The sequence below is a fragment of the Providencia sp. AGC89 genome (genome assembly GCF_053543535.1).
Genome location: NZ_JBIXLP010000091.1, coordinates 150,463 through 208,133 on the forward strand (window position 1 = coordinate 150,463; position 57,671 = coordinate 208,133).

The window sequence follows — 57,671 nt, forward strand, 5'->3', positions numbered from 1 at the left end:
ATATTTGATAAAAAAAACAACTTATTAATAACTAAAGAGCTTCTTCCCCCTTCAAAACTCCCCCCCACTGCAAATAACCATATTCCAGAAACTGACTTATTACCTCGCTATTTTAATAAAACAAATAAATTTGACCTGACTATTAACCATAATGATGACCTAAAAAAGGCAACAGAAAACCCCATTTACTTTGATAAGTTAATTAAAATAAATGATAAAATAAACATAATATTCAATGACCCTTCCCCGCAGAAAACCTTTGTAATTAATAATAATACTGAATATAGCTATAAATACATCTCTATTTACAATGATTCAAATAAAACCGTAAAAATTGAATATGGTAATAAGCATACCTCACTGAAAAAAAACAACAGCCTTATTTTTATTTGTGATGGAAATGGCCGATGGCAAACAAAGAAGGATGTAGAAATATCTGAGTACTACCGGGTTACACCATCTTCTTTCGAATTTAAACTAAAAGGATTTACTCAATTACTCGCCCCCCGAAAAGAGGGCAGAACTGACACAAATAATTTAGACCAATATTTTAAAATTCACTCGAGTATAGAACTTGAATTAACAGATAATGATTGGGTTAAAAAAATTTACTTAATTAATAACAAGCAGCATAGTGGTAAAAAAATACTGTTTTCATCCAAAACTAAAAAACAAACGGAGATTAGCTTCAATAATAATATTGTCTCACTGAAAAAAGGTGAACAACGACTTCTCGTTTGTAACTTTGATGGCGTATGGGAAAACACTCCCATTGCTGCTCCCCCACCATTAGCTATTTCACCTTCTATAATAGACGGCAGTTTATATGACTTACTCATTAGTGATAACTCACAAATCCAAAAAATCACCAATGATAGTGAATCTTTTAACCAGCTAATCGCACACAATGAAACGATAAAAATAGCAACTAGTGATGGGAATTGGGCGCCAAAATTTCGACTTAACGCTAATGACTTTTTCCATAATAAGAAAGTTATGTTTTCATCCGAAGCTTCTTATACCAGTTCTATTTTCTACGGCAGTAAAAAATATGAGCTAAAAACAGGCGAAAAAATCACTTTTATTTATGATATTAAAAAAAAATGGCTCCCGATAACAGAACCTACCACAAGCGCCCCGCTTGAAAACCTCGCCTATTCAGAAAATACTTGGTCAGCTATCATTCCTAAAGAATATATAAAACCGGGGATACGCTTTGAGTTCAATACCCTTGAGTCTACAGGAGCGCTTAATGATGTGAAAATTGGTGCTCCCAATATCCTGATGATTAACACTATAGATATTGGTATGTTAACCCCCCCAAGGAATGAGTTTGACTTTCAAAATAACCATGAGTTAAACCGCCAATATGGCCAAACAGTCCCCGCTGCGACATTGATTGTAACTCGTTTTGACCCCGTCTACTTAACTCAAGTTGTTACCCCTCGTGGTGAGCTATTTATTGATAAAGCAACAGGCGAAGGGGGTGGTCATGACGGGAATATGCGACATGAGATTGCCAAAGACCTCATTTCTGACGGCATTAATTCAGCCAACTATGGTATTAATAGTTCTCAGGCATCAGCTCCATCATTTCTCCCCACATTCCAAGTAACCATGCATAATTCTGTTGGCGTATACGAAAATGGCATACAACATCATGGTTGGTCGGGAGGCGGTGGAAAAGCCACATTATATGAATCAAAGGGAAATGAGGTTAGCCATGAATTAGGTCATAATTTTGGCTTAGGTGATTATCACGGCGGTCCTGAAGGCGGAACACACACCACACCCGATAAAAAAAACTCATCATGGCTATGGGATTGTGAGTACAATTATTTTATTCCTAACTTGTCACACGACGGGGTATTTAATACTGATGCAATGTCTAGTGGCTACCCTTTCGACTCAAACTATAATTCTTTTACCGCTTACACACCAAATTCATTAGCTGCAATTCAAAAACGGCTTCAAAATAGTTATATATTTTCCCCTGAATCGACGACTGGTTATAAAAAATGGGATTCTGAAAAAGCAGAAATGGTAGATGCCAGCCCTGATCTTTCAGAACTTATATTCTTTCATTATTCGACAAAGAATGGGGAAAATTTAACCGATGAAAAACTTAATACTTTTGCAGAGAAATATAAGTTTATTCACATACAAAGTGGTAATGGCTACCATACTCCTAATATGATTTTCCCTCCTGCCACGCCTAAAAATAAAGGCTCAATCATAAAAATAAGCTCATTTGCAGACTGGAGTAGTAACGTAATCGTCAATAGCGTTGAAAGTAAAATAACTAAAGACAAAATACTATCTTATATTTCGAATGGCCATACTTGGCAAAAAATAGAGAGCCAAGGGATATATAAAAAACCTGATAAACAAGGCGTCCCTATTATTACCTTAACCGGGTTTTATGACCCCGACGGCAAGTTTGAAAGGCAAAGCTGTATACCTCTCTATGGTTCTTTCGGCATGGTTTATCGACCTGATGAACACATTTCCCCTGACTCACCATATTTAGAAGTAATATTACAAGATGGCACAATTAATAAATACCAACTGCATGCCTTTAGAATGAAAGAGGGCCTGATGAATAAATACCATGTCAATATTGAATGGAAGCTTAACCCAGTAAAAGTGAATATTTATGTTAATAATAAAATAGTTCACACTGAAGATATCGAAATAAAAACCCTAAAACACCCAACAACAATTAATGGGGAAATAGTTTAATGTTGATATAAGGTATTAGCATAAAGTAATCTCAAGGCTCAATTAACATTGCTAGCTAATCGAGCCTTGAATAGCATTAATAATTAATGACTTTCGTCTTTAGTTAATTTTAAGCTCGCCTTTCTTGCAACTAAGCCAAAAATACAACCAATTAACATAACTATCGCTAGGGATAGTTTCGGGGCGATAGGTAAAGCAATGGCAAATAACCCTAACCCTGCTCCTCCTGCCATTTGCACAAACCCCACTAACGCAGAAGCCGTCCCGGCTTCGTTACCAAATGGTTCTAAGGCATAACTTGTTGCGGTGCCCATCATAAAGGCAAGGCCGGTACAAGCACATGCGACAGGTAACATATACACAGCCCAATGATTTTGCACTTGTTCAGAGAGTAAAATAAAACCAAGCAGCAACCCTAAACAACCTAATGCCATCATCGTACTGCCCACTAATAAACAAGTTGGCCGGCCAATTTTATGAATAAAGTAATTGGCAATATAGCTGGCAAACATGATCCAAAAACCATTTATTCCAAATACAATAGAAAATTCTAGTGGGGTAAGTTGTGCATCCCCCATTAGAACACTGGGCGCAAGGGAAACATAAGTTAGTGCCATCCCCATAGTCCCTGCATTAACCAAAGCAAAAATGATAAATTGACGGTCACCCAAAATCCGCCAATAGGTTTTAAGTTGGGTCGTTTTTACTGCTGGCAAATTTGTTGGCCGTGTTTCCGGTAATAATATGATAATCAGTACTAATATTACCAACGCATACAGTGCAAGGAACCAAAATGGCGCGCGCCACCCCCAAGCCTCTGCCAATACCCCCCCTAATAATGGGGCCAATGCAGGAACAATATTGAGTGTACCATTTAGAAAACCGAAAGCTCGCGCCGCTTCTGTACCATTCATCCGGTCGCGCACACAACTAAAAGCCACTACAGAAGTGCAACAAACCGCAACTCCCTGCAATAAACGAGAAGCAATAAATACTGCCGGTGTCGTTGCTACAATCGCAACACCTGCACCGATGATATATAGCACCATACCTGCAATCGCGACAGGTTTTCGTCCATATCTATCCACTAGTGGGCCCGAAATTAATTGCCCTAACCCCAGAACGAGAATGAACAGTGCTATCGTTGACTGGATCACCGACTCACTGCTACCTAAATCCCTCGCAATATCAGGTATTGTCGGCAAATATAAATCAATCCCTAATGGACCAAGTAATACTAATAAAAGCAATAAAATAAGAAAGTTACGCATAAACCATGCCTAGACTCGATAAAATATAATTTAAAAATATTCGCTGTTATAAATTATAAAAAAGCTATATTCGATACCGAATAAGCGATTTACTCATCGTTATAAATTAACCATTTTACGGTGCTTAAAAGTCAAAAAAGGCGCTAAACCTAGCGCCTTTTATGTCATCAATAATCAATGATGACGGATTATTCCATCCATTCTGTGTGGAAAACACCGTCTTTATCCGTACGTTTATAAGTGTGAGCACCAAAGTAGTCACGCTGCGCTTGGATTAAGTTTGCAGGCAATACCGCTGAACGGTAGCTATCATAGTAAGAAATTGCTGCTGAGAACGTTGGTGTAGGTATGCCATTTTGCACCCCATAACAAACAACATCACGCAGAGCTTGTTGGTATTCATCGGCAATTTGTTTGAAATATGGCGCTAACAGCAAGTTGGCAATTTTTGCATCTTGGTTATAAGCGTCAGTGATTTTTTGCAAGAATTGAGCACGAATAATACAACCCGCACGGAAAATTTTCGCGATTTCACCGTAGTTGAGGTCCCAATTATATTCATCTGATGCCGCTTTCAGCTGTTGGAAACCTTGCGCATAAGAAACAATTTTACCTAGATATAACGCACGGCGAATTTTCTCAATAAATGCTTTTTTATCACCATCAACTGCTTTTAATACTGGGCCACTTAATACTTTAGAGGCGGCTACACGTTGGTCTTTCAAGAATGAAATATAACGCGCAAATACAGATTCAGTGATCAGAGTCAGAGGAATGCCTAAATCAAGAGCACTTTGGCTAGTCCATTTACCTGTCCCTTTATTTGCTGCTTCATCAAGGATCACATCAACCAGATATTTACCATCTTCATCTTTTTTCTTGAAGATATCTGCTGTGATTTCAATCAAATAGCTGCTTAACTCACCTTTATTCCACTCTGCAAAGGTGTCTGCCAATTCTTCGTTACTTAAGTTCAATGAGCCTTTTAGCAATGAATATGCTTCTGCAATTAATTGCATATCACCATATTCGATACCATTGTGAACCATTTTGACATAGTGCCCTGCACCATCTGGACCAATATAAGTCACACATGGCTCGCCTTCTGCTTTCGCTGCAATCTCTTTTAAAATTGGAGCAACTAATTCATAAGCTTCTTTTTGACCGCCAGGCATGATTGAAGGGCCTTTCAATGCACCTTCTTCACCACCAGAAACACCTGTACCGATGAAGTTGAAACCTTGTTCAGATAATTCGCGATTACGACGGATAGTATCTTTATAAAGAGTGTTACCACCATCTATTAAGATATCACCTTTGTCCAAATGAGGAGTCAGCGAGGCAATTGTTTTGTCTGTTGCTTCACCCGCTTTAACCATCAACAAGATGCGGCGTGGTTTTTCCAGAGAGTCAACAAACTCTTCAATTGTATAGTTGGGAACTAATTTTTTCCCTGGATTTTCGGCGATAACTTCATCTGTTTTATCTTTAGAACGGTTAAAGATAGACACTGAATAACCGCGACTTTCAATGTTCAGCGCAAGATTGCGCCCCATGACAGCCATTCCGACAACACCAATCTGCTGCTTTGACATGAAAAACTCCTGTCTGATTAGGACCAAGTCAGCCTTGATAGTGCTGACATTCTGTTAACGGGATCACATATTAACCTAGGATTGTGCAGCATGGTAGTTATTGATGCAATCGATGACGTATTCACGACTTTTTTTGTCAAAAAATATCTAACTAAAGTGAATTTTTATTGATATTTAGTTCAACAAACCGCATTATTCACCTGTCGGCATAAGCCGTCATATCAGAAGGTAAAACAAACTGTATGGAATGGATCGCAGATCCTTCGATTTGGGCGGGCCTCGCTACCCTTATCGTTCTAGAAATCGTTCTTGGTATAGATAACCTCGTTTTCATCGCCATTCTAGCTGACAAACTCCCGCCTAAGTTGCGTGATAGAGCCCGTGTAACGGGGCTTATGCTTGCACTTATCATGCGCGTTGTCCTGCTCTTTAGCCTGTCATGGCTAATTACGCTAACGAAACCAATATTGACACTCTTTGAGCATCCTTTCAGCGCTCGAGATCTGATCATGTTGATCGGGGGGCTATTCCTATTGTTCAAAGCAACAATGGAGCTAAACGAACGACTAGAAGGTAAAGACGAGCACACTAATACTCAACGAAAAACATCGAATTTCTGGGCTGTTGTTGCACAAATCATTGTTCTTGATGCGGTTTTCTCTCTTGACTCTGTCATTACAGCTGTCGGTATGGTTGACCATATTGGCGTCATGATTGCCGCAGTCACTATTGCAATGCTGTTGATGATTTGGGCAAGTAAACCGTTGACTAGCTTTGTCAATAACCACCCCACCATTGTCATACTGTGTTTAAGCTTCTTACTTATGATTGGTTTCAGCTTAGTTGCCGAAGGCTTCGGTTATGCCATACCGAAAGGCTACTTATATGCTGCGATCGGCTTCTCTATCATGATTGAAGTTCTTAACCAATTTGCGCAGTTCAATCGCCGTAAATTCCTGACGGGAACAAGGCCTCTGCGCGAACGTACTGCTGAAGCGGTATTGCGTATTTTAAGTGGTAAAGCAGAAAGAGGCGAATTAGACCCTCACACATCAGATCTGATTGCGGATAACCAATCTGTTTTTGACCCGCAAGAACGTTTGATGATTGCGCGTGTCTTAGGTATGGCACAACGTAACGTTGAGAGTATTATGACCTCACGTCATGATGTGGATTACCTCGACATCAATAAATCCTCCGCCGATTTACTGCAATTGATGGAGAAAAACCCGCATTCACGCTTAGTGGTTATAGATGAAACAATTAGTGATGAACCTGTTGGTGTTGTTCATGTAATGGATTTAGTCAAACAACAGCTTCGTGGTAAACCGCTTAATTTGCGTGCATTAATCACGCAACCTCTAATTTTCCCTGAAGGGTTATCACTATTAAAAGCATTAGAACAGTTCCGTAAAGCCCATACACACTTTGCGTTTGTTGTGGATGAATTTGGCTCTATCGAAGGTATCGTCACATTGACCGACGTAATGGAAACAATCGCGGGTAACTTGCCCGTTGGTGATGAAGAAAATGACTCACGCCACGATATTCAAAAACTGGATGATGGTACTTGGATTGCCAACGGCTTTATGCCACTTGAAGACCTGATCATGTTTATCCCAATGGAATTAGACGATAAGCGTGAATATGAAACAATTGCAGGTTTACTAATGGAACACTTACAGCGCGTTCCTGAAGTAGGCGAACAAGTGACTATCAATGGCTGCGTATTCCAACCACTTGAAGTCAACAGTCATCGTGTTAATAAAGTGCTCATTACACCGCCAGCACCTGAAGGTGATGGCTATGAATTTGAAGATGACTAACCTTTAGTTCTAAACAAAATAAATGCCGGCCTCTGAGCCGGTATTTTTTGTTTCACTTTTAGTAAGAAATGGCTATTTAATAGCGGTAAATAAAAACAACATCGTTTTTTAAAAGAATAATCATTGAAATACTGAATAATTTATAGCATTGAATATACCTAATCTTTAATAAAGGTCACACTATGCATATAAAAACTCAGTCTCCAAATATAAATACGTTGCAAACACAGAAGATTAATCAAACTACAAATAAATCATCAGGAAAGGTTGCTGTTACCGCGAATCGACTTCAAAATAATACTGAACAATATCCTATGGCTTCTAAAAAGAAAGTCCGCTTTTTAGAAAACAGCCAAATGAAAGAGTTATCTAGTCAAGAGACCACGAGTAAACTCTCAGAAAATAAATCTATTGATGCCTTAACCAAAAAAGAATTACTGATTACATCAGAGAAAACAATCCATAAGCAAGATATCAAGGATTTAAGAAATCACATATCTAAAAGCTTAGATTTAATTTCTAAACAAATAAAAAAAATAGGCACCTCAGATGGTCGAAGGTGTAAAATTACCCTACCTAAAGATACAATGAATAAGTTTAATAACATATTATTAAACTTAAAAGATAATATTCAACACTATAAGAATGAATTAGGGCGTTCAACTTATCAGCACAATAGTAATAAAGAAAAAACGCTTAGCAAATTAGAAGATAAATTAAATAATACAGCTGGAAAATTTATAAAAAGTGAAGGAAGAAATAACTATTTATCTAGGGATAGTTCAGTTAAGCAGACTAACAATACCTTTGAAAACACAAAACAAAGGCAAGAAGATTATAAAAATGGAAATGGCTACTATTAATGTCCATTTGCACTTATAAAAAACGCCCAATAAAGGGCGTTTTTTTAAGTTAAAGCGCGTTTAATAAATCATTAAGCCCTTTATTTTCTTCTTTTTTTAAGAAATTACCAATGGCTTCTTTAGCTTGAGTTCGTAATTCATTTCGCAAGAGTTTTTCCACATCTAGCTGGTACTGTAAACTATACCAGCTACCGTATATCCGCAGAGGAATTGTCATCTCTTGTAGCTGTTTAACCAAGCGTGAATCCCCTCCCCAACCATTGGCGATATTCACACCTAAATTAACATCTATAGTTTCATTAGGGATATTCATATTCCCTTGACCATTAATATTAACCAAGGCAGAGGTCGCTTGCATGGAGGATATATTTAAATTACCTTTATTCAAAATACCAGCTACCTTGAATAAATCTACTTCCGTATAATTACCAGTATTAACGGGAGCATTTATTTTATTCGTAACACGAGAAACCGACTGCTGAATTAGTTGTGGGATATTCAAGCCTTGTAATTTGGCACTTCTCAATTCAAAGCTAACCGGCCCCTGCCATTGGTTTTTTACCGCATAATCATCATACCCAATACCCGATAAGGTTGCATTTAACGAAATAATACCGCTTATTTTCTGCGGCATATTAAATGCTTTTAGTAATGGTGTTAAATCGATATGGTTAAATTTTGGCTTAGCTGAAACATAAGCAGGAGTTGAGCGGTAATTCAAGGTGACGGGCAATGAGAAATCCCCACCAAACGCTTTCCCTTGCAGTTTAGCAACGCTAAAACGTGGAGCTTGGTTTTGTGCCTCAAAAACCACATCAGTTACTGTCATTCCACGATAAACTAAATGATTAATAGCTAAATTAATATCTGCGGTAAAAGACTGTAAACCAGATAAATCATACTGTTGAGTATTTGAACCTGATATCACAGGTTTAACACCGACACGGTTATTATTTGTCTCAGCCGTTGAATTAGAATCAGCCGCTGCTGTACCAAGTAAGTTATCTAAATCTAATTTATCTGAAACTAACTCAATCGCCACTTTTGGGATATCTGTTAATTGGATACTGATATTGCCCGTTAAGCTACTCTCATTGGCTTTGATCAACAAATTACTCAAACTTGCATTTTCTATTTTCCCTTTTGAATACAGGAAATCGCTGGTAATCTGCCCTTCTATACCGTTTTCGGGTAAATCAACACCACTTAATTTATAGTCAAATTGTGTCAACTTCCCACTAATCTTTTGATTAATATTAGATAAATCTATATCAGCCCGTGTATCAAAAATAAGTTCTTGCTGGTTTTTATTCAAGTTACCACTGAATTTGGCTGCGATTTGTTTTTTATCACTTTTTTTCAATGATAAATTTATATTTCGTAAATTAAATTCGTCTTTAGCAGTTTGCCAGATAACTAAGCTATTGGATATATTGATTTTTTCTATATCTAATAACCAATTAGTTTTTTCTGTTGGAGAGGATGATGGCGCTGTTCCGCCAGGGGCTACTGGGGCATTAGTGTGAATTTTGGGTTCGCTTTCTGGTGTTTTGCGAATGACCGCACCATCAATCACAATTTGCTCAACGGAGAGCTTATGAGAAATAAGCGGCCATAATTCAACATCTAGGCGCATGTTTTCCGCACTAAGAACAGGAGTTGTCGCATTAGGAGCAGTGAGAGATATCGGCCCCGTAATGATACTGAGTGTAGGCCAAACATGCCAACGCATATCCCCATTGAATTCAAGCTGATATCCACTTTTTTTATCTACTTGTTCCACAATGTAATGACGGAAATCGTTGGGGTTTACTAGCATCACAAGTGTTGTCAAACCCGCAACAATGACCACAAGTAAAATAATCAATGTCGTTAAAAAACGTTTCATGCTTCCCTCTCTTAAAACCCACCAGCGCCCATCATAAAAGCGAACTTACACCACGGCTATCCCTGAAAATGGGCGGAAATTGCTTCTCATATCCTTCAAGAACAACAAGTTCCGCAAAATTACAGTGCTTAGTCTTCGCTAATCCGGCTACCTACTGCACCTTGTTGGTTTTTATATTTAGCATCTTGACGGCTATTATATGGGCGGTCTGCACTACCAGATAATGGCTCAAAACTTAAAGCACCGATCACCATACCCGGACGTAACGCTAAAGGCAATTTCCCAGAATTATAAAACTCTAACACGATTTGACCATGCCAGCCGGGATCGATTCGATGTGCTGTTACGTGCACCATCAAACCCAGCCTTGCTAGTGAAGAACGACCATCTAACCAACCAACAAGATTGTCAGGGAGCGTAACAGACTCAAGCGTCACTGCAAGTGCTAATTCCCCTGGATGTAGGAAAAATGGTTCATCTTCACCTAGCACGATTTCATCGCTCATTACACGATCCAACGCGGCATTAACCTCATTTTTGGGACCGCTCAGGTCAATAAATGCAGCGGTATGCCCACGAAAAACACGGAATTGATTACCCAGTCGAACATCAGCGGTTGCACCATTAATCCGTTCAACGGGTGGGCGTGGGCTAATGACTAATTTACCATCATCCATCCATTGAATAATATCGCGGTCACATAGACGCATGGTTGTTTCCCCCTTCATTATTTTAGTCTCTGCGCTAATTTGTTAATCTTGACAGAATTCACCAATTTTTGCTTTCAAGACATCTATCGCAACCCGGTTTTTACCACCGCGAGGTACAATAATATCAGCATATTGCTTAGACGGTTCAATAAACTGCAAAAACATTGGGCGCACAGTTTTATTATATTGTTCGATGACAGAATCAAGTGTTCTGCCCCTTTCATTTACATCACGTTTAATGCGGCGCATCAAGCAAATATCGAGTGGAGTATCAACAAAAATAGAAAAGTCCATCTCACCACGTAAGCGTTTATCAGTTAACAATAAAATGCCTTCAATGATAATGACTTTTTTAGGTTTAAACGTAATGGTTTTTTGTTTGCGAGTATGAGCGACATAGTCGTATTGAGGAATTTCTACTGCTTGACCACTTTTCAGTGATTTAAGATGCTCATAAAGCAAGCTGTGATCCATTGAATTAGGATGGTCATAGTTTACTTTAAGCCGTTCTTCCATTGGAATATCTGCTTGGTCTTTATAATAACAGTCCTCTGGAATAACACCTATATTATGATCACCGACCTTTTCCCTAAGTTCTCGATATAGAGTGCTTGCAATTAAGCTTTTGCCAGATGCAGAGGCTCCCGATATACCTACAATGGTACAGTGATGCGCTATGTCAGTCATAAAATGATAACCTGGTTAAATATTTTAGAAATGAAAATACATAACATAGAAATGTTATGTTGGCGGAATTATAGGGGGTAATGACGTGTTGTTCCAGCATCCCTCGGCAAAGTTTGCTAAAAAAACGCCAATATTTGAAGAAAAGCCGCTAATCAATACTCGCTGTATTTATTTTACTATTAAAATTGCTTTTTACCTTCCAAGACAGCAATGCGGTTTTCAATAGATGGGTGTGTAGAAAAAACTGAATCTCCCTTATTAAAAATATAAGCCGCTTTTCGATAAGCCTGACCAGTACTTCGCTCATCGTACTCATGGGTTTCATGCTTCCCAGATATTTTTTTCAACGCACTGATCATGGCTTGGTTATCAGATGTCAGATCGACTGCGGCTGCATCTGCCATATATTCACGTGTGCGAGATAAGTAAAAATAAAGAATTTGTGTTATCCACGGTAAAACGAAATTAAGGACTAGTAAAATAACTTGAGCCTTATTAGCGGCATTATTTCTGCTTCGCCCAGCCGTGCGAATAAAGATTTGGCTAAATAAATTGGTCACCGTCAAAATAACATTTGCTAAAATACCCACATACAAGGTTAATTTTGAGTCCCCATGGATAATATGCCCCACTTCATGAGCTAAAACGGCCTGAACCTCCTGTCGATTAAGGCTTTGAAGCAAACCTCGGGTCACTCCCACAAGGGCATTACGTTTGTTCCACCCCGCAGCAAAAGCATTCGGCTCGTCAGTATCTAAAATATATAAACGTGGAATATAACCTAAACTAGCGCTCAAACTAAGCTCTTCGATAATATTGAACAGTTGTTTTTCTTCAGAACTTTTTGCATTTTCCTGAGTGATTTCCCTAGCGTTCATTCCCGCTAGCATCATTTTATGTCCTCTGAAATGAATATAAATCAACCCAAGAAATGTCAAACCTAGAACAATAAATGTCGCTATAGGCCACTCTTGAAACGTCACAAACTCCATCGCATTATCAAACAAATCTAGCTGTTCATTTGGGTGCGTTGCAATATCCGCCAGTAAACCAATGACTAACATTAGCAAAATGTAACTCATCACAACTAAACGAGTACGAATATTATTTTTGCGTATGACGTTTCTAAAATCCATAAAATGACCTGTTCTCTACAATACTACAAAACATTGGAATGCTGTCTAGAAGGAACCTCAGCACCCCAATGATTTTTCAATATTATGAATTAAAACGATATTTAATCGAAGTTAATACGACGTGATTCTTCAGATTTAATCGTTTCTTCATCAAGACGCCAGTATTCCTTAGATATTTTTAAGCTCGGAATAATACCAACAATCAGTGCAGCTGGCATTGAGGCTATATAAGCGTTATACGTTTCTAATGAACGGTTATAACCACGTTTGGCAAAAGAAAGTTTATTCTCAGAAGAAACGATTTCCTCTTGCAAATTGGCCATAATCGCATCTGACTTTAACTCTGGATAAGCTTCAACCGCAACATTGATAGCGCCACTAGTCACCATTTTAGACAGCGCATCTTCCGCTTCTCGTGCTTTATCCCCTGTTGCATTTTGTGCTTGGGTTCGTAGTTCAGTAATTTTACTGAAAACTTCGGTTTCATGGCTTAAATATTTTTTAACCGTTGCAAGCAAACTATCAAATACTTTTCCACGGCGATCTAATTGAACTGAAATTTCAGTTTCACTAGAAATAACCGCTTCACGCAATGCCACAATGCGGTTATAAAAGTAAAAAATAATAATCGCTATAACAACAATAAAAATTAAAAATTTCATAATCACCTTTTAGGGCTTACCCGCAGGAAGACAACTGATTAAACAAGATATGCTGCTATTCTACGCGAACATTAAGCAATAAAGAAACGCTAAGCATATAAATCAGAAAAATAGAAAGTTTAGGTAAACATTTTTCCGTTATAAGAGATATAAAAAACAAAAAGAAAAATACAACTCAGAACATTTGCTAATAAAAAAGGGGAAAAGCCGCGCTTACCCCCTATTTCACTTATTAAGCTAGTTTACTTTTAGCGCTCAATAATGGTTTCTACTTTGCGATAACTTAAACCGCACGGAAAGAAATTTCCGTTGGGATTTTATCCCCTTCCCAATACATAAGTGCAGAAATACCTGACGCAATTTCACGGTAAATATCCGCAAACTCACCTTCAGGGTCACGCATAACTGTCGGTTGCCCGCGGTCTAAGTCTTCACGTAGAGAGATATGCAGTGGAACCTGCCCTAATAACTTAGTATGGTATTTTTCTGCTAATTTCTCTGCGCCACCAGTACCAAAAATTGGTTCAACATGGCCACAATTACTACAAATATGAGCACTCATATTTTCGACCACTCCCAGTACAGGGACATTCACTTTCTTAAACATCACGATACCTTTCATGGCATCAACTAATGCGATATCTTGTGGGGTAGTAACAACCACTGCACCGGTTACTGGGATATTTTGTGACAGTGTGAGTTGAATATCACCCGTTCCTGGTGGCATATCGATAACTAAATAGTCTAAATCTGGCCATAGTGTATCTTGGAGCATTTGCATTAATGCTTTGCTTGCCATTGGGCCACGCCAAACCATCGCATTATCGTCAGTAACTAAATAACCGATTGAATTCGTTGCTAGACCATAAGCCATTATCGGTGCCATGTGCTGACCATCAGGAGATGTAGGGCGCTCTAGTGTGGTCCCTAACATATTCGGAATTGATGGGCCATAGATATCCGCATCAAGAATACCGACTTTAGCCCCTTCTTGCGCCAAAGCTAATGCTAAGTTTACCGAGGTACTTGATTTACCAACACCACCTTTACCTGAACTCACCGCTAAGATATTACGAACACCATTAATACCGGGCAAATCATTTGCTCGTTTTAACGTCGTAATATCATGACGAAGTTTCCATTCAACTGCGTGTGCGCCGGTTTGTTGTTTTAATTCTGCTGTTTTTTCGCTAATTAATGCTTGAAACGGCCCTTTCCAAACGAAAGGCATCACTAACTCGACATGCAGCACATTGTCCAACATTGCGCAGTGGTGTAATGCTTTAATAGCAATCAAATTACGTTGCAGCGTTGGGTGTGTAAATGAAGCCAAAACCTTGGAGACTTGTTCAGTCAACAGTTCTGGTTTGTTTTGCTCGGGGGATTTATCGTTCATCCCGGCTCCTTTATTTATATTTTTGAACTATGTATATCCTAAATAGCGTCTCTAGGTTTATCAAACTCAGTAAACTACCGAAGATCCGCTGAATATACTTTGACTAAGATTAATCATAACAGAGAACACAAAAAATAGTGAAGCTAAGCTCAGGAAAAGCCACGAAGAGTTAATCTCCCCCCCTAAAGTGAACTGAATGACAAAGTTTTATGGTGTCTCAGATAACAATTTCTTTTTTAAACAAATTTCCAATTAATATTTTATACCCCTAGCAGCGATGGTTTTGATCGGTTAACATCAAAGACCCTTTTCAAATAATGGAAGTAAGAAAGTTACTATGTCTCAAGTCGCGAATAAATCACTGGTAACCTGTGCGTTACCCTATGCTAACGGTTCAATCCATCTTGGTCATATCCTGGAACATATTCAGGCTGATATTTGGGTCCGTTATCAGCGAATGCGCGGCAAAGAGGTTCACTTTATCTGTGCCGATGACGCGCACGGTACGCCAATCATGCTTAAAGCGCAGCAACTCGGTATTACTCCCGAAGAAATGATTGCAGCAGTGAGCCAAGAGCATCAGGACGATTTTGCTGGTTTTGCCATTAGCTATGATAATTACCACTCAACACATAGTGCAGAAAATAAAACATTATCAGAACTGATTTATGGGAAGCTGAAAAATAACGGTTTTATTAAAAACCGAACCATTTCACAGCTTTTCGACCCAGAAAAAGGCATGTTTTTACCTGATCGCTTCGTTAAAGGCACTTGCCCAAAATGTAAAGCTGAAGACCAATACGGTGACAACTGCGAAGTGTGTAGCGCAACCTATAGCCCAACGGAATTAATTAATCCACGTTCGGTGATTTCTGGTGCTACACCTGTAATGCGTGATTCCGAACACTTTTTCTTTGATCTTCCTGCATTTAGCGACATGCTTCAAGCGTGGACTCGCTCAGGCGCATTACAAGAACAAGTCGCAAACAAAATGCAAGAATGGTTCGAATCAGGCCTACAACAATGGGATATCACTCGTGATGCGCCTTATTTCGGTTTTGAAATTCCTGATGCGCCGGGGAAATATTTCTATGTCTGGCTTGACGCTCCTATCGGCTATATGGGCTCATTTAAAAACCTCTGTGATAAACGCGGTGATCTCGATTTCGATGAATTTTGGAATAAGGACTCAAAAACTGATCTTTACCATTTTATTGGTAAAGACATCGTCTATTTCCATAGCCTATTTTGGCCAGCCATGCTAGAAGGCAGTAATTTCCGTAAACCGACAAATTTATTTGTTCATGGCTATGTCACGGTAAACGGTGCAAAAATGTCTAAATCGCGCGGTACTTTTATTACTGCACGTTCATATTTAGATCATTTAGATGCTGATTGCTTACGCTATTACTATGCAGCGAAGCTATCTTCACGTATTGATGATATCGATTTGAATTTAGAAGACTTCGTACAACGAGTGAACAGTGATATCGTCAATAAAGTGGTTAACCTAGCCTCCCGTAATGCAGGTTTTATCGCTAAACGCTTTGATGGCAAATTATCAGCAAACTTAGCTGAACCTGAGCTATACCAACAGTTTGTCGATGCTGCAAAAATCATTGGTGAGGACTATAACAACCGCGAATACAATAAAGCTATCCGTGAAATTATGGCTCTGGCCGATATCGCTAACCGTTACGTAGATGAGAAAGCCCCTTGGGTGGTCGCGAAACAAGAAGGTAAAGACCAAGAGCTGCAAGATATTTGCTCTATGGGTATTAACTTGTTCCGAATTCTCATGACTTACCTGAAACCCGTTTTACCAGGCCTGACTAAACGTGCGGAAGCATTCTTAAATACGGAACTTGCATGGGATGCGATTAACACCCCATTATTGAACCACAGCGTCGCACCGTTCAAAGCGCTATTTAACCGTATTGAAATGGCAAAAGTAGATGCGATGGTTGAAGCCTCAAAAGAGAGCATCAAACCTATCCAGCAAGTTACTGGGCCTTTGGCTGACGATCCTGTCCAAGACACTATCACTTTTGATGATTTCGCTAAAATAGACCTACGTATCGCGTTAATCAAACACGCTGATTTTGTTGAAGGCTCTGATAAACTTTTGAAATTACAACTAGATATTGGTGGTGAAACTCGCCAAGTATTCTCTGGTATTCGCTCTGCTTATCCAGATCCAAAAGTATTGGAAGGCCGTTTAACCGTGATGGTTGCAAACCTTGCGCCACGTAAAATGCGCTTTGGTATTTCAGAGGGTATGGTAATGGCAGCAGGCCCTGGTGGAAAAGATATTTATCTGCTCAGCCCTGATAACGGAGCACAGCCAGGTATGCAAGTTAAATAACGAGCATATGCAGTAATCCAGTTATTTGTTATAAGTGGGGAGCTAAAAACTCCCCACTTTTTTATTGCCTTTTTATTGTGATCGGTAGCACAATTATAAAGTTAATTGTATGATGAATAGATATTACATAACAGGACCAGTCTCATGTCATTTAAGCAGGTACTGATAACGGGGTGGCAATATTTGTGCGCTTTTGCAATACTTTACCTCTGCCTGATTATCGGAAACCTTATTTCCGCACTACTTCCCTTTTCCATTCCCGGCAGCATTGTCGGTATGTTAATCTTATTTGTATTGCTTGCATTACAAATAATTCCAGCTCACTGGGCCCAACCCGGTTGCAGTATTTTATTGAAAAATATGACCATTCTGTTTGTTCCTATTGGTGTTGGCATAATGAATTACTATGAATTAATCAGTCAACAAATGGTTCCTATCATCGTTTCTTGTGTGGTCAGTACCTTAATCGTCATGGTCGTTGTTGCTATCAGTTCAAACTATATCCATAAAGAACGCCCTGTCGTTGGCGCTAAACCAGATGAAGTTCCGTTACCCCCTGAAGAACCTATTTCTTCGGTTATTAATAATGATAAAACTAAGGGGGAGGACTAATGCTAGCGCATATTTGGTGGTCATTGCCGCTAACTATTGTAGTGTTTTATTTAGCACGCCAGCTGTCAGTAAAATTTAAATTACCAATTTTAAACCCACTATTGGTCACAATAGCGGTGCTTATTACGCTATTAGTTTTAACTAACACATCCTATGAGCACTATTTTGCAGGTAGCAAAATACTCAATGATTTACTGCAACCTGCAGTCGTCGCGCTTGCTTTTCCACTTTATGAGCAAATGCACCAGATCCGCGCTCAGTGGAAATCCTTATTAAGCATTTGTTTTGCTGGTAGCTTAGTGGCTATGTTCAGTGGTGCAGCCATTGCACTCTGGTTAGGTGCAACCCCTGATATCGCAGGTTCTATTTTACCTAAGTCGGTCACTACCCCTATTGCGATGGCTGTTGCTGATTCGGTTGGTGGGGTCCCTGCCATTAGTGCTGCTTGTGTGTTGTTTGTTGGGATTTTAGGCGCCATGTTCGGCCATAGCTTATTTGATGTGCTGCGTATTCGAACCCACGCGTCTAGAGGCCTTGCAATGGGAACCGCTTCTCACGCCTTAGGCACCGCACGTTGCGCTGAAGTGAATTATATTGAAGGGGCTTATAGCTCACTAGCACTAATGACCTGTGGTGTGATCACTTCACTTATTGCTCCGTTTATATTTCCTGTCATTTTACATCTTTTTAGCTAAGCTTAACTCACTAAGAAAATAACTAATCATATGAGTAAGAGGAATTAATCAGCCTCTTACTCACTAGCGCACATTAAAACATGAGATACTTCTCTCAATTCAAGAATTTGTTTCATATGTTTCATTTAAAATAGTGACTTTAGTCACATATTGTTCTACGTATTATTGAATAGAATGAAAACAATTAAATAGGGAGGGTAACTCATGCATTCAAGATTTAAGGCCGCTTGGGCCGAGCTTCCAGAAAAGTTACAGTCTGTACTTAGACCTATCATCGATAAGTCCGATTTTTCGGGGATGTTAACCGCAGAACAAGTTAAAAATATTAAAACACAAAGTGGTATTAACGATTCGGAATTAGCTTTTGCATTGTTACCTTTTGCCGCAGCCTATGCCGTCACACCTATCTCCCATTTTCAAGTTGGTGCAATCGCTTGCGGTGCAAGTGGTAATTTGTACTTTGGTGCCAATATGGAATTTAGCCACGTATCAATGGGGCAAGTCATTCATGCAGAACAATGCGCTATAACCCATTCATGGATGAAAGGTGAAACACAAATTACCTCAATTACCGTGAATTACACACCATGTGGGCACTGCCGCCAATTTATGAATGAATTACGCGAAGGTGGCAAAATTATGGTGAATTTACCAGGCCGCACACCTGCGGTACTACACCACTATTTACCAGACTCATTTGGGCCCTCTGACCTCAATATTACTACACTACTGCTAGACACTGTTGACCATGGTTATAAAAACCAAAGCCGTGACCGGTTATTAAGTGCAGCAATTGAGGCTGCAAACCAATCCCATGCACCTTATAGTAAGGCCCATTCAGGTATTGCGTTACAGTTGAAAGATGGCTCACTGTTTACAGGCCGCTACGCAGAAAATGCCGCATTCAACCCAAGTTTACCGCCACTGCAAGCCGCTTTAATTATGATTAACCTAGCAGGTAAAGATATTCATGCCATCGACCAAGCTAAATTTGTTGAAAAACAAGATGCGATTATCAAACATTGGTGTGTTACCGAAAATACATTACAGGCACTAGGTTGCCAAAATATTGAATTAGCTTATTTGGATTAATGTTCTCTCATGTTCCATGTATGGTTATTGTCAACAAGCTAATTATTGGCAATAACCATTTTTTATGTTTCATATGTTTTTAATAAATTGATAAAACTTTAATTCAGTAACTAACTAAAAAATGAATTTGATGAATAGCTAGAAAATCGAGAGGGAATATTTGATGCTGTTCTGTCTGAGAAATAGTTATTAAAAGAACTATCGAATGAATTCATTGATGACATATTGTCTCTTAAATTATCAATCATACGATCATAATGATTAATATTAGGTTGGTAATTAATTGATGGTGAGTTAAATAAGCCTGTTTCTGGTAATATATAGTCAGGTCTTTCTAAATAATATTCAGACAATAGATTTTTATGTGTAAATTCCGTTTGACCACGCCAATCTGTTTGTACAGAAAGTCGATTATTATCGCCAGATGGGAAATTCCAAAATGAAAACCTATTAGTTCCTCTATCGATTAATGGATTACCTGTTTCGTACACTAGCGCATTAATATTATCTATATTAGTTTTAATTGTAGGTGTTACAATGGAACCATATGTCTTTTTAAGACTAATGGTTACTCCATCCACAGCATTGTCTATGTCTACAACCCTTCTAAGCCAACGGTGTATTTGAGGTTGCTTACTAGCAGGGGCATCATATAAACTTTCAAACATAATATTTAAAGTTCTTAAACTTAATTCAGTTTCTTTTTCTGTATTACCTACCGCATCCAATGCCTTTTGCCAATACACCTCCCTTATTTCTCCGTTTGATAGTACATCAAAAACAGGTTGTAAGGTCCAGGATTCCGCAGGTAAGCCATATTTACTAAAAACACGTTCATGAAATTTCATTGCTTCTTCATGGGTTATATCACCTTTTATTTCTATGCCTTCCTCAGTGAATCTGTCTCGTAAAATTTTGACATAACCATAAGCCATATCGAATCGTATATTGTTAACTTTATCCTCATTAAATTTTTTACCATTTTCTATTGTTACTTCTTCTAAATAATTTAACGCAAAAGCACCTGAAAAAGAGTCCCCTTTTACCACACTATTAGCTAACGGAGCATATCGATCCCCTTTGCTTTCTAAATATTCATACATCAATTCTGGTTTTTTAGTTAAAATTAATATTTTTAAAGCCTTAGACGTATCAGTCCAATTTAATTTCATATTCCCTTTTCTACTAGTTACATTATTCATTTATCATTTCCTATTTATCATTTTCTGGTTTAAAAATATAACAATATCATTCTTTATTTCTTCCCACATAATTAAATCATCAAAAATCATATTTAACCTAACTTTAACACCAATGTTTTCAATTAAAAAAATAGCATCACAGTCACTATACTCCTGTCTAAATGGAATCCAAATACATTCAAATAAAGTATTTACATCATTATTTTTCAACTCCCAATAGTATCTGTTTTTATAATATTCCGGATCAATATTTTTTTTCATCCTCTTTAATTCAACATCGCTAAAGTAAAGATTTATTTTTTCATCATACAATACCTCGCCTTTTATTTTCTCCTCTCCTCTATCAAGATATAAGTATCTTTTATACTCTAGATAGCCATTAACATCTCCATCTAGTGGTTCAATAGATACTCTAATTATTTTTATATTTTCATTTGAATCAATTGGTTTCATTTCTGGCCATGACATCCTCATTGGCAGAATTCTAAAATTAGCCTCACACCCTTTTTTGTTTTCAACAAACCTTGGATCAAAATAGCTATACCCTTCATATTCAGCAAATGGAAAAACATACTCACTAGGAACTTCGATAATATTCTTATTAAACTGTCCACAAACAAAACCGGGGCGGTTCTCCCCATAAGAAATATGAGAGAATAATAATAACGGTAGAATCAAACCAAAATATAATTTCATAATAATTGAAACCTTAACATTTATATAACATTTAATTTTTAAACTTATTTAAATGAAAACTATGATTTAGCAAAAGATAATGTTTTACTCATACGTTCATACCATTTATTAATAATGATTTTCTGTTTTTTAGTGGCCTTCTTTTCCTTTTCTAACATCACTTTCATTAAGCTGTATATTACCGATAATTCCTGGCCACGGTCTCCGGAAGCTGCCATAATTTTTTGCCAATAAAATTCTTTTTCTTTTTCATCTAATACAGAAAATACCACACCTAAAACCCAAGCTTCTTCCGGTATTTTATTACGTAACATAACCAGATAGTGTATTTCATCTGCTTCTTTATAGGTCATATCATGAGAGACTTTTTCACCTGTACTCTGTTTCCTCGCTTTTCGCTTCAATACTTGAAGCATTTCTAATGCATGGTCATAATTTATTTTGTCTATCAATGTTTTATTAATTGTTTTGTTTTTTTCTTTCATCACCAAATAAAAATAATCTGTTATAACTCGACCAAAAATTGATGAACCATATTTGTTTTCATAGAAATAGTTGTCAATATTCCTTAGTGTTTCTATTGGGTTATAGTCTGCTCTTGAGTGATTCATTCCTCCTAGAAATGCCATAATAAGTAATATATAAATACGCTTATTTCTTAACACCCCATTAATTAAATTCATAAAACTCCTTAGTGAAAAATGAAATATAAAATAAAATTCAACTTATATAAATTTAAAACTTGCAGCAATATATGATGTTTGAAAATATAATTTCGCTTACAGTAAACTAATTTTTTCACTCACTAACTCATTAAAAACAGTGAAAAAAACATTAAGAGAATTTATCCATCAGGAAGTTAAACCATTGTTTAAAAAACCGTTGAGATAAAAAGAATTCATTCATACTTGCCTAACCGTGATCTACCCACCGTAATGAGTACACCATTGACAGCTTTCATTCCCTTTCGCGCTTAAACTCCTTATCATATGCACAATATTTTTCAGTAAATTTTTTAACGCTTTTTTATCATTATTTACTGTACATATTTGCTGTTTAGCTTAGGATCTACCCTGACTTTGTTGATTAATCGTCCGAAGAGTGATATTTCATGGAACATGAATACGAAACAAAACGCCCTCTCTATATACCCTACGCTGGCCCAATTTTGCTTGAGTTTCCTTTACTGAATAAAGGAAGTGCGTTCACCGAAGAAGAACGCGCAAGTTTTAACTTACATGGATTACTGCCTGAACAAGTTGAAACCATCGAAGAACAAGTTGAGCGTGCTTACCGCCAATTAATTGATTTTAAATCAGATATTGATAAGCATATCTATTTAAGAAATATTCAAGACACCAACGAAACCTTATTTTATCGCCTTATTGATGCCCACCTTACAGAGGTCATGCCAATCATCTATACCCCTACGGTGGGTGAAGCCTGTGAGCATTTCTCTGATATTTATCGTCGTGCACGCGGTTTATTTATTTCTTATCCGAACCGTGAATACATCGACGACATGCTACAAAATGCCACCAAACAAAACGTAAAAGTCATCGTTGTAACCGATGGTGAACGTATCTTAGGTCTTGGTGACCAAGGTATCGGTGGAATGGGCATCCCAATTGGTAAACTCTCTTTATATACTGCGTGTGGGGGGATCAGCCCAGCTTATACCCTGCCAATCGTTATTGATGTGGGGACCAATAATCCACAACGCCTGAATGACCCCCTGTATATGGGATGGCGTCATCCACGGATCACTGGCGATGAATACAACGAATTCCTCGAAGAATTTGTACAAGCGGTAAAACGCCGCTGGCCAAATGTATTGCTGCAATTTGAAGATTTTGCACAGAAGAATGCAATGCCGTTGTTAAACCGCTACCGTGATGAGCTCTGCTGTTTTAATGATGATATTCAAGGTACTGCATCCGTCGCACTTGGTAGCTTAATTGCAGCTAGCCATGCTGCTGGTAGTAAGTTAAGCGACCAACGCGTCACTTTCTTAGGCGCCGGTTCAGCCGGGTGTGGTATTGCTGAGCAAATCATTGCCCAAATGAAATCTGAGGGTCTGAGTGACGAAGAAGCGCGTTCACGCATATATATGGTTGACCGCTTTGGTCTGTTAACCGATAAACTGCCTAATTTACTCGACTTCCAAGCCAAATTAACCCAAAACAGTGGAAATTTAACTGATTGGGATGTTAACAGTGATTCAATTTCACTGTTAGATGTGGTGCGTAATGCCAAACCAACCATATTAATTGGTGTATCTGGCCAAGCTGGGTTATTCACAGAAGAAATCATTAAAGAGATGCATAAGCACTGTGAACGCCCTATCGTCATGCCATTATCGAACCCAACTTCGCGGGTTGAAGCTCGCCCTGAAGATATTATCAATTGGACGGATGGCAAGGCCTTAGTCGCAACAGGAAGTCCATTTAGCCCAGTGTCTTACAAAGACCAAGTGTTCCCAATTGCACAATGTAACAACTCCTATATCTTCCCAGGTATTGGCCTTGGTGTGATTGCCTCTGGTGCTAAACGTGTCACTGATGGTATGTTAATGGCTGCCAGCCGTGCGTTAGCAAGCTGTTCTCCTCTGGCAAAAGAAGGGAAAGGGGCGTTATTACCTTTGCTTTCTGATATCCAACACGTTTCTCGTATCATTGCTAAACAAGTTGCAAAAGAAGCACAGATTCAAGGTGTTGCTACCGTAACTTCGGATGAAGCACTTGATGAAGCAATTGAACGTAATTTCTGGAAACCGGAGTACCGCACTTATAAACGAACTTCATTTTAATTCGTAATAAGCGTATGAAAGGGGCTCTTAGGCCCCTTTTTTGTTTTTACGATTCCCTAAAAAGCTAAAATCTGTATTCTCAGATAATGATAAATTGCGCTAAACAAATCACTTATTTAAGATAACGTCCATGACTGATTAATAGGATATTTACATGACTGGCGACCTCAATGCAGCAACTGTGCAGAAACCTAAATTTTCCCTATGGGCAATAGCCCTGACGCTCTGTATTGCGGTGCTAAATATTGTTGTTTATTTTTATCAGCTCAATTATGCCGCCCCACTCGATTCCCAAGAAAATAATTTATTGCTATTTGGTGCCAATGTTTACCAACTTTCATTAACTGGGGATTGGTGGCGTTATCCAGTCAGTATGGTATTGCACTCAGGCGGTATGCACCTTGCTTTAAATACGTTGGCCTTGTTTGTTATTGGGATTGAATGCGAACGTAACTATGGGAAATTTAGAATGCTCGCGATATACCTATTTTCAGGTATCGGAGCTGCCTTTTTCAGCGCTTATTGGCAATATCAAGAAGCATTAAAAGAAGTGGCATCTCAAGCCTCATTAAATACATGGAGCAGCCTTTATCTACCCGATAATACCGTTTATATCACTGTTAGTATTGGCGCTTCAGGTGCCATTATGGGGTTAGCCGCAGCCTCAGTTATTTACCTTTTAAAAGCCATCAATAACCCTGCTCTTTCTATAGAACAACGAAACCAGTTAAAGCGCCCGTTATACAATATAATGGCCATGATAGGTCTAACTTTGGTAAATGGTTTGCAATCAGGGATTGATAACGCGGCACATATTGGCGGTGCAGTTCTTGGCGCATTTATTAGTGGGGCTTTTGTACTTGCGCCACAGGCAACCAACCGAGGAAAATTTACATCTAGTATATTAATTACTTTAATTGCGGCTATTTTACTGTTTTTTGCACTTAATCAGTATTCATCATCCGATGATGAAGAACTTAACTATGAGCGTCAATTTATTTATCAAGAAATGGAAAAAGAGCTCAATCAATGGCAAAGCTGAGCCCTAACACGATAAAACTAAAAAGAAAATAAATTCATAGTCATCATCACCGCACTACAGGCAATCAATAACAATGTGACATATTGGAAAGTGCGCTCAGACAAATGAACCAATAAATATTTCGCAAGGGGCATCACCATCAATGCCCCAGCACATAATATCAACGCCAATTTTAAATCGGTATAGCCATCCTGTGCATAAGCCAAAGCTGATGAACCCGATAATAACGTCGTCACAAAAATTGATGTCCCTATTGCCTGTTTAATATTCAGCTGCATATATCGCAATAGCATAGGTAACACAACAACACCACCACCCACCCCCGTTGCACCTAGCACCACGCCGGCTAGAATAGCAGGGAGCGCCATCGCTTTTAGTTGGTTGGTTTCTACCATTTTTTGCTTAATGACTGAAACAAAAAACATTCTCTGAATAAATAAATACAACGAGAAAATAATTGCAGCAGCAACTAAAAGGTTAATCCCCCATTCGACTTGTAGTTGATACCCAGGCAATCCCCCAAGCCAAGTCACTAAAAGGCTTGATAAAAAAGTACTCGGCAACATAATGGCTAAAACAATCATCGCCCCTTTAAAAGGAATATTGCCTAACCGAAAATGCATATAGGAAGAAGAGACTTTCATCAACATCGAAAGAAAATTAGCTGTCGCGACAGCCGCTAATGCGTTAAGCCCAAAAAAATAGGTTAATATGGGCAGAACAATCACTCCACCACCAACCCCCGTTGTGCTGATAATCAGCCCAATTAGAGCACCTATTGCTAACTCTGTTACAATCATTAACTCTTGCCTTGTATCAGTGCTTGTCGCCCTTTTTGTAATGCTAAGTCTGCATCACTATCCACTAACGTAAGATATTTAAAAAACAACGTATCAAAGATGATCATCTGTAACACTTGGGGGGTAATTATCCCTAACTGTGTATGCTGTTCATCATAAAAATAAGGTAAACTGAAATCAGCTAATTTCACCGCTTCATCTTGCCCGAAACGAGTCAAAGCAACCGTCGGGCAGCCTGTCTCTTTCGCAGCTCGCAACATCTGGTTGATTTCTTGAGTATTCCCACGAGCAGTCACTGCAATAGCTAAATCATCTTGGTTTAAATTAGCAGAATAACTTAACTGAACATGTAAGTCGTAGCTGAATAATGCATGCTTGTTGATACGAATAAGTTTATGGTAAATATCACTGGCAACAATTGCTGATGACCCCACACCAAACAATACAATCCGCTTCGCATTATTCATTTTTTGGGCAACGTCATCGATAACTGACGGTTCTAGTAAATCCAATGACTTTTCAATTGCCGAAATAAACATTTGCCCTGTTTTAGCGATTATCTGCTCCGTTCCATCATTACGGCTCAGATTACCGTATAAGCTTTCCGCTTTATGTTGTTTTTCATCAGACAAATAATCAACTTTAAATTCAGGATAGCCACGGTAACCCATCTGGCGTGAAAAGCGGATAACAGACGCACTACTGACCCCAGCAGCTTGTGCTAATTCTGCGGCATTCATCGCAATCATACTGTCACGATTATCCAACAAAAATGTGGCAATTCGCTGCTCAGTGCCTTTACCTCTAGTTTGTAAGCTTTCCAGTTTTACCGTCAGTGTCGACATGGCTATTCCTTCTAGTTATTTTTCTGGATCAGTGAAGCCTATTATCATACTGGCAATGAACCCGACAATCCATGCGCCTGCAACTGCAATTAGAAAGTCCAGTATTTGCCCATCTCCTACTAATGGGATTAATGATAACCCAGCGGTGCCAAATGGGATGATAATACCAACATGGAAAAAGGCCATTAATGCACCACCAGCAGCACCACCAATACAGCCAGCAATGAAGGGCTTACCTAGCGGTAATGACACACCAAATAACAATGGTTCACCTACCCCAAAAATACCGACCGGCAATGCCCCGACTAGCGTTTTTTTCAACCGTTGATTTTTAGTTTTTAAATACACCCAGAAACAAGAACCTACCTGCCCCATACCGCCCATTGCTAAGATTGGGAATAAATAATTCAGACCAAAGGTTTGTAAAATTTCCGCATGGATAGGTATCAACCCTTGGTGTAGACCCGTTAACAGTAAAAATAAGAAACTACCGCCTAAGACCCCACCTGTCGCTACAGCACCACCACCACTATCCAGTAATGCAACAGAAACACCTTGCGCCAAGATTTGATTCAAATAATGGCCAGCAGGTTGGAATACGATAATGGCAACCATTGCTGATACTAAGATCGTGACAAATGGTGTGACTATCAAATCAAGGCTTTCTTTGATAATACTTCGAAACCACACTTCAAATTTTGACGAAAAAACAACGACCATCAAGACGGCGAATATCCCACCACTATTTGGTACCAGTTTGGAGCCAAATAAAGTAATATCAGCCAATCCCGGCATGGAGAGCAAGCCCGCCATAACCGCACCAATTGAGGTCGATGCGCCGAGTTCCTTTGCCGTATTTACCCCAATCATAATTGATAGATAAACAAATACTGAACTGCCGATTAATTTCAATAATTTGAATAGCTCTGGAAATTGTTCTACAACCCCTGGTGCAACCAAACGAACAATATTGATAAGCCCCATAATAAGGCCGCAACCAATCAGAGCTGGAATAGTAGGAACAAATATAGCAGCCAAGGTGTTTAAAGTACGACGAATAGAAAACGCTTTTTTCTCTACAGGAGCTTGCTCGGCTGTGGTGGCCGATGCACTACCCTGCATTCGCTTATTCATTACTGAAAAAACTTTTGCTGCGGTGCCCATACCAACAATCACCTGCTGTTGCTCACCATTAAAAATAACACCTTTCACACCATCAATTTGCTTCAACGCATCAGCATCAAACTTGCTATTGTCCTTTAACACTAAACGGATACGAGTCATACAGTGAGTTAAAGTTGCCACGTTCTCAAAGCCGCCCGCATATTTTTCTATTTCTCTGGCGAGTACTTCCAGATGTTCTATCTTATTAGCCATATTATTCCCCTGATGTTGGCTGAGCCAATAGCTTGGCTCTCCATCATGCTATACCGGTTTATTAACGGTGAGTTTCTAACATTTTATCCAGTGTTGTATTTGGATGCTGCTGAACTATATCCGTTGCTTGCTGTGCACTAATTTGTAATTCATACATTAAAATTGCGCGTCGTGGGTGGTAATCCACTTGCACTAATAACTCTGCGGCTATTTGTGTATCAATACCGCAAACTTCACTGACAATTCGTTCTGCACGGCGTAATAATTTAATATTACTGGCAACGACATCAATCATTAAGTTAGTGTGGATACGGCCGAGGCGTCCCATAACACATGTACTTAACATACCTAAAATCATTTTTTGGGCGGTACCACTCTTCATGCGCGTTGAGCCTGATAGCACTTCAGGCCCTACATCTGGCGCAATCGCTATTTTTGCAATATGACTTAAGAGCCCGCGGCCCCGGGTCGTGATAGCAACGGTTAACGCACCAAGCCCATTGGCATAGTCAATCCCTGCTAAAGTAAATGGAGTTCGCCCACTTGCAGCGATACCCACAACAACGTCTTTTCCACAAAGCTGGCGCTTTTTCAATTCTTCTATTGCTGCTTCAGGTGAATCTTCAATATTTTCAACTGCCTTTAGCATCGCATCTTGACCACCAGCAATAATTGATTGCACTAATTCTGGTGAGGTACCAAAAGTTGGAGGGCACTCCGCGCTATCTAAGACTGCAAGCCTTCCACTAGTCCCCGCACCGATATAAAACAAACGACCGCCTTGTTTTAAGCACTCAGCAATAGCATCAACCGCCTCTGCAATCGCGGGTAAAACGGTCTGAATAGCCCCTGCAACGGTGCTATCCGCTTGGTTAATGAGTGTAACCATCGATAATGTCTCCAAACGTGAAAACTGTAAGGTTTCCTGATTGAATTCATTTTGTAGACAGTCACTCAGAGTACTTTCGGCTAGAGACATTAAAACACCCCTCATTGCATTTGAAATTTAATTTCAATAAAAATTACTATATATGAATTTTTATTTCAATTTAAATTGCAATAATAAAATCAACTAAAGTGATGATTATGATCTTTCTCACAGTTCATTCATGTTCTAAGGGAAAAAGCGGCAGTGAAATACTGCCGCTAATAGCGTTATTTTACAAATTTACAGGAGCCAAAAGCAGAAGGTATATGAAAATCAGGTTTTACAGAATCAGGTTTGATCCAGCTAATCCACTTACGGACTTGCTTAGGCTCACCAGCACTAAACTCCCCGCGTAAGATAGCGCACATTAGGGTTTTCTTATCTTTGTCTTGCCATAAATTAAGCTTGCTGAACTCATCAAGGTCAATCTTGCCTGTTAATATATAGCCGTTTGGTGTTATTTCACCCACGGTTTGCAGCGTTTCCCAATTCCAACTAGGGTCGACCTCCCGATAAAAATTAGCCTTCGCGTCAAAAGTACGCCCTTTAGGGTCCATTTCAGCAGTATAATAAGGCTTTAGTTCAGGGCTGGTAGCAAAAAATAGCTCTACACGATCAGAATCTAATACTGCTTGGTCTTTATCAGGGTCATCCCCCAGCTGTATGTCTTTATCTTCGGCAATAAAACGAAAATATAATGCGTCATCACTCCAAAGTGCACGAAAATCTGTTTTCGGAGCGGCTTCTTTTTCCCATGGATAAGTAAAGTCCGTCAATACCTCTGCCTGTTCCCAGATTTCAGCACTTTTAGTCGCATCATTCAGTGATTTCAACTGTTCTGTATGGTTAATTTGGTAATCTTTTGCTGCTACGCTTGAAGTAATCAGTACCGCACTTGCCGCGATTAATGTCGTTAGTTTCATGCTTTTCACCTATCAGGTTACTGTGTTTATTATCAAAGATAGACTACATTTAAAGAAATTTAATTTCACAACAAAATATAAATATAGAATTAAAATTTCATAACAGATAGCCTTATGACATAAAAACTACCGAGATGTGAAACTGCTCACTGTTTGTAATGGCAAACTTTCAATTTTTTCATCCAATCGCTGATGTTTTTTCACACAATAATACGCTTTAATATTCGTCAACCTTATACAAAGGGCTAACATTGACACGACTTTACGTTACGTGACTTGCGCCACTTATTTAACTCAAGTAGCCTAGAAGCTCTGGTCAATTAAGGCTAGCAATCTCATTTATGATTTTTTATTTTCAAGGCTAGGACATGAGGAAACGTCTGATTATTGGTCTTTTTATTCTTGCAGGGATAGCAATAACGACCATTATTTTGCTTGATCGCTGGATAAGCTGGGATACCGCTCCCTATATCTATGAAGATATAGAAAAATTGCCTGCACGCAATGTTGGCATGGTGCTTGGTACATCAAAATATTACACATCCGGTGTGACTAACCTCTACTATTCCTATCGCATTAAAGGTGCAGCAGAAGCTTACCGTAGTGGCAAAGTAAAGTATTTGCTCTTAAGTGGTGATAATGGTGCACATAATTACAATGAACCCATCAATATGCGCAAAGACCTTATTAAAGAAGGTGTTCCCGCGTCAAAGATTGTTCTTGATTTTGCAGGTTTTAGGACTCTGGATTCTGTAGTTCGTACTAAGAAAGTTTTTGATACCGATAATTTTACTATCATTACCCAACGTTTCCATTGTGAGCGAGCGGTCTTTATAGCAAAACATAAAGGTATTGATGCGCAATGTTTAGCGGTCCCCACCCCCGAAGGAATGTATAGAGTCAGGGCTCGGGAAGTGTTCGCACGGCTCGGTGCATTAGCTGATTTATATATTTTAAAGCGCGAACCAAAGTTCTTAGGGGAGCAAGAATCTATACCTGCTCCAATAAAAATGCCGGATGGAATTAAAGGCTACCCAGCGGTTTCACCCGAAGAAATAAATAAATTAAACTAACTGACCTAAGTGAATAAGCCATCATTAAAGCCGATAACCGCTTAACGATACAACTTTTCAGTTAACGTACGCCAGCACCATTCAAGTGGCCCTTGGCGAAATACTCGCAACCAATAATGAGAAAATAATAGGTTTATAGCCCAAATTATTGGAATAAAAAGCAGTAATTCAACACGGCTGAATACCCCAAAATACCCTAGGTGATAAAATATTGTCGTACAAATCAGGGTTTGTAAAATATAGTTACTTAATGCCATTCGCCCCACATTCTGTAGGTAATCAACCAATTTACTAGACTGGATTTTACCCCAAAAGCCATATACTAATGCGATATAACCCAATGATTGAAAAGGGGTAACTAACTCATTAATAATGTACCCTACAATTGAAGTAGCAAAATAGCTCCAATTTAATTGGCTTTGTGCATATAACGCGATAATTTGCACCACCAGCGCAGGAACAATAAATAATTTAGCTATTTTCCGGTAATGTTGTGGACTAAATTGCCCTTTAAGCCAACCATTTTTAATTAATAACGCCCCAATGACCATTAGCGCTAATAATTGCCAGCCATATTGGATGACCAGCATTTCTACCATGATAAACATTTCTGTTGTGCGGTAAATAACCCCTTCGATTCCCCCCGCAATTCTTACCATTTGCTCATCAGCTACCTGTTGCGCTGAAATTTGCCAAAAATGGCTCGGGTCAACGCCACTACCTAAAATAAATAATATAATCAAACCAACTAAATAAATGGTAACAGCGAGGTTTAACAATACTCGGTCACTATAATAATTAATTAGATACACAGCGACTAACCCTGTCAATGCATAAGCAAGAAGAATGTCTCCATCCCAAAAAAGCACACCATGAATAACTCCAAAGATAGCTAAGATAAAAAGCCGGCAATGATTCCATCTCAATGTTCGCGACTGTAATAATGCTAAAGTCGCCCCAAATAAAATAGAAAAAATGGCCAAAACCTTGCCTTGAAACAGCACATTGAAAACAACCCAGATATAGGCTTCTGAAGGAGAGGTCGTTGACGTGTAATAGGGGTTTAAATAAGCTGCTTGTGGCAAAGCAAACCCAAAGATATTCAAAAGAAAAATACCTAGAATTGCCATGCCACGAACAGTGTCAAGCTGCGCTATACGCCTTGACGATGCCGCTGTTACCATAACTTATAAGTGGCGAACAGCACGTAGAAACTCTTGCCTTGTGTTTTGGCTCGACTTAAATAACCCACCTAACGATGTCGTCGTTGTCGCGCTGGTGGCGTCGCGTATACCACGTGCTTTAACACAATAATGCACGGCATCAATGGAAACAGCAACGTTCGTCGTTCCCAACAACGTTTGTAAGGCGACTAAAATTTGCTGAGTTAAACGCTCTTGAACTTGCGGGCGCTGAGAGAAAAACTGCACAATACGATTAATTTTTGATAAACCAATGACTTTATCTTTTGGAATATAAGCAACCGTCGCTTTACCATCAATGGTCACAAAGTGGTGCTCACAAGTACTGGTTAATGTGATATCCCGTACCGTTACCATCTCATCGACTTTCATTTTATTTTCAATCAATGTGATTTTTGGGAAATTAGTATAATCTAAACCTGAAAAAATCTCATCGACGTACATTTTTGCAATACGACGAGGGGTGTCAGCTAAGCTATCATCAGATAAATCCAGATTCAGTAGCTTCATGATCTCTGTCATATGCCCTTCAATCAGTTGCTTACGCTCTTCGCCTGATTTCGGCTGGATACGCAAAGGCGTTTCTAAGCCTCTAGCTTCCAAAGCTGCATGAACTAATTCGGCCTCTTTACTCAGAGATGGCATGGGTTCCTCCACAAATGGTGTAACTATTATTATAAAAATGCAGGTGTGCGCTTTACTCTAAAACAGCAGGTACAGATAATCCAGTATAACCTCAACTGCGGGAGTGAAATATTTGCATGTCCATAGGCAACTTTCTTCACCATAGTAATCCTATGATTTAAAATCACTATCACATATATAATATGCTGAACTAAATATTTATTAACGAAGCTCACGTTTAGGGTAACGATAAACCAATAATCCGCCTACTACCAAGGCGATAAGTGCGATATATAGCGCGGGTTCCAATCGCCCTGTTAAAGACGTGGATATAAATGATAGCGTTGGCCCTATTAATTGCCCAATAGCATAAAATGTTGTCAATAACCCTGCCATAAAACGGTTATGATCAGGTGCAAGTTCACGCCCTAATTGAAGCGCTAACTGCACCGTACACATAAAACCTGAACCGACCAATACCGCAGAAAATGCTAAACCTGAAATGTCGGGAACCACTTCCGCAATCAAAATACCGAGCCCTTGTAACCACAAGCTAATCGCTAAACGATTACGGGTTGTTGACAAATTTCGTAGTAGCATGGCTAATACAATCCCAACAACCGCTGATGCCCCAAAAATAGGCCAAACAAACTGAGCAAATAAGCTATCCGGGAAACGCTGTGCTGCCATTTGCGATAAAAATGTAGCAGGTAAAATATAACCAAAACCAGCCAACCCATAACACCAAACCAAACGTTTAATTTCTGGGGTTAGTATTAATTTTTTTATTTCACCAGAAGGCCTTTCCCACTGCCCTTTGCGGGGTAAATATCGGCTAATATATAAGCTTAAGATCAGCGCTAGTACCCCATAAATAATCCAAGCTTGGCTAGCCGTTAAATGCCAACTTTGGATAGCAACAGCCAGCACACCACTAATAAAAATCCCAGCACCTGTGCCCGCAAAAACAGCAACACTGAGTGCTGGCCTATTTAACCGAGCAAGGGTTTCATTCGCCCATGCTGCGACAAGAACTAATGCTATTCCACTCGCCCAACCAATCACAAAGCGGGCAACGCTGTGTAAAATAGGCCCATTTAACAACGCGCTAAGCAGAGTTATCACTACCGCGCCCCAAACACCTAACCACATGCGCTTTTCAACGTGTGAGCGTGCTCTCATCGCATCAAATGAGCCAAGTAAATAACCAAGATAATTACAAGCAGCAACAACACTGGCAGTCGATAGTGTTAACTGATGTTCTTTGATCATTAAAGGCACTTGAGGGGTTAATGTAAATCGCCCTATCCCCATCACCACGATTAAGGAGAGAAACCCCGTAAATGCGATATGAAAAGCCTTTGCGCTATGGCTTGGAGAAAAAGTTATTGGTTTTATTGACACTATATTCACTCATATTAAGCCTGAATATTATTGTTATATAGAATAATTCAATTTCTAACTTTTAACATCATTTCAACAAATCAAGTATGCTTTTCGTGCAGTTTATTATCGCTTAATTCATTGCTCACTAATATAAATCTGACTAAAAGCTATTTGTAATCAATTTCTATTCATTCACCCAATCAGGTATTTCTGCCATAATATGCATTACCAACACATTTTTAGCCTCAAGGCATATAACAATAATGAGGGTTATTATTTATGGATCAGTGTCATACTAACGATTTGATTTCTCTAGAGCTTGCATTAGAAAAGCTACTCTCTAACACTAAAACCGTGACAGGCACAGAGATCATTCCACTGACCAGCTCAGATCAACGTATTATCGCCACTGACCTGATTTCCCCGATTAATGTTCCACCATTTGATAATTCTGCGATGGATGGATATGGTTTATGTTTTGCTGATTGGGATGGCAAAACCCCATTGCCAGTTGCCGGTAAATCTTTTGCAGGTAAACCGATGGAGGGGGAGCTTAAAGCAGGTTGCTGTATCCGTATTATGACCGGAGCTCCAATTCCCCAAGGCGTTGATACCGTAGTTATGCAAGAATCAACAGAGCAAACTGAGCAGGGTATTATATTCACACAGCCAATTAAAAAAGGCAGTAATATTCGTAAAGCGGGGGAAGATATTGCCCAAGGTAGCGCAGTGTTCCCTGCGGGCACATTACTGACAACAGCGCAATTACCCCTTATTGCGTCATTAGGCATTTCTGATGTGACCGTCTATCGCCGTTTAAAAGTTGCCGTTTTCTCCACCGGAGACGAGCTACAGGCTGTTGGCCAACCATTAACTGACGGGCAAATTTATGACACTAACCGTTTTACCGTTCGCCTGATGCTCGAAAAACTCAACTGTGAAATATTAGATTTTGGCGTGATCCCCGACTCCCCAGAGAAACTAAAACAGACTTTTATCGAAGCCGACCAACAAGCAGATTTAGTGATCAGTAGCGGTGGTGTTTCTGTGGGGGAAGCTGACTATACTAAACAAATTTTAGATGAGCTTGGTTCGATTGGCTTTTGGAAGTTGGCAATAAAACCGGGGAAACCTTTTGCTTTTGGCAAACTCAGCTCTTCATGGTTTTGCGGTCTACCAGGAAACCCTGTTTCTGCTGCATTAACCTTTTATCAGTTGGTACAACCGCTGATCGCCCGCCTCTCAGGGCACAGCCAATGGTGTACACCGCTGCGTTTTAAAGTACCAGTCACTACACCACTGAAAAAGACACCGGGCCGCCTTGATTTCCAACGTGGTATTTTAACGGCCGACGAACAAGGGCAATTACACGTCGCCACTACTGGCCACCAAGGGTCGCATGTATTTAGCTCATTTAGCTTAGCGAACTGTTTTATCGTATTAGAAAGAGAACGCGGTCGAGTTGAAGCGGGAGAAATGGTCGAAGTTGAAATGTTTAACTACTTATTGAAAAGCGAATAATTATCGTGCTAGAACTCAGTGATGACGAAATGCTGCGTTACAACCGCCAAATTATCTTACGCGGGTTTGATTTTGACGGGCAAGAAAAACTCAAATCCAGCCATGCGCTCGTTATCGGTCTAGGTGGCTTAGGTTGCGCAGCGACCCAATACCTTGCGGCAGCTGGAGTCGGTCACTTAACCTTGGTTGATTTTGATACGGTGTCATTATCAAACTTGCAAAGGCAAATTTTGCACCGCGATGCAACTATTGGTGAGCCTAAAGTTAATTCAGCTAAATCGCAGCTTAGTGCTATCAATCCGCATATTCGTATTGACACAGTTAATATGCAATTAGATGACCAACAGCTTGATGAATTAATTAAACGCCATGATGTGGTCTTAGACTGCACCGACAATGTAGCCATTCGTGAGCAGTTAAATCGTTTATGTTTACCTCATAAAAAACCATTTATTTCCGGTGCAGCTATTCGCATGGAAGGTCAATTGTCCGTTTTTACTTATCAACATGATACCCCATGCTATCGCTGCTTAAGCCGGTTATTTGGAGAAAATAGTTTAACTTGTGTCGAGGCTGGTGTGATGTCGCCTTTAGTTGGCACTATTGGTACCTTGGAAGCGATGGAAACGATTAAATTACTGGCTAACTATGGCCAAGTAAATTCGGGGAAAGTGTTGCTATTTGATGCTATGACTATGGATTTTCGCCAATTTAAGCTAACTAAAGACCCACATTGCGAAGTATGCGGTCAACACTAATAATCAAACCAAGTTCAATTAGGCGGGAAGTTTCTCGCCTTTCCATTACACTTGCAGTAAATTAAGAATAATCTGAAAAAATATTTTTTTTGCCCTTTCACCTTATACTATCCCTCTTTTGTGGCATTTACGGCTAGCGCTGTTACCACAGTTTATTATTTTGATAACGTTACTGAGAGTATGAATATGCAATTCCCTCCTTGCCCTAAATGTCAGTCTGAATACACCTATACTGATAATGATATGTATATCTGCCCTGAGTGTGCGCATGAATGGAATGATGCCGAGCCTGAAGCTGATATTGATGAGCTCATTGTAAAAGATGCCAATGGCAACCTATTAGCTGATGGCGATACTGTCACTGTAGTTAAAGACCTTAAAGTCAAAGGCAGTTCTTCAATGCTGAAAATCGGTACCCGTGTGAAAGGGATCCGTTTAGTCGAAGGTGACCATAATATTGATTGTAAGATTGACGGTTTTGGCCAAATGAAGCTGAAATCTGAATTTGTTAAGAAGAACTAAGTAAGCATTAGTTTTCTTTAAATAAAAAAGCCCCCCAAATGGATTGTCCAATAATTGGGGGGCTTTTTAGTGACTGAGCATACTCAATCGATACTAAAAGTTAAAATATGATTAGAGCACTACGCCTTGGCTAGTTAGATACTCATCATAACTTCCTTTGAAATCAATAACTTTATCTTCTTTGATTTCTAAAATGCGACTTGCTAGTGAACTTACAAATTCACGGTCATGGGAAACAAATATTAGCGTCCCCTTATACATTTCAAGGGCTAAGTTTAATGACTCAATAGATTCCATATCCAAGTGGTTAGTAGGTTCATCCATAATTAACACATTCGGCTGTTGCATCATCAACTTACCAAACAGCATACGGCCTTGTTCACCACCCGATAATACTTTAACTTTTTTCTTAATATCATCTTGAGAGAACAACAAGCGACCTAAAATACTGCGTACCGCTTGCTCATCATCACCTTCATTTTTCCACTGGCTCATCCAGTCAAAAACAGTTAGGTCTGTTTCAAAATCTTCGGCATGGTCTTGTGCATAATAGCCTATCTTACTGTTTTCAGACCATTTAACCACACCACTGGTGGCTGGTTGTTCGCCCATCAGTGTTTTTAAGAAAGTCGTCTTACCAATACCATTGGCACCGATCACGGCCATTTTCTCGCCCACTTCCAACAGTAAATTGACATTTTTGAATAGTGGACCTTGGTCATAACCATTTGTTACTGCTTCTAATTCAAGCGCATTACGGAATAGTTTTTTCTCTTGCTCAAAACGAATGAATGGGTTTTGACGGCTAGAAGCTTTAACTTCATCAAGCTGAATTTTGTCAATTTGACGAGCCCGTGAAGTTGCTTGCTTCGATTTAGAAGCATTTGCACTAAAACGGCTCACAAAAGATTGTAGTTCAGCAATTTGCGCTTTTTTCTTCGCGTTATCAGAAAGTAAGCGTTCGCGAGCCTGTGTCGCAGCAATCATATATTCATCATAATTACCGGTAAATAAACGCAATTCACCGTAATCTAAGTCCGCCATGTGTGTGCACACCGTATTTAAAAAGTGCCTATCATGGGAAATAATGATCATTGTGCAATTGCGGTCATTCAATACTTGCTCTAACCAACGGATAGTATCGATATCCAAGTTATTCGTCGGCTCATCAAGCAATAAAATATCTGGGTCAGAGAATAATGCTTGCGCCAAAAGTACCCGCAATTTCCAACCTGGAGCAACCTCGCTCATTGGCCCATAATGCTGCTCAACAGGAATACCCACACCGAGTAATAATTCGCCAGCTCGAGCTTCCGCACTGTAGCCATCCATTTCACCGTAAGCGACTTCTAAGTCAGCAACTCGATAACCATCTTCTTCGCTCATTTCAGGAAGTGCATAGATTCTGTCGCGTTCTTGCTTCACATTCCACAGTTCGATATGACCCATAATTACTGTATCTAGCACAGTGTATTCTTCGAATGCGAACTGATCTTGGCGAAGTTTACCAATACGTTCATTTGGATCTGTCGTACTCACATTTCCTGAAGTTGGCGTTAAGTCACCACCTAAGATCTTCATAAATGTCGATTTACCTGCGCCATTTGCGCCGATCAAACCATAACGGTTACCAGTTCCAAATTTAACTGAAATATTTTCAAACAGCGGCTTACTGCCAAACTGCATAGTGATATTGTTCGTTGTTAACACTGCTATGCCTTAAATTAAACGGTGTAAAATAACCTGCGATGAATAAGTTTATATGACAACAGCGTAAGCGAACGGAAATCCCCCAAAATGGGTATTTGGATAACAAAATAAATTTCACACGCCAGTCATTTGAGTACATAGATTACAGCAGGTATAAATAGCGGCGCATTATGCCATATTACGCCGCTTAGATCTTGTGCTGTTTTTAGCGGATTAATAACACAGAAGGAAAAGTTGATTTAACACCAAACTAAAGTTTAATCCCCATTGTCCGGCTGATCTCGGTTAATCCTTCTCGTTCATAAAACTTAATGGCTTGGCGATTTTGTGCCAGCACTGAGAGTTCTAGGTGGCTAAATTGTTTGCTCTTCGCCCACGATTTCATGCCATTTAACAATTCTTGACCTGCTTTTTTACCACGAAAATTCGGGGCAACTACCAAATCAAAGATATAACCAAAGTTTCTAGGGACGATGCAATTATAAGGATCGGCAGATTGTTGTTGAGCAATACAAAACCCTTTAATTTCACCTTCAAATTCAGCTACTAACAGATGAAATTTATCATCAGTTATTGCATTCTCAATAAACTCAAGAGCTTGCTGAGCTGGCTTAATCCGTTCAGGGTCAAATGCAGCCATTTCCGCAAATAAAATTTGATAAAGTGATGAAATAGCCCCTACATCGCTTTTTATCGCTAGTCTTATCATCGTTCTTTCCGTTTATTGCATTAAGAAGAGACGTTAGTCGTAAGTTTTAACTGGCGGCGCAATATATGATTCAAAACTATTTAGTATCCTCTCTGGGGAATCATCAACTATTGCCATATGACGATATTTTTCATGTAAAAAACCTTCATCTGCCATCTTATTAGTCATATCAACTAATGGCTGCCAATAATTATTGATATTAAACAGAGCACAAGGCTTAGTATGTAAGCCAATTTGGCTCCATGTGAAGACTTCTGCGTATTCTTCCAAAGTGCCATAGCCCCCCGGTAAAGCAACAAATGCATCCGCAAGCTCAATCATTTTATTTTTTCGTTGATGCATAGTGTCTACTTTATACAACTGCGTTAAATTTTTATGCGAAATTTCCCGCTCTTCTAATAACGATGGGATCACCCCAACAACATTCCCCCCTAAAGCAAGGATGGTATCAGCAATGGTTCCCATAATTCCTACGCTCGCCCCACCATAAACTAACGTGATATCACGTTTAACCATCTCTTTAGCAAACTCTATCGCTTTTTGCTGATAGATTTCATGTTTTCCCATGCTTGAACCACAATAGACGGCAACGCTTTTAATTTTTCCCATTTGACCCTCATTTCCCTTTTGATTATGACTTTTTTAGAAAAGAGGATTATACGGGCCTAATATAGAAGCTCAACCCTACATTATTTGTCATAATGAAATTATTATAAATTTTTGCTTATAGCATTACTCTTAATCTAAACTTAGCTATAAAGCACTTTATCCCCTAGGGTAGAAGGTTATTAGCAATAAAGAAATATAAAGCCTCTTGTTTTTATGAGATAATCATTAAGAAATTATTTTTCATAACCAAATACTTATTTTCTAAATATTTATTACCAACTCAGTTACGTTTTCCGAGGTTTACTTATTTATGTCTGCCGACACAAAAAAGAGCGCTCTGCCGCTATTGCCTATAGGGTTATTACTGCTTGCAATGGCCTCTATTCAAAGCGGTGCATCTTTAGCTAAAACTTTATTTCCTGTTATCGGCGCTCCCGGTGTTACTGGTTTACGTTTATTGCTGGCTACAATTATACTCTTTATTATTTTCAAGCCTTGGCGCTTAAAATTCAGAAGAAGCTCACTCGTCCCATTGCTCACATATGGTTTATCCTTAGGTACGATGAACTACCTATTTTATCTGTCACTAGAGCGGATTCCATTAGGGATAGCAGTTGCATTAGAATTCACAGGGCCTTTAGCGGTCGCGATGTTTTCATCTCGCCGACCTATCGATTTCCTTTGGATAGCTCTTGTTATAACTGGGTTATTATTCTTACTGCCTATTGGCGATAATATTAATTCCATTGACCCACTAGGTGCTATTTATGCACTAGGAGCTGGTGTTTGTTGGGGGATTTATATTATTTTTGGTCAGCGAGCAGGAGCCGGCTATGGCGCAGCAACTGTAGCTATCGGTTCATTTATCTCGGCCATGATCTTCTTCCCGATAGGTTTAATGCAAACAGGGTTTGAAGTCATGTTTGACCCTTCTATTTTGCCTCTTGCATTAGCGGTAGCCATTTTATCGACCGCATTTCCTTATACATTGGAAATGATTGCACTCACACGCTTACCAGCTCGTACATTTGGTACGCTAATGAGCCTTGAACCTTGTATGGGGGCATTTTTAGGTATTGTTTTCTTACAAGAACACTTAACAATGACTCAATGGCTAGCTTTATTGTGTATCGTTTGCGCTTCGATAGGCTCTACCTCGACCGCTACGCCTAAATCAAAAATTGAGAAAGTTTCTTAGTCTATTGTAAAATAGGCTAATTAGTACATTAGGTTAATAAATACTGTCTTTCCTGTGTTTATTAACCTATTTTGATGTAAAGATTTATTCATCTGTTTGAAATAATCATTTGTTATTTTTATTTTAATATTTAAATATTCATTAATTACATCTATAGCACTTATTGCAAAAAACAATTAATCCTCAACATCCACAATGAATTAAAGCATATCGGATAGACCTATTAAATTAATCGTTTATTACGCTATGACAAATACACTTTAATATTTTATATTTATTAGCAGATGAGGTTATTAAACAAATTCATATTTAAGAGAGGATGAATCATGAGCACAGCTAAATTATTTAAAGCATCTTCAACTGAACTTTTATATACCCGTAATGATATGGAAGATAGCGTAAAATTGGAAACCATTGGTATCCTTAATGTTATGGTAGTCCATTTTACCGATCTCTCTTTGATGACTAAACAAGCACATTGGAATATGCGTGGTCGTAACTTTATTGCAGTTCATGAAATGTTAGACGGCTTTAGGTCAACCCTTGTGGAACACTTAGATGAATTTGCTGAGCGTGCTGTCCAATTAGGTGGCGTAGCAATCGGTACAACCCAAGAGGTTAATCGTTTTACCTCTTTAGAGGCTTACCCTATCAATATTCACAGTGTACAAGACCACTTAAAAGCCTTAGCTGATCGCTATGCTGTTGTGGCAAATGATATCCGTAAAGCCATTGATGAAGTCGAAGATGAAGACACCGCTGATATGTTTACCGCAGCTTCCCGTGATATGGATAAATTCCTTTGGTTCTTAGAAGCAAATATTGAGTAATGTCGTACCCTAGAGTCAATTTTAATTGACCGAAGGCCACAGCAATGTGGCCTTTTATTTTTGCTTAAAAACCAATATTTACTACTTTTATATCACCATTGATATTTTTCTAAAATAGACCAATAGCGATATAAACCGAATGACTTCCCTATGGTTTTTCAGGCATTTTAGGATGCTCAATAGGGAATACAGGCAAAGCATTTAATAAACGCTTTCCATAATTTTTTGTCAGTAAGCGTTTATCATAAATAATTATTTCACCATAACATTCATGACTACGAATTAGCCGACCTGCCTGTTGGATTAAATTAAATGAAGCACTTGGTAAACTTTGTACTTCAAAAGGGTAACGTTTCAATGACTTTAGCCAGTCACCTTCTGTAATAATCACAGGGTTTGTTACCGGAGGAAATGCAATCTTATGAATATGGACTTGGGTAAGATACTCACCTTTTAAATCTAACCCTTCCGCAAAAGATTGCAAACCAACCAAAGCACTGGATAGCCCTTGGTTAATTCTTTCACAATGTGTTTCGACTAACCGATAGCGAGGCTGATCCCCTTGAACTAAAAGCTGTAACCGTAGGTCTTTAACATGCTCAAGGAACCCTTCCATTGCACGTTGGCTGCTAAACAATACCAAGACCCCACGGTGAGTATCTTTTATAAACTGCTCACGGAAAAATGCCGCCATTTCAGCTAAATGCTGAGCTTCATTATGAATAGTTGGCTCATATTCCATTTGAGGAATAATAATTTTCCCTTGCTCAATATGATTAAAAGGCGAAGAAAGGGTGACAAAACGATCATCATTTTTTTCTGATAGCCCTGTCAGTTCCATGAAACGTGAATAACTGTTTAGAGACCTAAGCGTTGCCGAAGTAATCACAATATGTGGCACATTTCGCCACAGTAAATGTTGCAATTGCTCGCTAACGCGGATCCCCGCGCAATGCATAAAGACGCGTGATTGGTTTTTTTCATAGCGCCGACTTAGCCATTTAGATATTGGCGCCCCTGAGCTTTGGTCTAAGGCTGCCAAACGCCAAAGCTTTGCCATATTTTCAAAATAACCCATAGCCCGACTAGTTGTTAAAATAGAGCGATGTAAGCGAACAATGTCTTGCTTTGCCGTTTGTTCAGTTAAATCGTTTAATATCGCTTCTGCTAACCCTTTTAGAGCATCCGTTTGCTTAAAGAGCATTTGGCAACTTAACTGCATTGGCTCTGGTAGTACCCCTAGAGGAAATAAATATTCATTCTCTTTCGACGTTTCAGGTAGTAAAGCATTCGCTAACATAGAAAAATCACGAAATGACTCTCGTAATTTTTCAGCATGTTGTTGTAGCCGCTCCGGATTAGCTAATTTTGGCGGCTTTACTGGCCGAAACTGCCCCATATATTGCCCTACATGATGAATAAAATTATCAAGCTGAGCAGTTAATTGAACTAACGTAATTTCACCTTCAACTTCAAGGGCATCCCTTGCGACATCAGGAACATGGTGCCCTTCATCAAGTACTAGTAATAATTTTTTAGGGTCAGGTAGCACCGACTCGCTTTCCATCGCCGCCATCACTAATGCATGGTTTGCAACCACAACATCTGCATCTTCAATTTCCCGTCTAGCAATAAAAAATGGACAGCGCTGGTAAAATTGGCAATTTCGGCCTAAACAATTCATTTTATCTGTGCTGACTTTACGCCATAAGTTATCACTGAAAGAGCGCTTATGGTGGTCCCTTAGGCCATCCCATGCAAAACTTTGGAAATCATGGCTAAGCTGTTGGCAGATAGCCCGCTCTTCGCTATTTGCGACCTCTGTTTTATCTTCCACTAATAGCATTAAGTCAATTTGCTCGCCTTCTGCCGCACAGATTGCGGCTAAATTGCGAGGGCAAACGTAACGTGCTCGGCCAAATGCGCCAGTGTATTTCAAATCAGGAATAATTTTGCTCAATAACGGCAAATCTTTGCTATAAATCTGGTCTTGCAGCGCCACATTTGCCGTACTGACGACTAGCGTTTTACCTTCGGCTCTTCCCACTGCAATACCGGGTATTAAATAAGACAGCGTTTTCCCCACCCCTGTCGGCGCCTCAATAACAAGGTGGCGACCGTCATCATCTGCCAAATTTTTTGCTACTTCCGCTATCATCTGACGTTGTGGTGCTCGGGGAATAAACCCATCAATTTGTGATGACAGCCCCTTATACCACTGGGTTATTTGTTCTTTAATTTTATTCGACAGGGACATAAGTTATGCAGATGACCAAAGTTAAGATAAAAGATAATGAATCTGAAAACAGAAGGGAACGCCAAAACAATTTGTTTGCCAAGCGCTTCGCAAAACTACTGTATTAAACACCATTATACATAAAAATTGGGAAGCCTTTTGCAAAACACCAACTCATACGCAGAAAAAGCAGCTTTTAACTTGTTTGCAACACTCATCCAGTTATACTTTGTGTTCTTATTACTACTATGATTACGCAGGCCACAGAAAATGAAAAAGGTTGTTATCGCACTTTGCGCATTATGTGCTTTTGGCTCAGTAGGCGGCATTGTTTTAGCTGGCATGAATATTTACACTCGTTCAACGACACCTATTGAACAGGGGCAACAACAATCCCCCTCAGTATTACCAGCACCTAATCAAGTGCAATAATTTAGAGTCATTTATCAAACCAGCATGGAGATAGCTTATGTACAACGACTATTTTGTAACCCCTCAATGGTTAAACGCACATCTGTTTGATGGCAATATCATTGTACTTGATGCCTCATCTCCCCCACCAACCGCTCCTTATGACTGCCGTCAACGTTATCTAGAAGAACACATTCCTAACGCTCAGTTTTTTCATCAAGATGAAATCGCCGATAAATCCTGTGACTTACCTCATATGCTACCAAGCGCTGAAGTATTCAGCCACGCCGTTGGAATGATGGGTATAGGCAATGAGACGCAAGTTATTATTTACTCACAAAATAATTTATTTTCATCGCCTAGAGCATGGTGGACTTTCACCACTATGGGCTGCAATAACGTTAAAATTTTAGCGGGCGGTATCGATGCATGGAAAGCTGCAGGATTTACTGTTCAATCTGGTGAGGTTCCCCCTCCTGAAACTAAAAAATTCACGGCCTCACGTAAAGACAGTAATGCACTGAACCAGCAACAAGTACTTGATATTGTTCATGATGGTAAAATTCAAATTATTGATGCCCGTGCCACTGCTCGCTTTCTAGCTCAAGCACCAGAACCTCGCCCAGGGTTACGTATGGGGCATATTCCCGGCAGCAAAAATGTCCCGTGGGACCTACTGGTTGAAAATGGTATGTTTAAATCCCCAGAACAACTGAAAGCCATTTTTAATGAGCAAGGTGTTGATATTAATGCACCATCAATGACAACATGTGGCTCTGGGATGACCGCAGCTGTAGTGTTGATGGCCCTTACACTTTTGGGTAACCATAATGTACGGTTGTATGATGGTTCATGGGCACAATGGGGGCAGGATAATGGCCTTCTTATAGAGCCATAACTAATCAACCTTTTTCGATACCCCATAAAAGATATAAGCCACTAACTTGTCTGAGTGGCTTATATAATAGATTTTACTAACTAAGAAAGCGTTATTTTACAAATATACCCGCTAAGAACAGCACCACAATTGCCCCGATAACAGCGACAACAAAACTACCAAAGTTGAAGCCGTCAACCTTCCCTTTGCCAAAGAAGGTGCTAATGTACCCACCAACAACCGCACCAACGATCCCTAGCACAGTGGTCATAATAAACCCCATATGGTAAGTACCTGGCATTAGCCACTTAGCTAAGATACCTGCAATTAAACCAAAAATAATCCAAGCAATAACTCCCATCTTACTCCTCCTAGACTAGGTTGTTGCACAGTAATATTCTAAAAATCTTATATAATAGTAGTAAATAAGTTAACTAAACCACTACCATATCAAATAAGTAAAGACCCTATAAGCCAATTTAGCAACTATTAACTCCTGATAATTATTCGTGTTCATCATCAATGGCTAACTATTTCCGTTATGACCTGTGCTATCTGTTGAGCATTTTTTAAAGACCTTACTTGGGAAAATAATTCGTCTGCTTGCCGGTACTCTTTACGTAAATAACCAAGCCATTGCTTGATACGAGCTGCATGGTAATTACCTGTATCCCCTTGTTTTTCTAACTCCGTATATTTTAATAGTAATAACCCAACCTGCTCCCACGGCATTTTTTTATGGTTATGCTTAATCACACGACTCAGGTTCGGGGTGATCAACGCTCCACGCCCAATCATTACTGCATCACAACCTGTAATATTAAGGCAACTCTGAGCACTGGTATAATCCCAAATTTCCCCATTAGCGATAACAGGGATCGTAAGTTTCTGACGAATTTCAGCTATTGCATGCCAATTAATTCGCTCTGCTTTGTAACCATCTTCTTTCGTTCGCCCATGAACAGTTAATTCTGTTGCACCTGCTTGTTGAACCGCATCTGCAATTTCATAAGCAAGGTCACTATTATCCCAGCCAAGACGAACTTTAGCCGAAACCGGTAACGGTTTAGGTACTGCTGTTCTCATCGCTTTGACTGCGTTATAGATTAAATCAGGCTGTTTTAATAATGTTGCTCCACCGCCATGGCCATTCACTGTTTTAGAGGGGCAACCACAATTTAAATCGACACCATATGAACCTAGTTCTATAGCTCTAGCCGCATTTTCAGCTAACCATTGTGGGTGTTGCCCTAATAATTGCACCCGTACTAAAGTCCCAGAAGGAGTTCGGCTTTTATACTTTAGTTCAGGGCATAGGCGATAAAAGGTTTTTGCCGGCAATAAAGTATCAACTATTCGAATAAATTCGGTAATACAAAGGTCATAATCATTAACTTCACTAAGTAAAGTGCGAACTAGAGGATCTAAAACCCCTTCCATCGGAGCTAATAAAACACGCATAAATTACTCACCCAAAAACGCCATAAGGTAAAAAGAAATTTCATACATTTAATTGCCTTAAATAAAGCACCTTTAGAATATTAATATTAACGTGTGACATAAAACTTAACCTAATCAATTGCCGCCTATAATACATTTTCGTTGGTAAATAAGCAGAAGAATTATCATAAGAATGAGCGTCTTAATGGGGAAATGGCAACGAAGAGTTTTAGCGAGGGGAAAGCTATATCAAAATAAGTAGCTCAACCGATGTAATAAACATCGTGCTGAGCCACTTTTTTAATACGACTAGTTAAATCAGTTAACCTTCGTGACGACCTTGTTTAGCTTTTTTCTGTGCATTTTTCCATGGCGAACTCAACGTTTTCCCCGTACTAGGCTTAGCCGTGGATACATTGGTACGACGAGGTTTATTGCTAGAAGCCCCACTCGAACGGCGCTCACCACGTTGTGGTGTTTTTTGAATAGGTTCCGCTTTAATAGAAGGGTCCGGCTCGTAGCCCTCTACAGACATTCTTGGAATCGGCTTTTTAAGTAATTTTTCAATATCTTTAAGCAATTTAGCTTCATCAATACACACTAATGAAACCGCCATACCTGTCGCTTCAGCACGGCCAGTACGACCAATACGATGTACATAATCTTCAGCTACATTAGGCAGCTCAAAATTTACAACATAAGGCAGTTGTTCAATATCTAAGCCCCGTGCTGCAATATCGGTTGCAACTAGGACTCGAATATCCCCCGATTTAAAATCGGCTAAAGCACGTGTACGAGCACCTTGGCTTTTATTACCATGAATAGCCGCAGCCTTAATACCGTCTTTATTCAAATGCTCAGCTAGACGATTAGCCCCATGTTTTGTCCGAGTAAAGACTAAAACTTGTTGCCAATTCTCACGACCAATCATAAAAGAAAGTAATTCCGATTTACGTTTTTTATCAACTAAATGAACATACTGAGTAATTTGTTCAGAAGCTGAATTACGAGGAGCCACTTCAATGGTCACTGGGTTATTCAGTAACTTATTTGCTAACTGCTTAATTTCATCTGAAAAAGTAGCAGAAAATAATAAATTTTGACGTTTTTTAGGTAATTTATTTATAACTCGGCGGATATCATGAATAAACCCCATATCTAACATGCGGTCAGCTTCATCTAACACAAATACTTCTACTTGAGAAAGATCAACCGCATTTTGATGAGCTAAATCTAACAAGCGCCCTGGGGTCGCGATTAAAATATCCACGCCTCCGCGTAACTTCATCATCTGAGGATTAATACTTACACCGCCAAAAACCACAAACGAACGAATACGTAGATGACGACTATACTCTTTTACATTTTCAGCAACTTGTGCCGCAAGCTCCCTTGTTGGCGTCAAAATTAATGCGCGAATTGGCTTACGATTATTCCCAGCACGAGGAGTAGTAACCAGTTTTTGTAAAATTGGCAACGTAAAACCCGCAGTTTTACCGGTGCCTGTTTGTGCGCTGGCTAAAAGGTCGCTTCCTGCAAGCACTGCTGGGATCGCTTGTTGTTGAATTGGCGTTGGACTTTCATAGCCTAATTCATTAATGGCAAGCAAGATTTCCTCGTTTAATGCGAGGTCTGAAAAAGTAGTCAAATTAAATTACTCCGGGCTTCACCGCTTTCAATAGATTTTGGCAGTTATGGGGGAAGTGAGTCAGAGGAAAAAGCGCAAACTGCCGTGCGACATCACCAAATTCTAACATTATTTGCAGATGATAAATATATTAATTTAGTTTGGTTAATAAATTAATATAAAATCCCCCCTATATAGTATATATACTTACACAATACTATGAGATGTCGTTTTTTGTCCCTTATAAACATAAAAGCCAATTAAGAGCTTATTGGGTGTTATTTAATTCTGATTTTTAAAAGGAATGTTTATGAATACAGGTTCATCGCAAACTTTGCGGGGAGAAAACGCAAAAACACAACTGCTGCACACAGCTGCTGATGTCTATGGAGAGCAAGGCCTTGATGGCGCAACAACACGGAAAATTGCACAAGCTTCAGGGCAAAATATCGCCGCAATATCTTACTATTTTGGTTCAAAAGAAGGGCTTTACTTAGCCGTTGCCCACCTTATAGCCAAAAATATCAAAGATGATTTCAGTGATGTTTTCTTGGCAATTGATCAATTTTTAGAAAAACCGATAGCAACTCAAAAACCTGAGGATGCTTTAGATTTACTGCAACGGACTGTAATTGCGTATAACTATTTTCAACTCGAAAAGAAAAATTTGAGTTTTTCGCGTATATTAGCGCGCGAACAGCTCAATCCAACTGAAGCATATACCATCATTCATGAACATGCTTTAGGCCCAATACACTCACGATTAAACCGGCTTATCGCCCTCTATATTGGTGCAGACCCCAACCATTTAACGACGCTTATTCACACCCATGCTATTCTTGGTGAAACCCTGTCATTTCGTATTGCACGGGAAACATTGTTACGGCAAACGGGTTGGAAACATATCAATGAAAATGAATTTGAAATTATTAATCAAGTTCTTATTGAGCATACTAATATACTTTTAGCTGGTTTACGTCATCGCAAACAACATGAAAAGTGATATCATTAATTAAAGTGAAATATTCACGTTGATTATCACTAGAGGCTGATGATTTTCGCCGTCTTTCAAACAGAAACCGAGCATCAAAAATCAACAGCCTCTAACACCAATATCCGTTTTTCATATCACAGGCTCTTAAGTAAGGTTAGCTATGAACAATAAAAACCGTTCCGCAGTTGTTCTAATTATTGTCATATTAATCGGTATTGCCGCTGGAGGTTATTACTATTACCAATCTCAGCAAGAGAATACATTGACACTCTATGGTAATGTTGATGTTAGAACCGTTAACCTTAGTTTCCGTGTACCTGGAAAACTGGCGTCTTTAAATGTCGATGAGGGTGCACACGTTGTTGCAGGGGATAAACTAGGTCAACTTGATGATGCCCCTTATATCAATGCATTAAATAAAGCTAAAGGGGTACGTGATAGCGCGAAGGCTCAGTTAGCATTAAAAGAAAGTGGTTACCGTACTCAAGAAATTGCTCAAGTTGAAGCTGAAGTCGCACAGAAACAAGCCGCTTGGCAATATGCGGATAATTTTTATAAGCGCCAGCAAGGGCTAGCAGCTTCACGCGTTATTTCAGCCAATGAGCTAGATAATGCAAAAAATAATCGCAATCAAGCTTTTGCCGCACTCCAAGCCGCACAAGATAAACTCAATCAATATCAAAGTGGTTTTCGCCAAGAAGAAATAGCCGCCGCAAGGGGCGAATGGTTGCAGGCTGAAGCTGCTGTTGCACAAGCTGAATTGGACTTACAAGACACTCTTTTAACCGCCCCCTCCACCGGTACAATATTAACTAGGGCTATTGAGCCTGGCACTATCATTAATTCAGGCAATACCGTATTTAGCGTGACACTCACAAACCCTGTTTGGGTCAGAGCCTATGTCAGTGAACCCCATCTTGGTGAGGCAGTACCGGGCAAAGAAGTACTTTTACGTACTGATAGCCGGCCAGATAAGCCTTACCACGGTACCATTGGTTTTGTCTCGCCGACCGCCGAATTTACCCCTAAAAGCGTACAGACACCTGATTTAAGAACTGATTTAGTCTATCGGCTACGCATTGTTGTCAATGATGCAGATGAGGCATTACGTCAAGGAATGCCTGTAACCATTCAATTCACTGATCATAAGCAATAAGAGTTTGCAATGAGTGATAATTACAGTATTCACCTAGTCAATGTCGAAAAAACGTTTGTTGGCCTTAGCGCCCCTGCGGTTGAAAGCTTAACAATCGATATTCATGGTGGCTCTGTGACAGGTCTTGTTGGCCCTGATGGCGCAGGTAAAACCACATTAATGCGAATGCTTGCCGGCTTATTAAAACCAGACTCGGGGAAAATTCGAGTTATGGGGCTTGACCCCATTGAAGACAGTATCGCGATGCGTGCAAGTCTTGGTTATATGCCACAAAAATTTGGGCTATATGAAGACTTAACAGTCCAAGAAAATTTGGACTTATATGCTGACCTTAGAGGCATAGTGGGTGAAGAACGCATATCTACTTATCGGCAATTACTTTCTTTTACGAGCCTAGCCCCTTTTACTAAAAGGTTGGCGGGTAAACTTTCTGGCGGAATGAAACAAAAGCTCGGTTTAGCTTGTACATTATTAGGTAAACCTAAAGTGCTGCTATTAGACGAACCGGGGGTTGGTGTAGACCCAATCGCACGACGCGAGTTATGGCAAATGGTGCATACCCTTGCAGATGACGGTATGTTAATCCTTTGGAGCACATCATATTTAGATGAAGCCCAACAATGTAAAAATGTACTGCTTTTAAATAAAGGAAAGCAGCTTTACTCTGGCGCACCTGAAGTATTAACCCAAAAAATGGCTGGGCGTTCCTATTTACTTGATGCCCCAGCTAACCAAAAACGCACAGTGCTACAAAATGCGCTCGTATTACCCGAAACCACCGATGGAGTCATCCAAGGCCGTTATATTCGCCTAATTTTAAAGCCTAACGCATCCCAAGCAAATTTATTAGCAGCTTTAGATATGAGCGATAAAAAGCTGATTGAGGCACAACCCCGCTTTGAAGATGCTTTTATTGATTTGCTTGGTGGAGGGCCATCCCATCGTTCCGAATTAGCGGCTATCGTGCCACAAATACCTGCTAACCCGCAGGAAACTGTTATAGAAGCTCGTAATTTAACAAAAAAATTTGGTCAATTTGCGGCAACAGATAGGGTCAACTTTCAGGTCAAACGAGGGGAAATTTTTGGGTTACTAGGGCCTAATGGTGCAGGTAAATCGACAACATTTAAAATGATGTGTGCTTTAATGAAGCCAACCGATGGCCAAGCATTGGTACTGGGTATGGACTTAAAAACGAGTTCAAATAAAGTTAGGCAACATCTTGGCTATATGGCTCAAAAATTTTCACTATATGGCAATTTAAAAGTTGGGCAAAACCTAAAGTTTTTCTCTGGTGTTTATGGTTTACATCACAAACAACAATCAAGCAAAATTCAAGAAATGGTCGATGCTTTCAATTTTACTCCCATAATTAATCAGGTCACAGACTCTCTTCCCTTGGGTTACAAGCAACGTTTAGCACTGGCCTGCTCGTTAATGCATGAACCTGATATTTTATTTTTAGATGAACCGACTTCAGGTGTTGACCCGTTAACCCGTAGGGAATTTTGGTTACATATTAATGGTATGGTTGATAAAGGCGTCACAGTCATGGTCACCACACACTTTATGGATGAAGCAGAATACTGCGATAGAATTGGGCTGGTTTATCATGGCAAAATTATTGCTGCGGGTACCCCCGACGAGCTAAAACAGCAAGTTGTGACTAACGATAACCCAGACCCATCGATGGAAGATGCGTTTATTGGTTTGATCAACCGTTATGATAAACAGCAGGAGGCTCAATGACTCAATCAGCTTCCCATTTTTCATGGCGTAGGCTCAAAGCGCTATGTTGGAAAGAAACTAAACAAATTGTCCGTGACCCAAGCAGTGCATTAATCGCTGTTGTTATCCCACTAATGTTATTGTTTATTTTCGGTTATGGTATCAATCTAGATTCAAGTAAATTACGCGTTGGTATTTTGCTTGAGCAGCAAACCCCACAAGCACGTGAATTAGTCGATACCTTTACAGGCTCGCCATTTATTGATGCAACTATTAGTAATAATAGAAACTTATTGATAGACAAAATGCAAGCTGGTGAGATCCGCGGCATTGTCGTGATCCCTGTTAATTTTTCAGCACAATTATTGCAAGCACAAGGCCATGCGGCTATCCAAGTTATTACCGATGGTAGTGAGCCAAATACCGCGAATTTTGTGCAAGCATATACCAAAGGTATTTGGCATACATGGCAGATGCAACAAGGGGAAAATCAAGGTAAACCCATTTCCCCCTTGATTGAGGTCGATATGCGTTATTGGTTTAATGAGGCGGCCATTAGTCAGCATTTTATTATCCCAGGGGCAATCAGCATTATCATTACTGTTGTCGGGGCTATTTTAACCTCGCTGGTCATTGCTAGGGAGTGGGAACGTGGCACAATGGAAGCGTTACTTTCTACTCAAATTACTAAAACTGAATTATTACTTTCAAAATTACTGCCATACCAAGTGCTTGGCTCATTTGTGATGGTTTTATGCATGTTTGTCACCACTTTCGTGTTAGGTGTGCCTTATCGAGGTTCATTACTGGTGTTATTTGTGATCACCAGTCTTTATCTTGCAACCGCACTTGGAATGGGCTTATTAATTTCTACCATCACTCGTAATCAATTCAATGCTGCTATGGTGGCTCTAAATGCCGCATTCTTACCTGCAATAATGTTATCTGGTTTTATTTTTGAAATTGATAGCATGCCAGCAATCATTCAGGTAGTGACTTATTTTATCCCTGCTCGCTATTTTGTCAGTAGTTTACAAACACTATTTCTTGCTGGGGATGTCTACCTCGTTTTACTGACCGATTTTCTGTTGTTAATCGCATCAGCCATCTTATTTATTGGCTTAACGGCGCTTAAAACCCGTCGTCGTCTTGATTGAGGTGTCACTATGTTTTATCGCTTATACACCTTAATTATGAAAGAACTTCAATCATTACTTCAAGAACCACAGACGCGGATGATTTTGATTTTACCTGTGGTTTTTCAGATGATTTTATTTCCCTTGGCTGCCACATTAGAAGTCACTAATACCACGATTGCTATTTTTGACCAAGACAGTGGTAAACACTCTATAGAACTAACCCAACGGCTCGCCAAAGCCAGTGCTTTTTCTCATATTTTATTAGTGAAAAATGAGAAAGAGGTTCGCAAAGTACTTGATAACCGCCAAGCACTACTCGTCGTTCGTTTTAGCCAAAACTTTAGTGCTGATATTGCGACACAACAAAATGCCAATATGTTATTACTGCTTGATGGACGTAATTCAAATAGTGCGCAAATTGCTGCAAACTATGTTGAACAAATTGTGATGCAATACCAACAAGAATTGGCACAAACACAGGTCTCCCTCAATAACAGTGAATTAGTTGTCCGTAATTGGTATAACCCTAATTTGGATTATAAATGGTTTATCGTTCCATCATTAGTTGCTCTGATAACCACTATTGGCGTTTTGATTGTAACATCGCTGTCAATTGCAAGAGAACGCGAACAAGGAACCCTCGACCAACTATTAGTTTCCCCACTAACAACTTGGCAAATATTTATCGGTAAAGCGGTCCCTGCTTTGATTGTGGCTACCGCGCAAGCAACCCTAGTACTTGTCATTGGTATTTTTTGCTATCAAATTCCGTTTGCTGGCTCCCTGCTGCTATTTTATGCCACCATGTTATTTTATGGCTTGTCATTGGTCGGGTTTGGGCTATTAATTTCGGCATTATGTTCAACGCAACAGCAAGCATTCATTGGTGTATTCGTGTTTATGATGCCAGCAGTCTTGTTGTCAGGGTATATTTCCCCAGTTGAAAATATGTCAATTTGGCTACAAGAAATAACGTGGATTAACCCTATTCGCCATTTCACAGAAATAACCAAGCAAATCTACCTTAAAGATGCAGATTTCTCCGTGGTTTTTCATAGCCTTTGGCCATTATTTATCATTGCGATAATCACCAGTTCAGCGGCTTATTATTTATTTAGGAAAAAAATAGCGTGATCATAAAGATATAACATTACGTTTTAGAAGCACAATTGAACATGCTAGAGACACCAATAACGCCTTGAATTACAAACAAACTAATAATATTCAAATCATATTTTACGATAGTATTTAGATCAAAAAACCCTTGCTACTCAAAGTAACAAGGGTTTTGAATTTTTACGGCTAAAGCGACCACATGTTAACTAATGGATAGAAACATGAATTATCGGCGGTCACCGAAGATACGCAGTAACATTAAGAACAGGTTAATGAAGTCTAAATACAGAGATAATGCACCCATAATAGAGTACTTACGCATGGTTTCCCTGTCATCTTCATCAATTTGTGAACCCATTTCTTTCAGTTTTTGAGTGTCATATGCGGTTAACGCAGCAAACAGTAGCACACCACCATAAGTGATCACCCAATACATCATTGTGCTTTGCAGCCAGATGTTAACTAAAGAAGCAACAACGATACCAATTAGAGCCATAAACAGGAAGTTACCCATCCCAGTTAAGCTACGTTTAGTGGTATAGCCGTAGAAGCTTAATGCACCGAACATCACTGCGGTAATTACAAACGTACCCGCGACGGATTCGCCCGTATAAGCAGCGAGGATCACTGAAATAGTTAAGCCCGTTAGCAGTGAATAAAGCATAAACATGCCCGTCGCTGCCATTCCGCTAATTTTTTGCAGTAAGAATGATATCCCCATGACCAAACCAAGTTCAGCGATAATCATTCCAAAAAACAATATTTTATTCGTTGCAATGGTGTAATACAAACCACTGCTTACTGAATACCACGCAACAAATGCTGTCAGCAATAGACCGACTGTCATCCATCCGTATACTTGCGACATAAATGCCTGAACGCCTGTATTGGCCCTCTGGACAAGAGAATCATTACGTTGATCAAACTGACCCATGATGGTTACCCTTTCGCTAAAAGAAAAATCGACCCAGTAAAAATACTGCAATCGGACAAAATTAACCAAAGTCTAACACATTATTTTGACAATACCATTCGGCAAATTCGTATTTTTTAGGGGAAAAAATGCGATTACCAACGGTTTGCAGACGTTTCATCGCTCTCTTTCGCTTCCACCCAGCGCTCGTTTTCTGGCAAGGTTTCTTTTTTCCAAAATGGGGCTTTTGTTTTTAAATAATCCATTATAAATTCAGCAGCTTGAAATGCAGCATTACGATGAGCACTGGTGACGCCAACAAACACGATTTCGTCTCCCGGTTGCAGTGTACCAATACGGTGGATAACACTGACCCTTTGGAGTGGCCAACGGCCTCTCGCCTCAGTGACGATGTTTGTTAAGGCTTTTTCAGTCATGCCAGGATAGTGCTCTAAAGTTAAGGCAGCTACACTGTCCCCTAAATTATGGTTACGAACCTTGCCTGTAAAGGTCACCACCGCGCCATCACTATCACATTCAGCAAGCCATTGATATTGTTCGCCAACACTAAAGTTATCTGTCTGTACTGCGATATGGGTATTTTCCATTTTATCCCCCTGTGACCGGAGGAAAAAATGCCACTTCATCGTTATCAGTAAGCGGATGAGTAAACGGAACAAACGATTGATTAACAGCCGCCAGTAACTTGCCATCCTCAAGTGCCAATGCCCAGCGTTCACCTTTTTGAGAGAGCGCGTAGCGTAAATCTTCAACTGTCTGATAGTGTTCAGTAATGTCTAAACAGTCTACCCCCACTAACTCACGTACTTGCGCAAAAAATAAAACTTTAATCATCATTCCACCTTAAAATGTCCAGACTTCCCGCCTGTTTTTTCTAATAAGCGAACAGGGCCGATGACCATGTCTTTTTGTACAGCTTTACACATGTCATAAATAGTCAGTGCCGCTACCGAAGCGGCGGTTAACGCTTCCATTTCCACACCAGTTTTACCTGTTAAACGACAGCATGTCTCAATACGAACACGGTTATATTGCTGCTCTGCAGTAAGTGTCACTTCGACTTTAGTGAGTAATAATGGGTGACACAAAGGAATAAGCTGCCAAGTATTTTTTGCAGCTTGAATACCTGCGATACGTGCCGTAGCAAACACATCCCCTTTGTGATGGCTTCCATCAACAATCATCGATAACGTTTCGGGGTTCATCGTGACATAAGCTTCAGCACGAGCTTCGCGGATAGTTTCAGTTTTTGCAGAAACATCAACCATATGCGCCTCGCCCGACGCATTGAGGTGAGTCAGTTGGGACATATTTTCTCCTGAAATCTAAAAGGGTTAACCGCCAATAACAGATAAATTTGGTGTAATGCCGCTATCACCCATATGTAGGAAATGAGTTTCACGTTTATGGTGTAACCCACGCTGTATGCGGGCTTTTAGGTCTTCATTTTGGCTATCATCTGCCAACAAATCCCGTAGAGGAACACCATTTTCACCGAATAAACATAAATGTAAATTTCCTAGTGAGGAAACACGTAGGCGGTTACAACTTTGACAAAAATCTTTTTCATACGGCATGATAAGCCCAATTTCACCTTGATAATCAGGGTGACTAAAGACTTGAGCTGGGCCATCGCTACGAGAGCGAGGCAACATATACCAGCCCTCTTCAATCAAGCGAGCACGAACCGTTTCACCGGAAACATGGTA

The 57,671-nt window shown here is 39.5% G+C and carries 53 protein-coding genes (1 of these 53 running past the window's edge); 22 read left to right on the forward strand and 31 right to left on the reverse strand.

Going from position 1 to position 57,671, the window contains the following annotated elements:
- The coding region (locus tag ACIPUA_RS20510) for a M66 family metalloprotease (RefSeq protein WP_449060092.1) at positions 1 to 2,742 on the forward strand (2,742 nt) is incomplete at its 5' end.
- Between the two features lie 83 nt (positions 2,743 to 2,825).
- Here ACIPUA_RS20510 and ACIPUA_RS20515 read toward each other — a convergent pair.
- Both ACIPUA_RS20515 and gndA read right to left on the reverse strand, forming a co-directional pair.
- Positions 2,826 to 4,013: a multidrug effflux MFS transporter gene (locus tag ACIPUA_RS20515; RefSeq protein ID WP_210846872.1), complete on the reverse strand. Its 1,188-nt coding sequence runs from the start codon at positions 4,011 to 4,013 to the stop codon at positions 2,826 to 2,828.
- A 188-nt stretch (positions 4,014 to 4,201) separates the two neighbouring features.
- On the reverse strand, positions 4,202 to 5,608 hold the full coding sequence (gene gndA / locus ACIPUA_RS20520) for an NADP-dependent phosphogluconate dehydrogenase (RefSeq protein WP_042846554.1): 1,407 nt from the start codon (positions 5,606 to 5,608) through the stop codon (positions 4,202 to 4,204).
- A 242-nt stretch (positions 5,609 to 5,850) separates the two neighbouring features.
- Between gndA and ACIPUA_RS20525 the strand changes: the two genes are divergently transcribed.
- Both ACIPUA_RS20525 and ACIPUA_RS20530 read left to right on the forward strand, forming a co-directional pair.
- A complete protein-coding gene (locus ACIPUA_RS20525; RefSeq protein WP_042846555.1) occupies positions 5,851 to 7,434 on the forward strand; it encodes a TerC family protein in 1,584 nt (527 codons plus the stop codon).
- A gap of 182 nt (positions 7,435 to 7,616) precedes the next feature.
- A complete protein-coding gene (locus tag ACIPUA_RS20530) occupies positions 7,617 to 8,297 on the forward strand; it encodes a hypothetical protein (RefSeq protein ID WP_071547870.1) in 681 nt (226 codons plus the stop codon).
- 49 nt (positions 8,298 to 8,346) lie between these two features.
- Here ACIPUA_RS20530 and asmA read toward each other — a convergent pair whose 3' ends face one another.
- The 6 genes from asmA to apbC form a co-directional block, all read right to left on the reverse strand.
- On the reverse strand, positions 8,347 to 10,185 hold the full coding sequence (asmA, locus tag ACIPUA_RS20535; RefSeq protein ID WP_048606515.1) for an outer membrane assembly protein AsmA: 1,839 nt from the start codon (positions 10,183 to 10,185) through the stop codon (positions 8,347 to 8,349).
- Between the two features lie 128 nt (positions 10,186 to 10,313).
- Positions 10,314 to 10,895, reverse strand: a complete 582-nt coding sequence (gene dcd, locus ACIPUA_RS20540) for a dCTP deaminase (protein ID WP_042846558.1) — start codon at positions 10,893 to 10,895, stop codon at positions 10,314 to 10,316.
- 42 nt (positions 10,896 to 10,937) lie between these two features.
- Positions 10,938 to 11,582, reverse strand: coding sequence for a uridine kinase (udk, locus tag ACIPUA_RS20545; protein WP_042846559.1), 645 nt, complete (start codon positions 11,580 to 11,582; stop codon positions 10,938 to 10,940).
- 179 nt (positions 11,583 to 11,761) lie between these two features.
- Positions 11,762 to 12,718 carry a zinc metalloprotease HtpX gene (gene htpX / locus ACIPUA_RS20550; protein ID WP_042846560.1) on the reverse strand — a complete coding sequence of 319 codons (957 nt, stop codon included), beginning with the start codon at positions 12,716 to 12,718 and terminating at the stop codon, positions 11,762 to 11,764.
- Positions 12,719 to 12,819: 101 nt separating this feature from the next.
- On the reverse strand, positions 12,820 to 13,380 hold the full coding sequence (locus ACIPUA_RS20555) for a LemA family protein (RefSeq protein WP_042846562.1): 561 nt from the start codon (positions 13,378 to 13,380) through the stop codon (positions 12,820 to 12,822).
- A 283-nt stretch (positions 13,381 to 13,663) separates the two neighbouring features.
- Positions 13,664 to 14,776 (reverse strand): iron-sulfur cluster carrier protein ApbC, encoded by a 1,113-nt coding sequence (gene apbC / locus ACIPUA_RS20560; protein WP_042846563.1) that lies wholly within the window; start codon positions 14,774 to 14,776, stop codon positions 13,664 to 13,666.
- A 337-nt stretch (positions 14,777 to 15,113) separates the two neighbouring features.
- Here apbC and metG point away from each other — a divergent pair, with 337 nt between their 5' ends.
- From metG to cdd, 4 genes are all read left to right on the forward strand, one after another.
- The gene (metG, locus tag ACIPUA_RS20565) at positions 15,114 to 17,141 is read left to right on the forward strand and encodes a methionine--tRNA ligase (protein WP_042846564.1); all 2,028 of its coding nucleotides are present in this window, start codon (positions 15,114 to 15,116) and stop codon (positions 17,139 to 17,141) included.
- Positions 17,142 to 17,285: 144 nt separating this feature from the next.
- Positions 17,286 to 17,753, forward strand: a complete 468-nt coding sequence (locus ACIPUA_RS20570) for a CidA/LrgA family protein (RefSeq protein WP_449060093.1) — start codon at positions 17,286 to 17,288, stop codon at positions 17,751 to 17,753.
- Positions 17,753 to 18,448 carry a CidB/LrgB family autolysis modulator gene (locus ACIPUA_RS20575; protein WP_042846566.1) on the forward strand — a complete coding sequence of 232 codons (696 nt, stop codon included), beginning with the start codon at positions 17,753 to 17,755 and terminating at the stop codon, positions 18,446 to 18,448. The genes ACIPUA_RS20570 and ACIPUA_RS20575 overlap by 1 nt, the downstream gene beginning before the upstream one ends.
- 204 nt (positions 18,449 to 18,652) lie before the next feature.
- Positions 18,653 to 19,540 (forward strand): cytidine deaminase, encoded by an 888-nt coding sequence (gene cdd, locus ACIPUA_RS20580; RefSeq protein WP_272579343.1) that lies wholly within the window; start codon positions 18,653 to 18,655, stop codon positions 19,538 to 19,540.
- 110 nt (positions 19,541 to 19,650) lie between these two features.
- On the opposite strand, the gene ACIPUA_RS20585 is transcribed toward cdd, so the two are convergent.
- Genes ACIPUA_RS20585 through ACIPUA_RS20595 form a run of 3 tightly spaced genes read right to left on the reverse strand, consistent with a single transcriptional unit; the run spans position 19,651 to position 22,121 of the window.
- Complete coding sequence (locus ACIPUA_RS20585) at positions 19,651 to 20,742, reverse strand: serine protease (protein ID WP_071547868.1); 1,092 nt, start codon at positions 20,740 to 20,742, stop codon at positions 19,651 to 19,653.
- A gap of 3 nt (positions 20,743 to 20,745) precedes the next feature.
- Positions 20,746 to 21,438 (reverse strand): hypothetical protein, encoded by a 693-nt coding sequence (locus ACIPUA_RS20590; RefSeq protein WP_048606514.1) that lies wholly within the window; start codon positions 21,436 to 21,438, stop codon positions 20,746 to 20,748.
- A 59-nt stretch (positions 21,439 to 21,497) separates the two neighbouring features.
- Entirely contained in the window at positions 21,498 to 22,121 is a 624-nt protein-coding gene (locus ACIPUA_RS20595; protein WP_042846570.1) for a hypothetical protein, read from the reverse strand.
- Between the two features lie 428 nt (positions 22,122 to 22,549).
- Between ACIPUA_RS20595 and ACIPUA_RS20600 the strand changes: the two genes are divergently transcribed.
- Positions 22,550 to 24,247, forward strand: a complete 1,698-nt coding sequence (locus ACIPUA_RS20600) for an NAD-dependent malic enzyme (RefSeq protein WP_129466758.1) — start codon at positions 22,550 to 22,552, stop codon at positions 24,245 to 24,247.
- Between the two features lie 154 nt (positions 24,248 to 24,401).
- Positions 24,402 to 25,289 (forward strand): rhomboid family intramembrane serine protease, encoded by an 888-nt coding sequence (locus ACIPUA_RS20605; protein WP_042846572.1) that lies wholly within the window; start codon positions 24,402 to 24,404, stop codon positions 25,287 to 25,289.
- Positions 25,290 to 25,306: 17 nt separating this feature from the next.
- Here the strand turns inward: ACIPUA_RS20605 and ACIPUA_RS20610 are convergent, their stop codons facing one another.
- From ACIPUA_RS20610 to ACIPUA_RS20630, 5 genes are all read right to left on the reverse strand, one after another.
- Positions 25,307 to 26,089 carry a sulfite exporter TauE/SafE family protein gene (locus ACIPUA_RS20610; protein WP_042846573.1) on the reverse strand — a complete coding sequence of 261 codons (783 nt, stop codon included), beginning with the start codon at positions 26,087 to 26,089 and terminating at the stop codon, positions 25,307 to 25,309.
- Positions 26,089 to 26,934, reverse strand: coding sequence for a MurR/RpiR family transcriptional regulator (locus ACIPUA_RS20615; protein WP_042846574.1), 846 nt, complete (start codon positions 26,932 to 26,934; stop codon positions 26,089 to 26,091). Before ACIPUA_RS20615 ends, ACIPUA_RS20610 begins: the two co-directional genes overlap by 1 nt.
- 15 nt (positions 26,935 to 26,949) lie before the next feature.
- Positions 26,950 to 28,311, reverse strand: coding sequence for a PTS transporter subunit EIIC (locus ACIPUA_RS20620; protein WP_042846575.1), 1,362 nt, complete (start codon positions 28,309 to 28,311; stop codon positions 26,950 to 26,952).
- A 61-nt stretch (positions 28,312 to 28,372) separates the two neighbouring features.
- On the reverse strand, positions 28,373 to 29,290 hold the full coding sequence (gene murQ / locus ACIPUA_RS20625; RefSeq protein ID WP_042846576.1) for an N-acetylmuramic acid 6-phosphate etherase: 918 nt from the start codon (positions 29,288 to 29,290) through the stop codon (positions 28,373 to 28,375).
- A 176-nt stretch (positions 29,291 to 29,466) separates the two neighbouring features.
- The gene (locus ACIPUA_RS20630; RefSeq protein ID WP_042846577.1) at positions 29,467 to 30,162 is read right to left on the reverse strand and encodes a carbohydrate-binding family 9-like protein; all 696 of its coding nucleotides are present in this window, start codon (positions 30,160 to 30,162) and stop codon (positions 29,467 to 29,469) included.
- Between the two features lie 368 nt (positions 30,163 to 30,530).
- Between ACIPUA_RS20630 and sanA the strand changes: the two genes are divergently transcribed.
- On the forward strand, positions 30,531 to 31,235 hold the full coding sequence (gene sanA, locus ACIPUA_RS20635) for an outer membrane permeability protein SanA (RefSeq protein ID WP_449060094.1): 705 nt from the start codon (positions 30,531 to 30,533) through the stop codon (positions 31,233 to 31,235).
- Between the two features lie 41 nt (positions 31,236 to 31,276).
- Here the strand turns inward: sanA and yeiB are convergent, their stop codons facing one another.
- The 3 genes from yeiB to ACIPUA_RS20650 form a co-directional block, all read right to left on the reverse strand.
- The gene (yeiB, locus tag ACIPUA_RS20640) at positions 31,277 to 32,419 is read right to left on the reverse strand and encodes a DUF418 domain-containing protein YeiB (protein ID WP_042846579.1); all 1,143 of its coding nucleotides are present in this window, start codon (positions 32,417 to 32,419) and stop codon (positions 31,277 to 31,279) included.
- Positions 32,420 to 32,422: 3 nt separating this feature from the next.
- Positions 32,423 to 33,082 (reverse strand): GTP cyclohydrolase I FolE, encoded by a 660-nt coding sequence (gene folE, locus ACIPUA_RS20645; protein ID WP_042846580.1) that lies wholly within the window; start codon positions 33,080 to 33,082, stop codon positions 32,423 to 32,425.
- Positions 33,083 to 33,283: 201 nt separating this feature from the next.
- Entirely contained in the window at positions 33,284 to 34,465 is a 1,182-nt protein-coding gene (locus tag ACIPUA_RS20650; RefSeq protein WP_048606549.1) for a YbfB/YjiJ family MFS transporter, read from the reverse strand.
- Positions 34,466 to 34,726: 261 nt separating this feature from the next.
- Between ACIPUA_RS20650 and moeA the strand changes: the two genes are divergently transcribed.
- From moeA to ACIPUA_RS20665, 3 genes are all read left to right on the forward strand, one after another.
- Positions 34,727 to 35,968: a molybdopterin molybdotransferase MoeA gene (gene moeA / locus ACIPUA_RS20655; protein WP_449060095.1), complete on the forward strand. Its 1,242-nt coding sequence runs from the start codon at positions 34,727 to 34,729 to the stop codon at positions 35,966 to 35,968.
- A 2-nt stretch (positions 35,969 to 35,970) separates the two neighbouring features.
- On the forward strand, positions 35,971 to 36,726 hold the full coding sequence (moeB, locus tag ACIPUA_RS20660) for a molybdopterin-synthase adenylyltransferase MoeB (RefSeq protein ID WP_449060109.1): 756 nt from the start codon (positions 35,971 to 35,973) through the stop codon (positions 36,724 to 36,726).
- Between the two features lie 186 nt (positions 36,727 to 36,912).
- A complete protein-coding gene (locus tag ACIPUA_RS20665; protein WP_042846644.1) occupies positions 36,913 to 37,248 on the forward strand; it encodes a zinc ribbon domain-containing protein YjdM in 336 nt (111 codons plus the stop codon).
- Between the two features lie 111 nt (positions 37,249 to 37,359).
- Here ACIPUA_RS20665 and ACIPUA_RS20670 read toward each other — a convergent pair whose 3' ends face one another.
- The 3 genes from ACIPUA_RS20670 to ACIPUA_RS20680 all read right to left on the reverse strand — a co-directional run bounded on the left by ACIPUA_RS20670 (position 37,360) and on the right by ACIPUA_RS20680 (position 40,276).
- Complete coding sequence (locus ACIPUA_RS20670) at positions 37,360 to 38,958, reverse strand: ABC-F family ATPase (RefSeq protein WP_042846584.1); 1,599 nt, start codon at positions 38,956 to 38,958, stop codon at positions 37,360 to 37,362.
- Positions 38,959 to 39,208: 250 nt separating this feature from the next.
- Positions 39,209 to 39,667 (reverse strand): GNAT family N-acetyltransferase, encoded by a 459-nt coding sequence (locus tag ACIPUA_RS20675; protein ID WP_042846585.1) that lies wholly within the window; start codon positions 39,665 to 39,667, stop codon positions 39,209 to 39,211.
- A 33-nt stretch (positions 39,668 to 39,700) separates the two neighbouring features.
- On the reverse strand, positions 39,701 to 40,276 hold the full coding sequence (locus ACIPUA_RS20680; RefSeq protein ID WP_042846586.1) for an LOG family protein: 576 nt from the start codon (positions 40,274 to 40,276) through the stop codon (positions 39,701 to 39,703).
- Positions 40,277 to 40,586: 310 nt separating this feature from the next.
- On the opposite strand from ACIPUA_RS20680, the gene rhtA reads away from it, so the two are divergent.
- Together rhtA and dps are read left to right on the forward strand one after the other, a co-directional pair.
- The gene (rhtA, locus tag ACIPUA_RS20685; RefSeq protein WP_042846587.1) at positions 40,587 to 41,474 is read left to right on the forward strand and encodes a threonine/homoserine exporter RhtA; all 888 of its coding nucleotides are present in this window, start codon (positions 40,587 to 40,589) and stop codon (positions 41,472 to 41,474) included.
- Positions 41,475 to 41,800: 326 nt separating this feature from the next.
- Positions 41,801 to 42,304: a DNA starvation/stationary phase protection protein Dps gene (dps, locus tag ACIPUA_RS20690; RefSeq protein ID WP_042846588.1), complete on the forward strand. Its 504-nt coding sequence runs from the start codon at positions 41,801 to 41,803 to the stop codon at positions 42,302 to 42,304.
- Between the two features lie 148 nt (positions 42,305 to 42,452).
- Here dps and dinG read toward each other — a convergent pair whose 3' ends face one another.
- The gene (gene dinG, locus ACIPUA_RS20695) at positions 42,453 to 44,561 is read right to left on the reverse strand and encodes an ATP-dependent DNA helicase DinG (RefSeq protein WP_042846589.1); all 2,109 of its coding nucleotides are present in this window, start codon (positions 44,559 to 44,561) and stop codon (positions 42,453 to 42,455) included.
- A 249-nt stretch (positions 44,562 to 44,810) separates the two neighbouring features.
- Between dinG and ACIPUA_RS20700 the strand changes: the two genes are divergently transcribed.
- Both ACIPUA_RS20700 and sseA read left to right on the forward strand, forming a co-directional pair.
- Positions 44,811 to 44,972, forward strand: a complete 162-nt coding sequence (locus tag ACIPUA_RS20700) for a hypothetical protein (RefSeq protein ID WP_164975526.1) — start codon at positions 44,811 to 44,813, stop codon at positions 44,970 to 44,972.
- A 37-nt stretch (positions 44,973 to 45,009) separates the two neighbouring features.
- Entirely contained in the window at positions 45,010 to 45,849 is an 840-nt protein-coding gene (gene sseA / locus ACIPUA_RS20705; RefSeq protein ID WP_449060096.1) for a 3-mercaptopyruvate sulfurtransferase, read from the forward strand.
- A gap of 91 nt (positions 45,850 to 45,940) precedes the next feature.
- Here the strand turns inward: sseA and ACIPUA_RS20710 are convergent, their stop codons facing one another.
- The 3 genes from ACIPUA_RS20710 to rhlE all read right to left on the reverse strand — a co-directional run bounded on the left by ACIPUA_RS20710 (position 45,941) and on the right by rhlE (position 48,916).
- Positions 45,941 to 46,189, reverse strand: coding sequence for a GlsB/YeaQ/YmgE family stress response membrane protein (locus ACIPUA_RS20710; RefSeq protein ID WP_042846591.1), 249 nt, complete (start codon positions 46,187 to 46,189; stop codon positions 45,941 to 45,943).
- A gap of 158 nt (positions 46,190 to 46,347) precedes the next feature.
- Positions 46,348 to 47,289: a tRNA dihydrouridine(16) synthase DusC gene (dusC, locus tag ACIPUA_RS20715; RefSeq protein WP_042846592.1), complete on the reverse strand. Its 942-nt coding sequence runs from the start codon at positions 47,287 to 47,289 to the stop codon at positions 46,348 to 46,350.
- Positions 47,290 to 47,590: 301 nt separating this feature from the next.
- Complete coding sequence (gene rhlE, locus ACIPUA_RS20720; protein ID WP_042846593.1) at positions 47,591 to 48,916, reverse strand: ATP-dependent RNA helicase RhlE; 1,326 nt, start codon at positions 48,914 to 48,916, stop codon at positions 47,591 to 47,593.
- 283 nt (positions 48,917 to 49,199) lie between these two features.
- Between rhlE and cecR the strand changes: the two genes are divergently transcribed.
- From cecR to ACIPUA_RS20745, 5 genes are all read left to right on the forward strand, one after another.
- Entirely contained in the window at positions 49,200 to 49,898 is a 699-nt protein-coding gene (gene cecR / locus ACIPUA_RS20725) for a transcriptional regulator CecR (RefSeq protein WP_173424819.1), read from the forward strand.
- Positions 49,899 to 50,049: 151 nt separating this feature from the next.
- Entirely contained in the window at positions 50,050 to 51,045 is a 996-nt protein-coding gene (gene hlyD / locus ACIPUA_RS20730) for a secretion protein HlyD (RefSeq protein ID WP_042846595.1), read from the forward strand.
- Positions 51,046 to 51,054: 9 nt separating this feature from the next.
- Complete coding sequence (locus ACIPUA_RS20735; protein ID WP_048606502.1) at positions 51,055 to 52,794, forward strand: ATP-binding cassette domain-containing protein; 1,740 nt, start codon at positions 51,055 to 51,057, stop codon at positions 52,792 to 52,794.
- Positions 52,791 to 53,930, forward strand: coding sequence for an ABC transporter permease (locus ACIPUA_RS20740; RefSeq protein WP_048606501.1), 1,140 nt, complete (start codon positions 52,791 to 52,793; stop codon positions 53,928 to 53,930). The genes ACIPUA_RS20735 and ACIPUA_RS20740 overlap by 4 nt, the downstream gene beginning before the upstream one ends.
- 9 nt (positions 53,931 to 53,939) lie before the next feature.
- Positions 53,940 to 55,046 carry an ABC transporter permease gene (locus tag ACIPUA_RS20745; RefSeq protein ID WP_449060097.1) on the forward strand — a complete coding sequence of 369 codons (1,107 nt, stop codon included), beginning with the start codon at positions 53,940 to 53,942 and terminating at the stop codon, positions 55,044 to 55,046.
- Between the two features lie 208 nt (positions 55,047 to 55,254).
- Here ACIPUA_RS20745 and ACIPUA_RS20750 read toward each other — a convergent pair whose 3' ends face one another.
- The 5 genes from ACIPUA_RS20750 to moaA form a co-directional block, all read right to left on the reverse strand.
- Positions 55,255 to 55,962 carry a Bax inhibitor-1/YccA family protein gene (locus ACIPUA_RS20750; protein ID WP_048606499.1) on the reverse strand — a complete coding sequence of 236 codons (708 nt, stop codon included), beginning with the start codon at positions 55,960 to 55,962 and terminating at the stop codon, positions 55,255 to 55,257.
- A 134-nt stretch (positions 55,963 to 56,096) separates the two neighbouring features.
- Entirely contained in the window at positions 56,097 to 56,549 is a 453-nt protein-coding gene (moaE, locus tag ACIPUA_RS20755) for a molybdopterin synthase catalytic subunit MoaE (protein ID WP_042846600.1), read from the reverse strand.
- A 1-nt stretch (position 56,550) separates the two neighbouring features.
- Complete coding sequence (moaD, locus tag ACIPUA_RS20760) at positions 56,551 to 56,796, reverse strand: molybdopterin synthase sulfur carrier subunit (RefSeq protein ID WP_042846601.1); 246 nt, start codon at positions 56,794 to 56,796, stop codon at positions 56,551 to 56,553.
- Positions 56,796 to 57,272 (reverse strand): cyclic pyranopterin monophosphate synthase MoaC, encoded by a 477-nt coding sequence (gene moaC, locus ACIPUA_RS20765; RefSeq protein ID WP_042846602.1) that lies wholly within the window; start codon positions 57,270 to 57,272, stop codon positions 56,796 to 56,798. Before moaC ends, moaD begins: the two co-directional genes overlap by 1 nt.
- 24 nt (positions 57,273 to 57,296) lie before the next feature.
- Positions 57,297 to 57,671: the end of a GTP 3',8-cyclase MoaA gene (moaA, locus tag ACIPUA_RS20770; RefSeq protein ID WP_042846603.1), read on the reverse strand. The gene runs 606 nt beyond the window's last position; the window shows 375 of its 981 coding nt (coding positions 607-981); its start codon lies beyond the right edge, outside the window; its stop codon occupies positions 57,297 to 57,299.

What these genes read in the sequence shown, in the direction of transcription:
- moaD (WP_042846601.1), bottom strand. Translation starts at nt 56,796, where the DNA reads ATGATTAAAGTTTTATTTTTTGCGCAAGTACGTGAGTTAGTGGGGGTA.
- ACIPUA_RS20575 (WP_042846566.1), top strand. Translation starts at nt 17,753, where the DNA reads ATGCTAGCGCATATTTGGTGGTCATTGCCGCTAACTATTGTAGTGTTT.
- ACIPUA_RS20585 (WP_071547868.1), bottom strand. Translation starts at nt 20,742, where the DNA reads ATGAATAATGTAACTAGTAGAAAAGGGAATATGAAATTAAATTGGACT.
- ACIPUA_RS20710 (WP_042846591.1), bottom strand. Translation starts at nt 46,189, where the DNA reads ATGGGAGTTATTGCTTGGATTATTTTTGGTTTAATTGCAGGTATCTTA.
- ACIPUA_RS20600 (WP_129466758.1), top strand. Translation starts at nt 22,550, where the DNA reads ATGGAACATGAATACGAAACAAAACGCCCTCTCTATATACCCTACGCT.
- rhtA (WP_042846587.1), top strand. Translation starts at nt 40,587, where the DNA reads ATGTCTGCCGACACAAAAAAGAGCGCTCTGCCGCTATTGCCTATAGGG.
- ACIPUA_RS20665 (WP_042846644.1), top strand. Translation starts at nt 36,913, where the DNA reads ATGCAATTCCCTCCTTGCCCTAAATGTCAGTCTGAATACACCTATACT.
- sanA (WP_449060094.1), top strand. Translation starts at nt 30,531, where the DNA reads ATGAGGAAACGTCTGATTATTGGTCTTTTTATTCTTGCAGGGATAGCA.
- udk (WP_042846559.1), bottom strand. Translation starts at nt 11,582, where the DNA reads ATGACTGACATAGCGCATCACTGTACCATTGTAGGTATATCGGGAGCC.
- ACIPUA_RS20680 (WP_042846586.1), bottom strand. Translation starts at nt 40,276, where the DNA reads ATGGGAAAAATTAAAAGCGTTGCCGTCTATTGTGGTTCAAGCATGGGA.
- ACIPUA_RS20620 (WP_042846575.1), bottom strand. Translation starts at nt 28,311, where the DNA reads ATGGCTAATAAGATAGAACATCTGGAAGTACTCGCCAGAGAAATAGAA.
- moeA (WP_449060095.1), top strand. Translation starts at nt 34,727, where the DNA reads ATGGATCAGTGTCATACTAACGATTTGATTTCTCTAGAGCTTGCATTA.
- ACIPUA_RS20610 (WP_042846573.1), bottom strand. Translation starts at nt 26,089, where the DNA reads ATGATTGTAACAGAGTTAGCAATAGGTGCTCTAATTGGGCTGATTATC.
- ACIPUA_RS20595 (WP_042846570.1), bottom strand. Translation starts at nt 22,121, where the DNA reads ATGAATTTAATTAATGGGGTGTTAAGAAATAAGCGTATTTATATATTA.
- ACIPUA_RS20530 (WP_071547870.1), top strand. Translation starts at nt 7,617, where the DNA reads ATGCATATAAAAACTCAGTCTCCAAATATAAATACGTTGCAAACACAG.
- cecR (WP_173424819.1), top strand. Translation starts at nt 49,200, where the DNA reads ATGTTTATGAATACAGGTTCATCGCAAACTTTGCGGGGAGAAAACGCA.
- ACIPUA_RS20525 (WP_042846555.1), top strand. Translation starts at nt 5,851, where the DNA reads ATGGAATGGATCGCAGATCCTTCGATTTGGGCGGGCCTCGCTACCCTT.
- ACIPUA_RS20675 (WP_042846585.1), bottom strand. Translation starts at nt 39,667, where the DNA reads ATGATAAGACTAGCGATAAAAAGCGATGTAGGGGCTATTTCATCACTT.
- ACIPUA_RS20570 (WP_449060093.1), top strand. Translation starts at nt 17,286, where the DNA reads ATGTCATTTAAGCAGGTACTGATAACGGGGTGGCAATATTTGTGCGCT.
- ACIPUA_RS20700 (WP_164975526.1), top strand. Translation starts at nt 44,811, where the DNA reads ATGAAAAAGGTTGTTATCGCACTTTGCGCATTATGTGCTTTTGGCTCA.
- gndA (WP_042846554.1), bottom strand. Translation starts at nt 5,608, where the DNA reads ATGTCAAAGCAGCAGATTGGTGTTGTCGGAATGGCTGTCATGGGGCGC.
- dps (WP_042846588.1), top strand. Translation starts at nt 41,801, where the DNA reads ATGAGCACAGCTAAATTATTTAAAGCATCTTCAACTGAACTTTTATAT.
- ACIPUA_RS20555 (WP_042846562.1), bottom strand. Translation starts at nt 13,380, where the DNA reads ATGAAATTTTTAATTTTTATTGTTGTTATAGCGATTATTATTTTTTAC.
- moaC (WP_042846602.1), bottom strand. Translation starts at nt 57,272, where the DNA reads ATGTCCCAACTGACTCACCTCAATGCGTCGGGCGAGGCGCATATGGTT.
- yeiB (WP_042846579.1), bottom strand. Translation starts at nt 32,419, where the DNA reads ATGGTAACAGCGGCATCGTCAAGGCGTATAGCGCAGCTTGACACTGTT.
- dcd (WP_042846558.1), bottom strand. Translation starts at nt 10,895, where the DNA reads ATGCGTCTATGTGACCGCGATATTATTCAATGGATGGATGATGGTAAA.
- moaE (WP_042846600.1), bottom strand. Translation starts at nt 56,549, where the DNA reads ATGGAAAATACCCATATCGCAGTACAGACAGATAACTTTAGTGTTGGC.
- metG (WP_042846564.1), top strand. Translation starts at nt 15,114, where the DNA reads ATGTCTCAAGTCGCGAATAAATCACTGGTAACCTGTGCGTTACCCTAT.
- hlyD (WP_042846595.1), top strand. Translation starts at nt 50,050, where the DNA reads ATGAACAATAAAAACCGTTCCGCAGTTGTTCTAATTATTGTCATATTA.
- apbC (WP_042846563.1), bottom strand. Translation starts at nt 14,776, where the DNA reads ATGAACGATAAATCCCCCGAGCAAAACAAACCAGAACTGTTGACTGAA.
- ACIPUA_RS20515 (WP_210846872.1), bottom strand. Translation starts at nt 4,013, where the DNA reads ATGCGTAACTTTCTTATTTTATTGCTTTTATTAGTATTACTTGGTCCA.
- ACIPUA_RS20745 (WP_449060097.1), top strand. Translation starts at nt 53,940, where the DNA reads ATGTTTTATCGCTTATACACCTTAATTATGAAAGAACTTCAATCATTA.
- ACIPUA_RS20605 (WP_042846572.1), top strand. Translation starts at nt 24,402, where the DNA reads ATGACTGGCGACCTCAATGCAGCAACTGTGCAGAAACCTAAATTTTCC.
- dinG (WP_042846589.1), bottom strand. Translation starts at nt 44,561, where the DNA reads ATGTCCCTGTCGAATAAAATTAAAGAACAAATAACCCAGTGGTATAAG.
- sseA (WP_449060096.1), top strand. Translation starts at nt 45,010, where the DNA reads ATGTACAACGACTATTTTGTAACCCCTCAATGGTTAAACGCACATCTG.
- ACIPUA_RS20735 (WP_048606502.1), top strand. Translation starts at nt 51,055, where the DNA reads ATGAGTGATAATTACAGTATTCACCTAGTCAATGTCGAAAAAACGTTT.
- ACIPUA_RS20750 (WP_048606499.1), bottom strand. Translation starts at nt 55,962, where the DNA reads ATGGGTCAGTTTGATCAACGTAATGATTCTCTTGTCCAGAGGGCCAAT.
- murQ (WP_042846576.1), bottom strand. Translation starts at nt 29,290, where the DNA reads ATGTCTCTAGCCGAAAGTACTCTGAGTGACTGTCTACAAAATGAATTC.
- cdd (WP_272579343.1), top strand. Translation starts at nt 18,653, where the DNA reads ATGCATTCAAGATTTAAGGCCGCTTGGGCCGAGCTTCCAGAAAAGTTA.
- ACIPUA_RS20615 (WP_042846574.1), bottom strand. Translation starts at nt 26,934, where the DNA reads ATGTCGACACTGACGGTAAAACTGGAAAGCTTACAAACTAGAGGTAAA.
- dusC (WP_042846592.1), bottom strand. Translation starts at nt 47,289, where the DNA reads ATGCGTGTTTTATTAGCTCCGATGGAAGGGGTTTTAGATCCTCTAGTT.
- htpX (WP_042846560.1), bottom strand. Translation starts at nt 12,718, where the DNA reads ATGGATTTTAGAAACGTCATACGCAAAAATAATATTCGTACTCGTTTA.
- ACIPUA_RS20630 (WP_042846577.1), bottom strand. Translation starts at nt 30,162, where the DNA reads ATGAAACTAACGACATTAATCGCGGCAAGTGCGGTACTGATTACTTCA.
- ACIPUA_RS20740 (WP_048606501.1), top strand. Translation starts at nt 52,791, where the DNA reads ATGACTCAATCAGCTTCCCATTTTTCATGGCGTAGGCTCAAAGCGCTA.
- folE (WP_042846580.1), bottom strand. Translation starts at nt 33,082, where the DNA reads ATGCCATCTCTGAGTAAAGAGGCCGAATTAGTTCATGCAGCTTTGGAA.
- ACIPUA_RS20590 (WP_048606514.1), bottom strand. Translation starts at nt 21,438, where the DNA reads ATGAAATTATATTTTGGTTTGATTCTACCGTTATTATTATTCTCTCAT.
- asmA (WP_048606515.1), bottom strand. Translation starts at nt 10,185, where the DNA reads ATGAAACGTTTTTTAACGACATTGATTATTTTACTTGTGGTCATTGTT.